Annotated in this window: 55 protein-coding genes, 2 tRNA genes and 2 pseudogenes (1 of these 59 only partly in view); 38 read left to right on the top strand and 21 right to left on the bottom strand. The window is 73.2% G+C overall.

From position 1 onward, the window contains the following. Nucleotides 1-1,141 carry the 5' portion of a transglycosylase domain-containing protein gene (locus tag ACGFIZ_RS07970; RefSeq protein ID WP_393416965.1) on the bottom strand. It extends 992 nt beyond the left edge of the window, so only the first 1,141 of its 2,133 coding nucleotides appear in the window; the start codon lies at nucleotides 1,139-1,141; its stop codon lies off the left edge, out of view. Nucleotides 1,142-1,273: 132 nt separating this feature from the next. Here ACGFIZ_RS07970 and cobC point away from each other — a divergent pair, with 132 nt between their 5' ends. Genes cobC through cobA form a run of 3 tightly spaced genes read left to right on the top strand, consistent with a single transcriptional unit; the run spans nucleotide 1,274 to nucleotide 4,799 of the window. Beyond that, a complete protein-coding gene (gene cobC / locus ACGFIZ_RS07965; RefSeq protein ID WP_393416963.1) occupies nucleotides 1,274-2,404 on the top strand; it encodes an Rv2231c family pyridoxal phosphate-dependent protein CobC in 1,131 nt (376 codons plus the stop codon). Nucleotides 2,405-2,406: 2 nt separating this feature from the next. Continuing rightward, on the top strand, nucleotides 2,407-3,534 hold the full coding sequence (gene cobT / locus ACGFIZ_RS07960; RefSeq protein WP_393417253.1) for a nicotinate-nucleotide--dimethylbenzimidazole phosphoribosyltransferase: 1,128 nt from the start codon (nucleotides 2,407-2,409) through the stop codon (nucleotides 3,532-3,534). A 35-nt stretch (nucleotides 3,535-3,569) separates the two neighbouring features. Further along, nucleotides 3,570-4,799, top strand: a complete 1,230-nt coding sequence (gene cobA, locus ACGFIZ_RS07955; protein WP_393416961.1) for a uroporphyrinogen-III C-methyltransferase — start codon at nucleotides 3,570-3,572, stop codon at nucleotides 4,797-4,799. Nucleotides 4,800-4,977: 178 nt separating this feature from the next. Here cobA and otsB read toward each other — a convergent pair whose 3' ends face one another. From otsB to ACGFIZ_RS07935, 4 genes are all read right to left on the bottom strand, one after another. Next, entirely contained in the window at nucleotides 4,978-7,587 is a 2,610-nt protein-coding gene (otsB, locus tag ACGFIZ_RS07950) for a trehalose-phosphatase (protein WP_393416959.1), read from the bottom strand. Next, a complete protein-coding gene (locus tag ACGFIZ_RS07945) occupies nucleotides 7,584-8,984 on the bottom strand; it encodes a trehalose-6-phosphate synthase (RefSeq protein WP_393416957.1) in 1,401 nt (466 codons plus the stop codon). The genes otsB and ACGFIZ_RS07945 overlap by 4 nt, the downstream gene beginning before the upstream one ends. 143 nt (nucleotides 8,985-9,127) lie before the next feature. Next, nucleotides 9,128-9,514 carry a hypothetical protein gene (locus ACGFIZ_RS07940; RefSeq protein ID WP_393416955.1) on the bottom strand — a complete coding sequence of 129 codons (387 nt, stop codon included), beginning with the start codon at nucleotides 9,512-9,514 and terminating at the stop codon, nucleotides 9,128-9,130. Continuing rightward, on the bottom strand, nucleotides 9,507-9,791 hold the full coding sequence (locus ACGFIZ_RS07935; RefSeq protein ID WP_393416953.1) for a hypothetical protein: 285 nt from the start codon (nucleotides 9,789-9,791) through the stop codon (nucleotides 9,507-9,509). The genes ACGFIZ_RS07940 and ACGFIZ_RS07935 overlap by 8 nt, the downstream gene beginning before the upstream one ends. Nucleotides 9,792-10,004: 213 nt before the next feature. On the opposite strand from ACGFIZ_RS07935, the gene ettA reads away from it, so the two are divergent. The 4 genes from ettA to ACGFIZ_RS07915 all read left to right on the top strand — a co-directional run bounded on the left by ettA (nucleotide 10,005) and on the right by ACGFIZ_RS07915 (nucleotide 13,610). Further along, complete coding sequence (ettA, locus tag ACGFIZ_RS07930) at nucleotides 10,005-11,681, top strand: energy-dependent translational throttle protein EttA (protein ID WP_393416951.1); 1,677 nt, start codon at nucleotides 10,005-10,007, stop codon at nucleotides 11,679-11,681. 2 nt (nucleotides 11,682-11,683) lie between these two features. Next, nucleotides 11,684-12,127, top strand: coding sequence for a thioesterase family protein (locus tag ACGFIZ_RS07925; RefSeq protein ID WP_347670253.1), 444 nt, complete (start codon nucleotides 11,684-11,686; stop codon nucleotides 12,125-12,127). Then, a complete protein-coding gene (locus tag ACGFIZ_RS07920) occupies nucleotides 12,124-12,876 on the top strand; it encodes a hypothetical protein (RefSeq protein WP_393416949.1) in 753 nt (250 codons plus the stop codon). Before ACGFIZ_RS07925 ends, ACGFIZ_RS07920 begins: the two co-directional genes overlap by 4 nt. 149 nt (nucleotides 12,877-13,025) lie before the next feature. Then, nucleotides 13,026-13,610, top strand: a complete 585-nt coding sequence (locus ACGFIZ_RS07915; RefSeq protein ID WP_393416947.1) for a YbjN domain-containing protein — start codon at nucleotides 13,026-13,028, stop codon at nucleotides 13,608-13,610. Between the two features lie 79 nt (nucleotides 13,611-13,689). Here ACGFIZ_RS07915 and ACGFIZ_RS07910 read toward each other — a convergent pair whose 3' ends face one another. Next, a complete protein-coding gene (locus tag ACGFIZ_RS07910) occupies nucleotides 13,690-14,109 on the bottom strand; it encodes a globin (protein WP_393416945.1) in 420 nt (139 codons plus the stop codon). 84 nt (nucleotides 14,110-14,193) lie between these two features. Here ACGFIZ_RS07910 and ACGFIZ_RS07905 point away from each other — a divergent pair, with 84 nt between their 5' ends. Next, entirely contained in the window at nucleotides 14,194-15,165 is a 972-nt protein-coding gene (locus ACGFIZ_RS07905) for an RNA-guided endonuclease InsQ/TnpB family protein (RefSeq protein ID WP_393416943.1), read from the top strand. Nucleotides 15,166-15,355: 190 nt separating this feature from the next. Here the strand turns inward: ACGFIZ_RS07905 and ACGFIZ_RS07900 are convergent, their stop codons facing one another. From ACGFIZ_RS07900 to ACGFIZ_RS07885, 4 genes and pseudogenes are all read right to left on the bottom strand, one after another. Then, nucleotides 15,356-16,732, bottom strand: coding sequence for an MFS transporter (locus ACGFIZ_RS07900; RefSeq protein ID WP_393416941.1), 1,377 nt, complete (start codon nucleotides 16,730-16,732; stop codon nucleotides 15,356-15,358). 253 nt (nucleotides 16,733-16,985) lie between these two features. Beyond that, nucleotides 16,986-18,020, bottom strand: a complete 1,035-nt coding sequence (locus tag ACGFIZ_RS07895; protein WP_393417251.1) for a mechanosensitive ion channel family protein — start codon at nucleotides 18,018-18,020, stop codon at nucleotides 16,986-16,988. Between the two features lie 138 nt (nucleotides 18,021-18,158). Continuing rightward, nucleotides 18,159-18,278 (bottom strand): annotated as a pseudogene (locus tag ACGFIZ_RS07890) (transposase family protein); the annotation flags it as partial. Between the two features lie 507 nt (nucleotides 18,279-18,785). Further along, the gene (locus tag ACGFIZ_RS07885) at nucleotides 18,786-18,956 is read right to left on the bottom strand and encodes a hypothetical protein (protein WP_393416939.1); all 171 of its coding nucleotides are present in this window, start codon (nucleotides 18,954-18,956) and stop codon (nucleotides 18,786-18,788) included. 477 nt (nucleotides 18,957-19,433) lie between these two features. On the opposite strand from ACGFIZ_RS07885, the pseudogene ACGFIZ_RS07880 reads away from it, so the two are divergent. Both ACGFIZ_RS07880 and ACGFIZ_RS07875 read left to right on the top strand, forming a co-directional pair. Further along, a pseudogene (locus ACGFIZ_RS07880) lies at nucleotides 19,434-19,532 on the top strand (GntR family transcriptional regulator); the annotation flags it as partial. A gap of 303 nt (nucleotides 19,533-19,835) precedes the next feature. Further along, nucleotides 19,836-20,378 (top strand): HNH endonuclease, encoded by a 543-nt coding sequence (locus ACGFIZ_RS07875; RefSeq protein WP_393416937.1) that lies wholly within the window; start codon nucleotides 19,836-19,838, stop codon nucleotides 20,376-20,378. Nucleotides 20,379-20,387: 9 nt separating this feature from the next. Here the strand turns inward: ACGFIZ_RS07875 and ACGFIZ_RS07870 are convergent, their stop codons facing one another. The 3 genes from ACGFIZ_RS07870 to ACGFIZ_RS07860 all read right to left on the bottom strand — a co-directional run bounded on the left by ACGFIZ_RS07870 (nucleotide 20,388) and on the right by ACGFIZ_RS07860 (nucleotide 22,483). Next, nucleotides 20,388-21,161, bottom strand: a complete 774-nt coding sequence (locus tag ACGFIZ_RS07870) for a class F sortase (protein WP_393417249.1) — start codon at nucleotides 21,159-21,161, stop codon at nucleotides 20,388-20,390. A 223-nt stretch (nucleotides 21,162-21,384) separates the two neighbouring features. Then, a complete protein-coding gene (locus ACGFIZ_RS07865) occupies nucleotides 21,385-21,906 on the bottom strand; it encodes a hypothetical protein (protein WP_393416935.1) in 522 nt (173 codons plus the stop codon). Nucleotides 21,907-22,030: 124 nt separating this feature from the next. After that, entirely contained in the window at nucleotides 22,031-22,483 is a 453-nt protein-coding gene (locus tag ACGFIZ_RS07860) for an Lrp/AsnC family transcriptional regulator (protein ID WP_347670245.1), read from the bottom strand. A gap of 145 nt (nucleotides 22,484-22,628) precedes the next feature. Here ACGFIZ_RS07860 and ACGFIZ_RS07855 point away from each other — a divergent pair, with 145 nt between their 5' ends. The 14 genes from ACGFIZ_RS07855 (at nucleotide 22,629) to ACGFIZ_RS07790 (ending at nucleotide 34,356) form a co-directional block, all read left to right on the top strand. Further along, nucleotides 22,629-23,534, top strand: coding sequence for a tryptophan 2,3-dioxygenase (locus ACGFIZ_RS07855; RefSeq protein ID WP_393416933.1), 906 nt, complete (start codon nucleotides 22,629-22,631; stop codon nucleotides 23,532-23,534). A 14-nt stretch (nucleotides 23,535-23,548) separates the two neighbouring features. After that, entirely contained in the window at nucleotides 23,549-24,817 is a 1,269-nt protein-coding gene (gene kynU, locus ACGFIZ_RS07850) for a kynureninase (RefSeq protein WP_393416931.1), read from the top strand. Further along, a complete protein-coding gene (locus ACGFIZ_RS07845) occupies nucleotides 24,814-26,148 on the top strand; it encodes an FAD-dependent oxidoreductase (protein ID WP_393416929.1) in 1,335 nt (444 codons plus the stop codon). The genes kynU and ACGFIZ_RS07845 overlap by 4 nt, the downstream gene beginning before the upstream one ends. A gap of 23 nt (nucleotides 26,149-26,171) precedes the next feature. Continuing rightward, entirely contained in the window at nucleotides 26,172-27,653 is a 1,482-nt protein-coding gene (locus tag ACGFIZ_RS07840; protein WP_393417247.1) for a 2-hydroxymuconic semialdehyde dehydrogenase, read from the top strand. Then, nucleotides 27,650-28,441 (top strand): 2-keto-4-pentenoate hydratase, encoded by a 792-nt coding sequence (locus ACGFIZ_RS07835; protein ID WP_393416927.1) that lies wholly within the window; start codon nucleotides 27,650-27,652, stop codon nucleotides 28,439-28,441. The genes ACGFIZ_RS07840 and ACGFIZ_RS07835 overlap by 4 nt, the downstream gene beginning before the upstream one ends. A gap of 70 nt (nucleotides 28,442-28,511) precedes the next feature. Further along, the gene (locus ACGFIZ_RS07830) at nucleotides 28,512-29,285 is read left to right on the top strand and encodes a 2-keto-4-pentenoate hydratase (protein WP_393416925.1); all 774 of its coding nucleotides are present in this window, start codon (nucleotides 28,512-28,514) and stop codon (nucleotides 29,283-29,285) included. A 132-nt stretch (nucleotides 29,286-29,417) separates the two neighbouring features. After that, nucleotides 29,418-29,846, top strand: a complete 429-nt coding sequence (locus ACGFIZ_RS07825) for a RidA family protein (protein WP_347671135.1) — start codon at nucleotides 29,418-29,420, stop codon at nucleotides 29,844-29,846. Beyond that, nucleotides 29,843-30,367 (top strand): 3-hydroxyanthranilate 3,4-dioxygenase, encoded by a 525-nt coding sequence (locus ACGFIZ_RS07820; protein WP_393416923.1) that lies wholly within the window; start codon nucleotides 29,843-29,845, stop codon nucleotides 30,365-30,367. The genes ACGFIZ_RS07825 and ACGFIZ_RS07820 overlap by 4 nt, the downstream gene beginning before the upstream one ends. After that, a complete protein-coding gene (locus tag ACGFIZ_RS07815) occupies nucleotides 30,367-31,422 on the top strand; it encodes an amidohydrolase family protein (RefSeq protein ID WP_393416921.1) in 1,056 nt (351 codons plus the stop codon). The genes ACGFIZ_RS07820 and ACGFIZ_RS07815 overlap by 1 nt, the downstream gene beginning before the upstream one ends. A gap of 15 nt (nucleotides 31,423-31,437) precedes the next feature. Then, nucleotides 31,438-31,656: a type II toxin-antitoxin system VapB family antitoxin gene (locus ACGFIZ_RS07810; protein WP_393416919.1), complete on the top strand. Its 219-nt coding sequence runs from the start codon at nucleotides 31,438-31,440 to the stop codon at nucleotides 31,654-31,656. Further along, nucleotides 31,653-32,081: a PIN domain-containing protein gene (locus tag ACGFIZ_RS07805; protein ID WP_393416917.1), complete on the top strand. Its 429-nt coding sequence runs from the start codon at nucleotides 31,653-31,655 to the stop codon at nucleotides 32,079-32,081. Before ACGFIZ_RS07810 ends, ACGFIZ_RS07805 begins: the two co-directional genes overlap by 4 nt. 59 nt (nucleotides 32,082-32,140) lie before the next feature. Beyond that, on the top strand, nucleotides 32,141-33,604 hold the full coding sequence (locus ACGFIZ_RS07800) for an amidase (protein WP_393416915.1): 1,464 nt from the start codon (nucleotides 32,141-32,143) through the stop codon (nucleotides 33,602-33,604). A gap of 73 nt (nucleotides 33,605-33,677) precedes the next feature. Beyond that, the gene (locus tag ACGFIZ_RS07795; protein ID WP_393417245.1) at nucleotides 33,678-33,962 is read left to right on the top strand and encodes a hypothetical protein; all 285 of its coding nucleotides are present in this window, start codon (nucleotides 33,678-33,680) and stop codon (nucleotides 33,960-33,962) included. Continuing rightward, nucleotides 33,949-34,356, top strand: coding sequence for a DUF5130 family protein (locus tag ACGFIZ_RS07790; RefSeq protein ID WP_393416913.1), 408 nt, complete (start codon nucleotides 33,949-33,951; stop codon nucleotides 34,354-34,356). Before ACGFIZ_RS07795 ends, ACGFIZ_RS07790 begins: the two co-directional genes overlap by 14 nt. A gap of 119 nt (nucleotides 34,357-34,475) precedes the next feature. On the opposite strand, the gene ACGFIZ_RS07785 is transcribed toward ACGFIZ_RS07790, so the two are convergent. Further along, a complete protein-coding gene (locus tag ACGFIZ_RS07785) occupies nucleotides 34,476-34,619 on the bottom strand; it encodes a hypothetical protein (RefSeq protein ID WP_393416911.1) in 144 nt (47 codons plus the stop codon). Between the two features lie 60 nt (nucleotides 34,620-34,679). Further along, a complete protein-coding gene (gene pepN, locus ACGFIZ_RS07780) occupies nucleotides 34,680-37,232 on the bottom strand; it encodes an aminopeptidase N (protein WP_393416909.1) in 2,553 nt (850 codons plus the stop codon). A 245-nt stretch (nucleotides 37,233-37,477) separates the two neighbouring features. Here pepN and ACGFIZ_RS07775 point away from each other — a divergent pair, with 245 nt between their 5' ends. From ACGFIZ_RS07775 to ACGFIZ_RS07760, 4 genes are all read left to right on the top strand, one after another. Next, entirely contained in the window at nucleotides 37,478-38,077 is a 600-nt protein-coding gene (locus ACGFIZ_RS07775; protein WP_393417243.1) for a disulfide bond formation protein DsbA, read from the top strand. Nucleotides 38,078-38,276: 199 nt separating this feature from the next. Next, a complete protein-coding gene (locus ACGFIZ_RS07770; RefSeq protein ID WP_393416907.1) occupies nucleotides 38,277-38,579 on the top strand; it encodes a hypothetical protein in 303 nt (100 codons plus the stop codon). Nucleotides 38,580-38,684: 105 nt separating this feature from the next. Next, the gene (locus ACGFIZ_RS07765; protein ID WP_393416905.1) at nucleotides 38,685-39,881 is read left to right on the top strand and encodes a DUF1015 family protein; all 1,197 of its coding nucleotides are present in this window, start codon (nucleotides 38,685-38,687) and stop codon (nucleotides 39,879-39,881) included. A 72-nt stretch (nucleotides 39,882-39,953) separates the two neighbouring features. Next, the gene (locus tag ACGFIZ_RS07760) at nucleotides 39,954-40,421 is read left to right on the top strand and encodes a ribose-5-phosphate isomerase (protein WP_393416903.1); all 468 of its coding nucleotides are present in this window, start codon (nucleotides 39,954-39,956) and stop codon (nucleotides 40,419-40,421) included. A 40-nt stretch (nucleotides 40,422-40,461) separates the two neighbouring features. Here the strand turns inward: ACGFIZ_RS07760 and ACGFIZ_RS07755 are convergent, their stop codons facing one another. Next, nucleotides 40,462-40,797: a hypothetical protein gene (locus tag ACGFIZ_RS07755; RefSeq protein WP_393416901.1), complete on the bottom strand. Its 336-nt coding sequence runs from the start codon at nucleotides 40,795-40,797 to the stop codon at nucleotides 40,462-40,464. 190 nt (nucleotides 40,798-40,987) lie between these two features. On the opposite strand from ACGFIZ_RS07755, the gene ACGFIZ_RS07750 reads away from it, so the two are divergent. Continuing rightward, a complete protein-coding gene (locus ACGFIZ_RS07750) occupies nucleotides 40,988-41,536 on the top strand; it encodes a hypothetical protein (protein ID WP_393416899.1) in 549 nt (182 codons plus the stop codon). Nucleotides 41,537-41,757: 221 nt separating this feature from the next. Here the strand turns inward: ACGFIZ_RS07750 and ACGFIZ_RS07745 are convergent, their stop codons facing one another. Then, a complete protein-coding gene (locus ACGFIZ_RS07745; RefSeq protein WP_393416897.1) occupies nucleotides 41,758-44,439 on the bottom strand; it encodes an Hsp70 family protein in 2,682 nt (893 codons plus the stop codon). Nucleotides 44,440-44,570: 131 nt separating this feature from the next. Here ACGFIZ_RS07745 and ACGFIZ_RS07740 point away from each other — a divergent pair, with 131 nt between their 5' ends. Beyond that, the gene (locus ACGFIZ_RS07740) at nucleotides 44,571-44,705 is read left to right on the top strand and encodes a hypothetical protein (RefSeq protein WP_393416895.1); all 135 of its coding nucleotides are present in this window, start codon (nucleotides 44,571-44,573) and stop codon (nucleotides 44,703-44,705) included. Nucleotides 44,706-44,763: 58 nt separating this feature from the next. Continuing rightward, a complete protein-coding gene (locus ACGFIZ_RS07735; protein WP_393416893.1) occupies nucleotides 44,764-45,960 on the top strand; it encodes an MFS transporter in 1,197 nt (398 codons plus the stop codon). 87 nt (nucleotides 45,961-46,047) lie between these two features. Here the strand turns inward: ACGFIZ_RS07735 and ACGFIZ_RS07730 are convergent, their stop codons facing one another. Next, the gene (locus ACGFIZ_RS07730; protein WP_393416891.1) at nucleotides 46,048-47,139 is read right to left on the bottom strand and encodes a winged helix DNA-binding domain-containing protein; all 1,092 of its coding nucleotides are present in this window, start codon (nucleotides 47,137-47,139) and stop codon (nucleotides 46,048-46,050) included. Nucleotides 47,140-47,674: 535 nt separating this feature from the next. Between ACGFIZ_RS07730 and ACGFIZ_RS07725 the strand changes: the two genes are divergently transcribed. Beyond that, nucleotides 47,675-47,851 carry a hypothetical protein gene (locus ACGFIZ_RS07725; RefSeq protein WP_393416889.1) on the top strand — a complete coding sequence of 59 codons (177 nt, stop codon included), beginning with the start codon at nucleotides 47,675-47,677 and terminating at the stop codon, nucleotides 47,849-47,851. Between the two features lie 146 nt (nucleotides 47,852-47,997). Here the strand turns inward: ACGFIZ_RS07725 and ACGFIZ_RS07720 are convergent, their stop codons facing one another. Continuing rightward, complete coding sequence (locus ACGFIZ_RS07720; RefSeq protein ID WP_393416887.1) at nucleotides 47,998-48,249, bottom strand: hypothetical protein; 252 nt, start codon at nucleotides 48,247-48,249, stop codon at nucleotides 47,998-48,000. A gap of 395 nt (nucleotides 48,250-48,644) precedes the next feature. Continuing rightward, nucleotides 48,645-48,718: transfer RNA gene (locus tag ACGFIZ_RS07715), tRNA-Gly, on the bottom strand. Nucleotides 48,719-49,005: 287 nt separating this feature from the next. Between ACGFIZ_RS07715 and ACGFIZ_RS07710 the strand changes: the two genes are divergently transcribed. From ACGFIZ_RS07710 to ACGFIZ_RS07685, 6 genes are all read left to right on the top strand, one after another. Beyond that, nucleotides 49,006-49,079, top strand: a tRNA-Pro gene (locus ACGFIZ_RS07710). 144 nt (nucleotides 49,080-49,223) lie between these two features. Continuing rightward, on the top strand, nucleotides 49,224-50,576 hold the full coding sequence (gene tig, locus ACGFIZ_RS07705; protein ID WP_393416885.1) for a trigger factor: 1,353 nt from the start codon (nucleotides 49,224-49,226) through the stop codon (nucleotides 50,574-50,576). A gap of 168 nt (nucleotides 50,577-50,744) precedes the next feature. Continuing rightward, nucleotides 50,745-51,386, top strand: coding sequence for an ATP-dependent Clp protease proteolytic subunit (locus tag ACGFIZ_RS07700; protein WP_393416883.1), 642 nt, complete (start codon nucleotides 50,745-50,747; stop codon nucleotides 51,384-51,386). Between the two features lie 14 nt (nucleotides 51,387-51,400). After that, on the top strand, nucleotides 51,401-52,063 hold the full coding sequence (locus ACGFIZ_RS07695) for an ATP-dependent Clp protease proteolytic subunit (protein WP_347671112.1): 663 nt from the start codon (nucleotides 51,401-51,403) through the stop codon (nucleotides 52,061-52,063). 211 nt (nucleotides 52,064-52,274) lie between these two features. Continuing rightward, a complete protein-coding gene (gene clpX, locus ACGFIZ_RS07690) occupies nucleotides 52,275-53,570 on the top strand; it encodes an ATP-dependent Clp protease ATP-binding subunit ClpX (protein WP_393416881.1) in 1,296 nt (431 codons plus the stop codon). 104 nt (nucleotides 53,571-53,674) lie between these two features. Continuing rightward, nucleotides 53,675-54,472, top strand: coding sequence for a carbon-nitrogen hydrolase family protein (locus tag ACGFIZ_RS07685; RefSeq protein ID WP_393416879.1), 798 nt, complete (start codon nucleotides 53,675-53,677; stop codon nucleotides 54,470-54,472). A 31-nt stretch (nucleotides 54,473-54,503) separates the two neighbouring features. On the opposite strand, the gene ACGFIZ_RS07680 is transcribed toward ACGFIZ_RS07685, so the two are convergent. Continuing rightward, the gene (locus ACGFIZ_RS07680; RefSeq protein WP_347671109.1) at nucleotides 54,504-54,731 is read right to left on the bottom strand and encodes a hypothetical protein; all 228 of its coding nucleotides are present in this window, start codon (nucleotides 54,729-54,731) and stop codon (nucleotides 54,504-54,506) included. Between the last annotated feature and the right edge of the window lie 568 nt (nucleotides 54,732-55,299).

Here is a 55,299-nt window from a genome sequence, read left to right as displayed (position 1 = left end):
TCCGGTTGACCGCCATCGCCTTGATCCGGCCCGTGCCGGGCTCGGCGACCACGATGCCGTTGGCGAACGGGCTGCCGATGCCGTCCTTGGCCCCGACGCCCTTCTCGGCCGCCTCCTGGATCTTCGGGTCGATGCTGAGCACGATCCGGTAGCCGCCCCGGCGCAGCTTGTCCATCCGCTCCAGCCGGTTCTCGCCGAACGCCGGCTGCGAGCTCCACCAGTTCTTCAGGTAGTCGCAGTAGAAGCCCCAGCTGTTGTACTTCTCCGGCACGGACGTGCAGTCGTTGGCCGGGTAGCTCAGGTTCAGCTTGATCGGCTCGGCCTTGGCCGCCGCGACGGCGTCGGGGCTGAGGTAGCCGAGCTGGGCCATCCGGTCCAGCACGTAGTTGCGCCGACCGGTGGCGTCCTTCTGGTCGGAGGTGACCGGGTCGTACTCGGAGGGGGACTTGACCAGGCCGGCGACGGTGGCGGCCTCGACCGGGGTGAGGGTGGCCGGCGTCTTGGAGAAGAAGATCTGTGCGGCGGCGAAGATGCCGTACGCGCGGTGGCCGAAGTACGCGGAGTTGAGGTAGCGCTCCATGATCTGTTCCTTGGTCAGCTCCTTCTCCACGTCCAGGGCCATCCGCATCTCCTTGACCTTGCGCAGGCTGGTCTGCTGGGTGGCCTCCTGGACCTCCTTCGGCGTCGTGGCGCTGTCCCGCAGGGCCATCCGGACGAACTGCATGGTCAGCGTCGACGCGCCCTGGGACACCCCGCCGGAGCGGGAGTTGGCCACGAAGGCACGGGCGACGCCCTTCGGGTCGACGCCCCGGTGCTGGTAGAAGCGGGCGTCCTCGGCGGCCACGATGGCCTGCTGGATGTTCGGGGACATGTCCGACAGCTTGGTGTAGCGGCGGTACTCCTCGTAGAACATCGTCAGCACCGTCTTGCCGTCGGGCGCGTACAGGTACGAGGTCTCGGCCGGCAGGGCGGTGCGCAGGATGTTCGTCTTCTGTTCCACCGCGTGCGCGGTGGTCTTGGCGCCGAGCCCGGTGAGGGCGGCGACCGGGTAGAGGGCCCCGGCGACCACGACGCCGGCGATCAGGCCGGCGCGGAGGAGAGGGACGAGACGACCAGGCTTGCCAAGGGGTCGGTTGCTCACACGGTCAAGCTATGACATTTCCGATTCGGAAATGAGAAGAATTCATGACCGGGCGGTCGCCTGTCGGTTGGTGACGCGCACCACGCCGGGATCCGCTGTGCCGCACGGCGGCTTCCCGGCAGGATCGCGGACATGCGTGGTCAGCTGCTGCCGGCGCCGAACGCCGAAGACGGGTCCCGCCCGGCCGGCGGGGAGAGCGCGACCGCCGCCGCCGTCGGCGGTCCGGACCTCGGCCACCACGGGGACGCCGAGGTCGGGGCCGGTCTGGTCGACCTGGCCGTCAACGTGCGCCGCGCCCCGATGCCCGACTGGCTGGCCGACCCGATCACCGCCGCGCTCGGCGAGCTGGCCGCGTACCCGGACCCCGCGCCGGCCCGGGCCGCCGTCGCCGCCCGGCACGGGCGTCCCCCGGAGGAGGTGCTGCTCACCGCCGGGGCGGCCGAGGCGTTCGTGCTGCTCGCCCGGGCGCTGACCGGGCTGCGCCGGCCGGTGGTCGTGCACCCCCAGTTCACCGAGCCGGAGGCCGCGCTGCGGGCCGCCGGGCACGAGGTCGAGCGGGTGCTGCTCGACCCGGCCGAGGACTTCCGGCTCGACCCGGCCCGGGTGCCCGAGGACGCCGACCTGGTCGTCGTCGGCAACCCGACCAACCCCACGTCCGTGCTGCACCCCGCCGCCGACCTGGCCGCCCTGGCCCGCCCCGACCGCGTACTGGTCGTCGACGAGGCGTTCGCCGACACGACGGCCGCCCCCGGCGTACCCGGGGAGCCGGAGTCCCTGGCCGGCCGGCGCGACCTGCCCGGCCTCCTGGTGGTGCGCAGCCTGACCAAGACCTGGGGCCTGGCCGGGCTGCGGATCGGCTACCTGCTCGGCGCGGCCCCGCTGCTGGCCCGCCTGGCCGCGGCGCAGCCGCTGTGGGCGGTCTCCACCCCGGCGCTGGCCGCCGCCACCGCCTGCGCGTCGCCGACCGCCGTCGCGGCCGAGCGCGCGATCGCCGCCGAGCTGGCCGCCGACCGCGACCACCTGGTGGCCCGCCTGTCCGGCCTGCCCGGGGTACGCGTCGCGGGCCGCCCGGCCGGCGCGTTCGTGCTGCTGCACCTGGCCGGGGCGGCGGGGGTGCGCGAGCGCCTGCGCGAGCGCGGCTGGGCGGTACGCCGGGGCGACACGTTTCCCGGGCTCGGCCCGGACTGGCTGCGGGTGGCCGTCCGCGACCGGGCCACCACCGACGCGTTCACCGCCGTACTGGCGGAGATCCTGGAGGCATGATGCTGTTGGAGTCCACGATCGCGGCGGTCCGGCCGCTCGACGAGCCGGCGATGGTGGCCGCCCGGGAGCTCCAGGGCCGGCTGACGAAGCCCGCGGGCTCGCTCGGCGCGCTGGAGGAGCTCTCCGTCCGCCTCGCCGGCCTGGCCGGCGTGTGCCCGCCGCCGCTGCCCGAGCCGGCCGCGGTGGCGATCTTCGCCGGCGACCACGGGGTGCACGCCCAGGGGGTGACCCCCTGGCCGCAGGAGGTCACCGCGCAGATGATCGGCAACTTCCTGGCCGGCGGGGCGGTGGTCAACGCGTTCGCCCGGCAGGCCGGCGCCTCGGTCACCGTGGTCGACGTCGGCGTGGCCACCCCCCTGCCACCCGCCGAGCCGGCCGACGCCGCCGCCGCACCGAGCGGTGGGGCCGCGCGCGGCGACGACGCCGGGGCGGGCCCGTCGACCGCACCCCGCCTCGTGGCGGCGAACGTGCGCCCCGGCACCCGTGACCTCGCGGTCACCGCCGCGCTGACCCGGGACGAGGCCCGGGCCGCCGTCGAGACCGGCATCCGGGTGGCCGGTGAGCTCGTCGACGCCGGGGCGGGCATCCTGCTCACCGGGGACATGGGCATCGCCAACACCACCCCCGCCGCCGCCCTCGTCGCCGCGTTCGCCGGCGTCGACCCGGCCGCGGCGACCGGGCGCGGCACGGGCGTGGACGACCCGACGTACGCGCGGAAGGTCGACGTGGTGCGGGCCGCGCTGGCCCGGCACGCCCCCGACCCGGCCGACCCGCTCGGCGTGCTCGCGGCCGTCGGCGGCCTGGAGCATGCGGCGCTGGCCGGGCTGATCCTGGGCGCCGCCGCGCACCGGGTCCCGGTGTTGCTCGACGGGGTGATCGCGGTCAGCGCCGCGCTCGCCGCCGCCGCGTTCGCCCCGGACGCGGTCGGCGCGATGGTCGCCGGTCACCGCTCCGCCGAGCCGGGGGCAACCGCCGCGCTGCGGCACCTCGGCCTCGACCCGCTGATCGACCTCGGGCTGCGGCTCGGCGAGGGCACCGGGGCGCTGCTCGCCCTGCCGGTGGTGACCGGCGCGGTCCGGGTGCTGCACGAGGTGGCCACCTTCGACTCGGCGGGCGTGTCGGAGAAGTGAGCGAGCGTAGCGAGCGAACCAATCAACTCAGCAGCGTGACGCCCAGTCCGTACCCGCTGGGGCTGCGGCTGGAGGGGCGGCGGGTCGTCGTGGTGGGCGGGGGAACGGTGGCCACCCGGCGGGTGCCGGCGCTGCTCGACGCCGGCGCGGACGTCCTGCTGGTCGCGCCGGAGCTCACCCCGGCGCTGCGCGCCCACGCCGACGCCGGCCGGCTGCACTGGGAACCGCGCCGCTTCACCCCCGAGGACCTGGCCGGGGCGTGGCTGGTCCAGGTCGCCGTCGACGATCCGATCGCCGCCGCGGCGGTGAGCGCCGCCGCCGCCGAGCGCCGCGTCTTCTGCGTCCGGGCCGACGACCGGGGCGCCGCCACCGCCTGGACCCCGGCGGTCACCCGGCACGGCCCGGTCACCGTGGCCGTGTTCGGCGGCGGCCACCCGCGCCGGGCGATGACCGTCCGCGACGCGATCCGCGACCTGCTGGACGCACGGAGGAACCCCCTGTCGGCCGACTCGGTGGAGCAGGGGCCCCCGGCCGACGCCCCCGGCCGGGTGGCGCTGGTCGGGGCCGGTCCGGGCGACCCGGAGCTGATCACCGTGAAGGGGTGGCGGCTGCTCACCCAGGCCGACGTGGTGGTCGCCGACCGGCTGGTGCCCGGACTGCTCCTGGACGAGTTGCGCCCCGACGTGGAGCTGGTGGACGCCTCGAAGATCCCGTACGGGCCGGCGCGGGCCCAGGAGGAGATCAACCAGATCATCGTCGACCGGGCCCGGGCCGGGGCGTTCGTGGTCCGGCTGAAGGGCGGCGACCCGTACGTCTTCGGCCGGGGCGGGGAGGAGCTGCTCGCCTGCGCGGCGGCCGGGGTGCCGGTGACGGTGGTCCCCGGGGTGACCAGCTCGATCGCTGCGCCGGCGGCGGCCGGCATCCCGGTCACCCACCGGGGGGTGGCGCACGAGTTCACGGTGGTGTCCGGCCACGTCGCGCCCGACTCGCCGGCCTCGCTGGTGCGCTGGGACGCCCTCGCCGCGCTGCGCGGGACACTGGTCGTCCTGATGGGGCTGAAGAACCTGGCCGCGATCGCCGCGACCCTGGTGGCGCACGGCCGGCCGGCCGACACGCCGGCGGCCGTCGTGCAGGAGGGGACGACCGGCGGGCAGTTGGTGCTCCGGTCGACGCTCGGCGCGGTGGCCGCCGACGTGGTCGCCGCCGGGCTGCGCCCGCCCGCCGTGGTGGTGGTCGGGGACGTGGTGGACGTCCTGTCGCCGTAGGCGCCACCGCCACCGGCCCGGTGGCCAGGCGGCACCGCCACCGGCCCGGTGGCCAGGCGGCACCGCCACCGGCCCGGTGGCCAGGCGCCACCGCCACCGGCCCCGGTGGTCCCGGCCCCGACGACAGCGCGGGCGGTGGGAAGACTCCCACCGCCCGCGCGACGCGTCCGTTGTCAGCTCACTGCTTGAGCATGTTGTCCAGCAGCAGCGCGCAGCGGATCAGCCCGAGGTGGCTGTACGCCTGCGGGTGGTTGCCCAGCCCGCGCTCGGCCAGCGGGTCGTACTGCTCGGGGAGCAGCCCGGTCGGGCCCGCCGTGTCGATCATCTGGGCGAACAGCTCCTCCGCGTCGGTGCGCCGGCCGGTGCGCAGGTACGCCTCGATCAGCCACGCCGTGCAGATGTGGAAGCCGCCCTCGCGCCCGGGCAGGCCGTCGTCCCAGTGGTACCGGTAGACGACCGGGCCGCTGCGCAGATCCGCCTCGATCCGGAGCACCGTGGACAGGAAGCGCGGGTCGTCGCCCGGGAGCAGGCCGGACAGGCCGATCCAGAGCGACGAGGCGTCCATGTCGTCGTCGCCGTACGCGACGCTGTACGCCTCGACGTCGGCGTGCCAGCCGTGCTCCAGCACGTTGGCGGCGATCCGGTCGCGCAGCTCCACCCACTCGGGCCGGTCCTCGCCGCCGTGCTGCCGCACCACGTGCAGCGCCCGGTCCACGGTCATCCAGCACATCACCTTCGAGAAGATGTGGTGCCGCGGGGGGAGGCGGGCCTCCCAGATGCCGTGGTCGGGCTCGTGCCAGCGGCGGCGTACCGCCTCGACCATGTTCTCCAGCACCCGCCACTCGTCGTCGCGGACCGCGCCGCGGGCGTCCGCGACGGCCGCGATCAGGTCGGCGATCGGGCCGAAGACGTCCAGCTGGAGCTGGTGGTTGGCCAGGTTGCCGACCCGGACGGGCCGGGAGCCGGCGTACCCGGGGAGGGTGTCGATGACCGCCTCGGCGCCCAGCTCGTACCCGTCGACCGTGTACAGCGGGTGCAGCCGCTCGGGGTGGCCGCCGGTGCGCTCGATGCAGCCGTCCACCCAGCGCAGCAGCGCCTCGGCCTCCTCGATCGAGCCGAGGTCGACCAGCGCCCGCGCGGTCATCGACGCGTCGCGCAGCCAGCAGTACCGGTAGTCCCAGTTGCGCACCCCGCCCAGCTCCTCGGGCAGCGAGGTGGTCGCCGCGGCGAGGATCGAGCCGGTGGCCTCGTGGCACAGCCCCCGCAGGGTCAGCGCGCTGCGGGCGACCAGGTCCCGGGCGGTGGTGGGCAGCCGCAGCGAGGCCACCCAGTCCTGCCACGGCTGCTCGGCCGCGGCCTGCCGCTCGTGCACCGGCACCCGGTGGTGCTCCAAGCTGTGGGTGCCGAAGCGCAGCTCCAGCACCACCTGCCCGCCGGCGGCGGCCAGGTCGACCACGGCCCGGGCCGTCTCGTACCCGCCCCCGTCGTCGGTGACGTCCCACTCGACGCCGGGGGAGTAGAGCGCGACCGGCTCGTTGGAGCCGAGCACCAGCAGGCCGTCGTCGATCGGCTGGAGCTGCACCGCCACCTGGCCGAACTCGGGCCGGGGGGCGAACTCCAGTCGGGCCCGGCCGGTGCCGCTGAGCACCCGGACGAGGGTGGAGTCGCCGGAGACGATGGCCGGGCCGTCGGGGGTCGTCTCCCGGGCCGGCCGGTCCAGCCAGTCCGTGACCGTCAGCCCCGACCAGCGGGTCTCCACGGTCATGGTGTTGGGCCGGTAGCGCTGGCCCAGCGGGATGCCGCCGCGCTCGGGGGAGACGCTGAAGTGCCCGGCCGGGCTGCCGCCGACCAGGTCGGCGAAGATCGCCGCCGAGTCGGGCTTGGGGTGGCAGAGCCAGCTGACGTTCGCCTCGGGGGTGACCAGCGCGACCGTACGCCCGTTGGCGAGCATCGAGTGCCGCTCGATCGGGACGGCCCGCTCGCCGAACAGCCAGTGCCGGCGGGTCTCCAGCAGCAGGCCGAGGGCGCGGGCGGCCTCGATCGGTTCGACGACCCGGTATTCGGCCTTCGTCTCGCCGGGGCCGATCTTGATGCCCACGTCCGGGCCGTGCAGGTTGCCGAACGCGTTCTCGTCGGTGACGTCGTCGCCGATGAACAGCACCGCGCTGGCCGAGAGCTGGGTACGCAGCTGGTCCACGGCGGTGCCCTTGTGGGTGGCCACCACCGACAGCTCGATGACCTCCTTGCCCTGGGTGACGGTGACGCCGTCCCAGGTGGCGGGGCCGCTGCGGACCGCCTCGACGGCGGCGCCCGCGATCTGTGGGTCCAGCCCGCGGGTGTGCACGGCGACACTCGCCGGCTTGCGTTCGAGCCGTACGCCCGGGTGGGCGGCGGCGATCTCGCGCAGCGCCTCGCGCAGCCGGGTGCGTACGGCGATCAGCTCGGGGGAGAGCCGCTCGACGAAGCCGATGTCGAACTCGGAGCCGTGGCTGCCGACGAGGTGGACCTCGCTGGGCAGCCGGGAGAGCGCGGCCAGGTCGCGCAGCGCACGGCCGGAGACCACGGCGACCGTGGTCTGCGGCAGCGACGCGAGCGCGCGGACGGCCGCCACGGACTCGGGCAACGGCACGGCCTTGCTCGGGTCCTCCACGATCGGCGCGAGCGTGCCGTCGTAGTCACAGGCGATCAGGAGTTGGGGGACGCGGGCGATCCGCCCGATCGCGGCGCGCAGCTGGGGGTCCAGCACTCCCGCGGCCGGGGCCGCCCCCTCGTGGACGGTCGTGTTCATGCCGCCTCCGCCTCGGGCGCACCCAGCTCGGTGAGGAACGACTTCGCCCAGTGCCCCACGTCATGGGTGCGCAGGTGACGCTGCATGATCCGCATGCGGCGGCGGGCCTCGGTCTTCTCGATGTGCACGGCCCTGAGCAAGGCGTCCTTGACCGCGTCAGGGTCGTGGGGGTTACACAAAAACGCCTGGCGCAGCTCGGTAGCGGCGCCGGCGAACTCACTGAGCACGAGCGCGCCGCCCTGGTCGGCGCGCGATGCCACGTACTCCTTGGCCACCAGATTCATTCCGTCTCGCAGCGGGGTCACCATCATCACGTCGGCGGCGACGTACATCGCCGCCAGTTCACTGCGACTGTACGACTGATGTAGATAATGCACTGCCGGCACGCCCACCCTGCCGAATTCGCCGTTAATCCGACCAACTTCGCGTTCCACTTTGACCCGAAGTGCCTGGTAGTGCTCCACACGTTCGCGGCTGGGCGTGGCAACCTGCACCATCACGGCCTCCGGAACTGTCAACTTTTTGTCAGCAAGAAGTTCCCGGAAGGCCTTGAGCCGAAGCTCGATGCCCTTGGTGTAGTCGAGCCGGTCGACGCCCAGGATGACCGTCCTCGGGTTCCCCAGCTCCTCGCGGATCTGCTTGGCCCGGGCCTGGATCGCCGGGTCGGTCGCCATCCGCTCCATCTCCCGCGTGTCGATGGAGATGGGGAAGGCCCCCGCCTTCACCCGCCGGCCGTCGACCTGGATCATCTGGCCCTCGTAGCGGAGCCCGAGCAGGTGCCGGGCCAGCCGGACGAAGTTCTGCGCGGCGAGCCGCTGCTGGAAGCCGACCAGGTCCGCGCCGAGCAGGCCGCGCAGGATCTCGGTGCGGAACGGCATCTGCATGAACAGCTCGATCGGCGGGAACGGGATGTGCAGGAAGAACCCGATCCGCAGGTCCGGGCGCAGCTCGCGGAGCATCGCGGGGACCAGCTGGAGCTGGTAGTCCTGCACCCAGACCGTCGCCCCCTCGGCCGCGACGTCCGCCGCGGCCTCCGCGAACCGCGCGTTGACCAGCCGGTACGCCTCGCGCCAGCGGCGCTTGTAGGCCGGCGTCTCCACCGCGTCGTGGTAGAGCGGCCAGATCGTCGCGTTCGACTGGCCCTCGTAGTAGCGCTCCAGTTCCTCGGCGCTCAGCGGCACCGGGTGCAGGCGGATCCCCTCCAGGTCGAACGGCTCGGGCGCGGCCCCGGTGCCGCCGGCCCAGCCCACCCAGGTGCCCTTGTGCTCGGCCAGCACGGGATGCAGCGCGGTGACGAGCCCGCCCGGGCTCCGCCGCCACTGCCGTCCCTCGGGGGTGCTCACCTCGTCGACCGGCAGGCGGTTCGCCACTACGACAAAGGAGCTACGGACGGTCACGATCGGCCACCTCCGGGTGCTGTCGGGTACACCGCGATTGAGCGTACTGAGCGTAGCTGCGGCGTCTGGTGCCCCGTGCCGGAGTTCGTTACCCCTGCTCGTGCCCGTCGAACCCGAAAGTGATCTTGCCGACATCCCTCTTGTCAGAGGTCGATGATCGGCCACTCCTTCGGCAGCACCTCGCCGAGCAGTTCGCGTCGATCCGTCATGATCGGCGTGGTCGCGCGGGCGGCCTCCATCGCGGCCTGCGCCAGATCCATGCTGCCCAGGCTGCGGGACCAGCCGCCGAGAATCGCGCACATGTCGTGCTCGACCGGCGTGACGACCACCTGTTCCAGGTCGCCGACGATGTCCAGGAGCGGCCATCCGTCGCTGGTCACCTGCCGGTAGGCGGCGGCAAGGCAGAGCGCGGGAACGATCACGGACTGCCGCCTGTCCGCGACCTTGGCGATCTGCTCGCCCACCGCCTCGACGCCCTCCGAGTACGCGAGCAGGGACGCCGTGTCGAGTACCAGCCCGGCCTCAGTCACGGACCGTCAACCGTCCGCGGGACGCCTCGCTCAGCAGCGCTGCCGCCTTCGCTCGCAACTCCGGGGTGATCTTCGCCTGCGCCTCGTCGAGCTTCCGGCCGGCCTCGGTCAACCCCGCCTCCGTGAGCTGGAAACCCACCTGCCGCAGCGCCCGGCGGGTGCGTTCCCCGGCCATCCGTTGGCGCACGCTCTCTGTGATGAACGCGGAGACGTTGGGCTCCTCGGCCAGTCGCTCCGCCACGTCGTCCGGGACGCTGATGGCGATCTTCTTGGTCATACCGGAGACGCTATCGGGTTATACCGACTCGGGCAACGCGGCGCGCCCGCGTACGCCCGGGGGCGGGGCGATGTGGGCGCAGCGTGCCGTACCTGTCAGGATTGAGGATGGCGTGCGTGCGGCCGGCCACCGGCCGGCGGCCGCGGGCGGAGTTCCCGGCCCGCGCCCGCGCCCGCCGGCTCCCAGTCGCAACCTACGGAGGTAGCCCGCACCGTGGCCCAGTTCATCTACGTCCTGGAAAAGGCGCGCAAGGCGCACGGCGACAAGGTCGTGCTCGACAACGTGACGCTGAACTTCCTGCCGGGGGCCAAGATCGGTGTGGTCGGTCCGAACGGCGCCGGTAAGTCCAGCCTCCTCAAGATCATGGCAGGGTGGGACCAGCCGAGCAACGGCGAGGCCCGGCTGATGCCCGGCTACACCGTCGGCATGCTGGCGCAGGAGCCCCCGCTCAACGACGCCAAGACCGTCCTCGGCAACGTCGAGGAGGCGGTCGCCGAGACCAAGGCCAAGCTGGAGCGGTTCAACAAGATCGCCGAGCAGATGGCGACGGACTACTCCGACGAGCTGATGGAGGAGATGGGCCGGCTCCAGGAGGAGCTGGACAACGCCGACGCCTGGGACATCGACTCCAAGCTCGAACTGGCCATGGACGCCCTGCGCTGCCCGCCGCCGGACGCCGACGTCACCAAACTCTCCGGCGGCGAGCGCCGCCGGGTGGCGCTGTGCAAGCTGCTGCTGGAGGCACCGGACCTGCTGCTGCTCGACGAGCCCACCAACCACCTGGACGCGGAGAGCGTGCAGTGGCTGGAGCAGCACCTGGCCAAGTACGCCGGCACGGTCCTGGCGATCACCCACGACCGGTACTTCCTCGACAACGTGGCCGGCTGGATCCTGGAGCTGGACCGCGGCCGGGCCATCGGCTACGAGGGCAACTACTCCACGTACCTGGAGAAGAAGGCCGCCCGGCTGTCCGTCGAGGGCCGCCGCGACGCCAAGATGAAGAAGCGCCTCTCCGAGGAGCTGGAGTGGGTCCGCTCCAACGCCAAGGCCCGGCAGACCAAGTCCAAGGCCCGCCTCGACCGGTACGACGAGATGGCCGCCGAGGCGGAGAAGACCCGGAAGCTGGACTTCGAGGAGATCCAGATCCCGCCGGGCCCGCGCCTGGGCAACACGGTCATCGAGGCGAACCACCTGACCAAGGGCTTCGGCGACCGGGTGCTCATCGACGGCCTGTCCTTCTCGCTGCCGCGCAACGGCATCGTCGGCATCATCGGCCCGAACGGCGTCGGCAAGACCACCCTGTTCAAGACCATCGTCGGGCTGGAGCAGCCGACCGACGGCCAGGTCCGCGTCGGCGAGACCGTCGCGCTGTCGTACGTCGACCAGAACCGGCAGGGCCTGGCCGGCGACAAGACGGTCTGGGAGGTCGTCTCCGACGGGCTGGACCACATCATGGTGGGCAAGGTCGAGATGCCGTCGCGGGCGTACATCGCCGCGTTCGGGTTCAAGGGGCCGGACCAGCAGAAGCCGACCAAGGTGCTCTCCGGTGGCGAGCGCAACCGGCTCAACCTGGCGCTGACCCTCAAGATCGGCGGCAACGTGATCCTGCTCGACGAGCCGACCAACGACCTGGACGTGGAGACCCTGTCCAGCCTGGAGAACGCCCTGCTGGAGTTCCCCGGCTGCGCCGTGGTCATCTCCCACGACCGGATGTTCCTGGACCGGGTCGCCACGCACATCCTGGCGTGGGAGGGCGACGACCAGAACCCGGCGAAGTGGTTCTGGTTCGAGGGCAACTTCGAGGCGTACGAGAAGAACAAGATCGACCGGCTCGGCGCCGAGGCCGCCCGTCCGCACCGGGTGACCTACCGCAAGCTCACCCGCGACTGACCGTGGCTGACCGGTTCGTCTACCACTGCACGCTGCGCTGGTCCGACCTGGACGCGTACGGCCACGTCAACAACTCGCGCTTCCTCACGCTCTACGAGGAGGCGCGGGTGGCGTTGATGTTCGCCGGCGCCCGGGCGTGGGGGGTGAGCTCGTTCGCCGACGGGGTGGTCATTCGCCGGCACGAGGTCGACTACCTGCGCCCGGTCGACTACGCCCTGGGTCGGGCCACCGCCGAGGCGGCCCCGACGGTCCGCATCGAGATGTGGGTCGAGGAGATCCGGCACTCGCGGTTCACCGTCGGCTACGAGCTGTACGACGGGGATGCGCTGGCCAGCACCGCCCGTTCCGTGCTGGTCCCGTTCGACCTGGCCGGGCAGCGGCCGCGGCGGCTCACCGAGCCCGAGCGGGCGTTCCTGCTCGCGTACGCCCCCGGGGGCGCGCCGTGAGCGGGGCGCCGGCGCAGTCCCGGCGCCTCGCCCCCGGCGGGGCGGGGCACGGGCTGGACGGGGTCGCTGACGCGGGCGCGTTCCTGGCCCGGCTGGTCCGCCTCGATCCGGCCGCGCTGGTCCGGCTGCGCCCGGCGGCCCGGCCCGGCGCGCCCGCGGACGCGGACGGCCGTACGGCGCTCTGGGGCCGGCTGCCGTGGGGCGTGCTCGCCGTGCGCACGGTGGCCGGTGCGGGGTGCGGCGACGCGACCGTGGCCGCGGCGGAGCTGCTGTCCGGGCTGGCGGCCGGCGGGGACGCCCTGCCGACCCGGCGGGACGCCCAGTGGCGCTGGCCGCTGCCGCCGGCGGTGAGCCGGGCGGTGGAGACGGTCCCGGCGGGGGAACTGTGGCGCATCGCGGAGGCGGCGGCGGGCACCCTGCGGGAGGCCGCCGCGCACGGGGTGGCCGGCCGGGCGGTGGGGCAGCGGGCGCTGCGGGACGCGCTGCTCGACCACGTCGCGGTGGTGGTCACGCCCGAGGACCCGCCCGGCCCGCCGGTCGAGGTCGCCCAGCGGCTGGTCCAGGGTCTGGTCCGGATGGGCTTCCTGGGGCGCCCCGGTGGTGGCTCCGGTGCCGCCGCGCCGCGCCAGGCGGGCGCGGCTGCGGGCGATGTTCAGGTACGGGTGGCCGGCCGATGGGTCGGCCTGGTGGGGCCGTACGGAGCCGTATGGTCGCAGAAGGCTGCGGATCTTGCCGTAACGGCGCTCTGAGTTCATCCGAACGGATGACCTGTGGTCGTTCTTCTGGCCTGGTGCTGCCGTTGGGGGGATGCTTCAACCCGGCTGTCCGGGTACCGTCCATCCTCGGATCCAACGCACTGTAGGCGACTGGATCCGCTGGGGAGTGAGGTGCGCGAGCGATGCCGTGGTGGTCATGGCGCCCCGGTCCCGCCGGTGGCGGCGAACCGGAAACTCGAAGCGGGATCACAGTGGACAGCACCGTCCGGGTCGGACCACCGGCCCCCCGTCAGCCGGAGGAAGACTGCCCGGTCGCCGACCGACCGGTGATCGCGGACATGTCGACCGCCGTCGCGCCGGTCACCCTCCGCCGGATCTGCGACGCGCTCGACCTGCTGGACGTGCGCTACCTGGCCGACGGTGACGGCAACCTGCTGGCCATGTGGGAGCGGCACGCGGTGCTGGTCACCCTGGAGGGCCCGGAGGACGAGATCCTGGTGATGCGGGCCCGTCCACACGCGACCGTTCCGCCGGACTGGGCCGACCGGGCGTACCGGGTGGTCAACGAGTGGAACCACATGCGACGGTTCTGCAAGGCCTACATCGGCGATCCCACCGAACGGGGGCAGTTGCCGATCTACGCCGAGCTCCAGGTGCCGCTCGGCGCCGGCGCGCACGACGCGTTGCTGGTGGAGATGCTCGACTGCGGATCGGCCGTGGCGACGACCTTTGTGGACTGGCTGCACGACGAGGGTGCCCTGCTCTGATCCGCGAACCGCCCGGGCCGCCATTGCGCGGCCCGGGCGGCGTCGTGCCGAGGGCGGGTTCCGCGCTCGGCGGAGCCGCTCAGGCGGTGCCCGCCGGGTCGTCCAACGTGTTCACCATGAAGAACGCGGCCCGCTCCAGGTAGTCCCAGAGCGCGGTGGCGATGTCCGGCGGCAGGTCCAGCCGGTCGACCGCCCGGCGCATGTGGTGCAGCCAGGCGTCGCGCTCGGCCGCGCCGATGCGGAACGGGGCGTGCCGCATCCGCAGCCGGGGATGCCCCCGCTGCGCGGAGTAGGTGGTGGGGCCGCCCCAGTACTGCATCAGGAACAGCGTCAGCCGGTCCGCCGCGGGGCCGAGGTCCTCCTCCGGGTACATCGGGCGCAGCAGCGGGTCGGTGGCGACGCCGGCGTAGAACTCGTCCACCAGCTTGCGGAAGGTGGGCTCGCCGCCGACCGCCTCGAAGAGGGTCACGGGACGCCCGGACTCACCTGCGGGATTCACCGGATCGCCGCCAGGATGCCCTGTCCTTCAGGGCCGGAAAAAGTGGCGGAGGCGTTGTCAGCCATGATTGTCCTTTCTGGTTGGATGAGCCTTGTGCGGACGGCGTACAGGTGTCGGGCGTATCCGACCCCGGAGCAGGCGGTGGTGCTGAACCGCACGTTCGGCTGTGTCCGGGTGGTGTGGAACCGCACTCTTGCCGCCCGTCATGCTCGTTACCGCGCTGAGGGCAGATCGACGTCGTACGCGGAGACGGATCGGGCGCTGACGGAGATGAAGAAGCAGCCCGACCTGGCGTTTCTGGGTGAGGTGTCGTCGGTGTCGTTGCAGCAGACGCCGCGGCACCAGCACACCGCCATGACCGCGTTCTTCGCCAAGCGGGCCCGGTACCCGCGGTACAAGTCCCGGCACGGCCGGCAGTCCGCTTCCTTCACCCGGTCGGCGTTCCGCCTGCGTGGCGGGAACCTGACGCTGGGAAAGACACCCGGTGCGCTGCGGTTCGTGTGGTCGTGGCCCGGCGTGGATCCCGCCGGGTTGGATCCGACGATGGTGACGGTGTCGCGTGACCCGGACGGCCGCTGGTTCGTCACCTTCGCCGTTGACGTCGAGACACCCACCGCACCCGAACCCACCGGCCAGGTGGTGGGTGTGGACCTCAACCTGGCCGACTTCGCGGTGCTGTCCACCGGCGAGCGCATCCCGCACCCGAGGCACATGGAGCGGCGCGAGCGCCGACTCAAGCGGTATCAGCGGATGATGACCCGCAAACGGAACACCCTCGCCGTCGTGGACCGCTGGTACCCATCGAGCAAGACGTGTTCGGTGTGCGGGCACCTGCTCGCCACACTCTCCCTCGGCACACGCCACTGGACGTGTCCGAGTTGCGGCACCTGGCATGACCGGGACGTCAACGCCGCACAGAACATCGCCGTCGCGGCCGGGCTGGTCGAGACGCAAAACGCCTGCGGAGCGGACGTCAGACACGGGGGATCTCCTTCCGTGCGGTCTGCGGTGAACCAGGAACCCCAACCCGCGAGGGTGGGAATCCCCCGCCTTTAGGCGGGGGGAGGATGTCAACGCTCCATCCTGCCAGGCGGCGCCGCGGGAACCGGCGGGACCGTACCGGCCGGGGTGGGTGCCGACCGCGTCACAGCGCGGGCCCGCGCGGCGCCACCGGGGCGCTGGGACGGGCGGACACCGCAGCGGCGGGGTCGACGGCTGACGCGGTGCGGGCGACCGCCGTGGGCGCTCAGCTCACCGCCTGGCTGGTCCGGCCCCGCTCGCCGGGCAGGCCGTCGAGCGGCTCGCTGCCCTCGGCGGGCTGGCGCGGCTGGACGGCCGCGGGCACCACGCTGTTCCCGGCGGCCTCGACCGCCGCGTCGATCGTCTCCCGCGTCGGCCAGGCCGCAACGGCCAGCGCCATCAGCAGCACCCCGGCGACGCTCCACGCGCCGACCACCGTGGGAATGGCGATCCACTCGGCGAGCAGCCCGGTGGCGAGCACGGCCGACCCCTGGGCGACCTGGACCCCGGTGGCCATCACGCCGAAGGCGCGGGCCCGGTAGCCGTTGGGCAGCGCCCGGACGAAGAGCCCGTTGGCGACCGGGAGCAACCCGGCGACCGCGAAGCCGCAGAGCCCGGCGAGCAGGGCCACCACCAGCGGCGGCGGGTCCAGCAGCGCCGGCACCAGGGCCAGCGGGGCCAACACCGCGAGCGGTCGGATCAGGACCAGCCGGCGGGCCGGGGCGACCGTCCGGCTGACGAGCAGCCCGCCCAGGATGAAGCCGACCGGGTTGGCAGCCATGATCACGGCCTGCGCCGCGCCCGTGTCCAGGCCGCCGCTGGCGCCCTCCCGGGCCCAGGCCGCGGCCAGCCCCTCCGGCACGATCGAGAAGAGCATGGAGCTGAACACCAGCAGGGCGATCGCCCGCAGCACCGGGGTGCCGAACACGATCCGGAAACCCTCGCCCGTCTCGCGCAGCAGGTGACTGCGGTGCGCGGCGCTCATCGCCGGCGGCCGGTCGCGGACGCCGAACCGCACCAGGACCGCCGAGACGGCGAAGGTGGCGGCGTTTATCAGCAGGGCGGCGGTCGGGTTGACGGCCGCGATGGCCGCGCCGATCAGGTAGCCGAGCACCTGGGCGGCCTGCCCGGTGCTGCTGTTCAGCGACAGCCCGACGACCAGCCGGTCGCCGGTGAGGATGAGCGGCATCAGCGCGGACCGGGCGGCCTGGCTCGGCGGGTTGGCCAGGGTGGTCGCGAAGAGCAGGCAGAGGATCAGCCAGGCCGGGGCGCCCGGGATGGCGATCAGCACCATCAGGGCCATCCGGATCAGGTCGCACGCGACCATGACCGAGCGGTAGCGGTACCGCTCGGCCAGGGTGGCCAGCAGCGGCCCGCCGATCAACCAGGGCAGGAAGCTGACCGCGAACGCGGCGGCCGAGTAGCCCACGGACTGCGTCTCGCGGTAGACCAGCACGGTCACCGCGGCCTTGGCGATGAAGTCGCCGATCCAGGAGAGCGCGCTGGCGGCGAAGACCGCTCTGTACTCCCGTTGGGCGAACACCTCGCGGAAGGTGGCCGGCCCTTCCTGGGAGGGTCGCTCGTCGGACACCGTGGCCTCCATCGCCCCCGCCGCGACCACTCGTGGTGACCTGCCCGGGAACCGTCGTCAGATCTACGGATCAGCGAGACGTGAGCACGCCCGGCAGGGAACGTGCGTACCGGATTCTGCCCGATCGTCTGAGAGCTGGCTAGGGTGAACGGCTAGATCGTCGCATCTCCGACTGAACGAACGGACGATACCCGAGGGTTGGCGCGGTGGCGAGACCGGATCGACGGTCGTGTGTTTCCGCAGCTCCCGGAGCGCCCCGAACGGTTCAGGTGGCGCCGCCCTGACCGGTGCCGTCCGCCTCGGGCACCCGCACCGTCACGCCAGGGTAGAGGCGGGCCGCGATCCGGGCGGTGATTCCGGAGTTCTCCAGCGCCTCGGCGAGCCGTCGGCGCAGCTCCCGGCCCACCGCGAACTGCCCGTCCGCGGTGGTCTTGACCACGGTACGGATCACCGCGCCCTCCACGGTCATCTGCTCGACACCCAGCACCTCCGGCGGCTCGACGATCTCCGGCGCCAGGTCCGGGTCCATCGCCACCGCCGCCGCGGCCGTACGCAGCACCGCGCTCGCCTCCTCGGTGCCGGCGAACCCGATCGGCAGGTCGACCACCACCAGGGCCCAGCCCTGGCTCTTGTTCCCCACCCGGATGATCTCACCGTTGCGGATGTACCAGAGCACGCCCCGGCCGTCCCGGACCGTGGTGACCCGCAGCCCCACCGCCTCCACGACGCCGGTGGCCTCGCCCAGGTCGACCGTGTCGCCCACGCCGTACTGGTCCTCCACCAGCATGAACAGGCCGGCGATCAGGTCCTTGACCAGGCTCTGCGCGCCGAAGCCGAGCGCGACGCCGGCGATTCCCGCGCTGGCCAGCAGCGGCGCCAGGTCGAAACTGAACTCGCGCAGGATCATCAGCAGCGCGATGCCGAAGACGAACGCGCTCACCGTGCTGCGCAGCACCGAGCCGATGGCCTCGGCCCGCTGCCGCCGCCGCTCGGGGACGAAGTCGCCGTCCTCCGGCGCGGCGCTCGGCACCCGCTCGCGCAGCGGGCGCAGCAGCGTCGGCACGGCGCCCTCGGTCGTGGTGCGGACCAGCCGGTTGATCGTCCGGTGCAGCGCCCAGCGGGCCGCGAAGGCGACCGCCAGGATCAGCACGACCCGCAGCGGCTTGAGCAGGATCCAGTAGCTGCCCTCGGCGAACCAGGCCGAGCCGGTCGTGTCGTACAACCACTCGCAGGAGGTGCTGCCCTTGCAGTCGGCGCTCGGGCCGGCGCTCGGACCGGGAAGGGACAGGGCGGCGGACATCAGGCTGGTGGCACTCACCCTGCTTTCGTACCGCACCGCCGCTGACCGCCCGCTGGCGGACCCGCCATCCGGTACGCCCCGGCACCGGGTAACCGTGCGGAACCGGTCATCCTGACACGGCCCGAAAAAGAAGAAGCGTCGTACCCGCAGGTGAAGCACCGTCTCCTGGCCGGCGAGCGCGGCGTCGAGCAGCCGCCGCTCATAGCGGCTGTGAACCCGCCGCGACGGGGTCGCGCAGTGCGGGCAGGCGGCCGTCACGCTGCTGGTCTGCGCATACCCCCGTACCGAGGCACCTTTGGCTAGCACGTTTGTGATCCGCAGCCCGGCCAGGTGAGGGACACAACCTCGATCAAATCCACTATGGATCTCCGTGTGTGTGGTCAGGTCAAGGCGTGTACTCCCTTGCCGGCGAGGGCTTGTTGCAGCCGGTGGGAGTCGCCTTGGGTGGTGATCACGTGGGCGTGGTGCAGCAACCTGTCACGCCCTCGCCGAGACGCCCTGCGAGCTGCCCGACCCGACCACCCGCGAGGACTGCCGCTGGCCCGCCCTCGGCGCCATCACCCGCGCCGACGGATACACCCGGCCGATCTGCTCCCGCCAACGGCACACCGACGTCCTGCGGTACCACCCGCACACCGACGGCCCCCTGCCCGGCGACCCCGCCGGCTCTTGGACCTGACCCTGAAGGCCGACGGTCGGGCGGTCCCCGCGCACACATCGGGGAGCCGCCCGACCGTGCCCATCAGTGACCCCGGCCGGGGAGCCTCAGCCGGGCGTGAGCCAGCGGGATACCGCCTCGGTGAAGACCACCTCGTACGGAAGCCCTCGTAGGTCGTCCGCGGTCACCTCCAGGCCGCGAGCCTGAGCCAGCTCGGCCAGCCATGACCAGGGATGGTCCTCCCCGGACTCCTCCTCGTCGGGAAGCACGGCGCTCAAGACGTGCGGGGTGAGGCTGTCCCGAGTCTCGTGGAGCGGAACAGCGCCACTGTCCGGGGCGCCGGTTGATCGGGCGGTGACAGTGAACCCGCGTTCCGCGTGCAGGAGCACGCGCCGGCTGTCCTCCAGCATCGCGAACTCGCTGACGATGAAGCTCCGGGTGCACGCATCGTCGGGGTAGGCACGTGCGAGATCGCAGGTGGCGCCCAGGCCGACAACCCGACCGGGTTCGACCGGGGGAAGATCCGTGGGAGCGCGGTAGGCACCCGGGTACGGGCGCCAGCCGGCTTCCCCGCTGCTCACTGTCCCACTCCCGACGTTCCTGTGATCGCTTCCGCTGATACTTGCACAAACCGTGCCATCTGATCACCGGTTACGGTGTCGCCGGGGACGGCAGAGGTTGGGCGATCAGGGGCTACACGTGAGGTCCACGGGGTTCCCGTAGTACACCTCAGGGGGGTCGGCGATGCCGGGCAGGGGGTAGCTCGCGCTACGGTGCGGCGTGCCGTCGCGCTGCTGGTGGATCAGGGTGTGCTGTTTGTGGTGCCGCAGCGCGGGATGTTCGTGAAGCCATAGAGTGACGGCCCTCGATGCGCAGCCGTGATCATCGGGCACAGATCCGGCACAACTGAGACCGAAAACCCGGGTAGAACGTCGAAAGGCGTTGAGGGGCGCTGACCTGGTCAGACGCCAGGTCTGCCCGATTTTGAATGATCCTCATTCCACGTACCGCATTAGTACGTGCAATCCGGGGCCTTATCAGGGACGATTGGCGCAACGGACGTGGGTGATCCCGCCGGCGTCGGGTGTGGTTCCGTGTGCGGGCGTGCATCCGGCGCGACCACCGGCGGGAGCGGCTGGACCGGGAGGCTGAGCGCGATGCCTGACATACGACCCACGGTGGGCTCCGGAGCGTTGGTCCTCAACGTCACCTACGAGCCGCTGTGTGTCGTGTCGGTGCGTCGCGCCGCGATCCTCGTACTGTCCGCCAAGGCCGTCTGCGTCGCGGACGGCGACGGCGTCCTGCACAGCGCCCGCAGCGCGCTCCCGGTGCCCTCGGTGGTCCGGCTCACCCGGTTCGTCCGGGTGCCCTACCGCACCCACGTCGGGCTGTCCCGCCGGGCGATCTTCGCCCGCGACGGCTGGCGGTGCGCGTACTGCCGGGGCCCGGCCGAGACCATCGATCACGTCTTCCCCCGCAGCCGGGGCGGCCGGCACGCCTGGGAGAACGTGGTGGCCGCCTGCGCGCGGTGCAACCACACCAAGGGCGACAAGACCCCGGCCGAGCTGGGCTGGCGGCTGTACGCCCTCCCGGCCGCCCCGAAGGGGACGGCCTGGCGGGTGCTCGGGCACCGGGTCCCCGACCCGCGCTGGGCCAACTGGCTCGACCTGCGCGAGCCCGAGGCCGAGGCGGCGGCCTGATCCCGGGACTCACGTGTTGCGGGCCTTGACCAGGGACGCGTAGACCACGACGTTGTCGGCGTACCCGGTCTCGCCGCCGACCCAGCGCCCCCCGCAGGTGATCAGCCGCAGCCGGGGCCGGCTGAAGTCGCCGAACACCTCGTCCACCGGCAACTTCTCCTTGTCGTACCGGTGCACCGCGTCCACCTCGAAGACCGCCACCGACCCGTCCGCCCGGCGGACCTCGATCCGGTCGCCGGAACGCATGCTCTTCAGCTCGTGGAAGACCGCCGGCCCGGTCCGGGTGTCGACGTGCCCGACGATCACCGCCGGGCCGTACTGCCCGGGGGTCGGGCCCTGGTCGTACCAGCCGGCCTCCTGGGCGCGTCCGGCGTCCGGCACCCCGATCGTGCCGTCGGGCGCGATGCCGACGTCGTGCACGGGGGCGTCGAGGTCGATGGAGTTGATCGCGATGCCGGTCGGTCGGCTGGCCGGCAGCACCGGGAACTTCTTCGGCGGCGGCCGCAGCCCGACCACGAACCGGTCCGGAAGCACGCTGTAGCCCGTCAGAGCCTGCGTACCCAGCATCGCCAGGACCAGCGCCATCAGGGCGGCGACGACCAGGACGGGGGCACCCGGGCCCCGACTGGCGACCGGGCGCCACCGCCCCGCGCCCGCCCCGGGCCGCGCGGCGTTCCTCGGTACGGGCCGAGTGGCCGGGTCGGCCGTCGCGACGCTCGCCGAGCAGGACTGGCCGGCGACCCGGGCGAACCGCCGGCAGCCCCGGACCGCGAGCCACACCATCGCCCGGACCCGGCCCGGCGACCGCTCGGTCGGGCGGCTGCCGGGCTGCAGGCCGGTGCCGCGGCGGTCGGGCGTCGGCGCGTCGGCGCTGTGTCCTGCGGCGCGGTCGGGCGTCGGCGCGGCGGCGCTGTGTCCCGGGGTACGGTCGGGCGTCCGCGCGGCGGCGCGGCGGTTCCGCGCCGGGGCGTCACGCGTACGTCGGCGGGCCATGACAGGTGCCTCGTCAGGAACGCGTCCCGGTCCGTCCACGGCCGCCGAACGCGCCGAACCCGGCCGCCACGGCCGCCACGGCCAGGCCACCGACCAGCAGCAGCGCGGCGGTGCCCCGGCCCCCGGACGTGCCGCCGAGACCGGTGTTGGGGCCCTTGCTCGGCTGCGTCATGTTCAGCACCGTGAGCGTGGTCTGCGCCGTGTTGCCGTTCGGGCAGCGCAGGTCGACCGGGAAGTCGCCCGGCTCCTTGCTGGCGGGGATGGTGACCGTGCCGGTCAGGAAGCCGTTGTCCGGGCGGACGACGACCCGTCCGAAGGCGTCGGAGCGTACCTCCGCCTGCCGCCGGTTGTCGTTGTCGCAGCTGGCCCGGATGCTGACCCGGGTGCCGGCCTGCGCGCTGTTCGGGGTGACCTCGACGAAGGTGTTCTGCCCGGCCCGCGCCGGGGCGGCGGTGGCCAGGACGAACGCCCCGACCAGGCCGAGCACGGTCAGCGCGGCCGACAGGACACGAGGTGAGACGGTGAGCCCCCGCATGGTTCCCCCCTCCCGGTGTGGAACACCGGAAATCGACGGGTGAGCGTGCTCTGCTTTCCCCGTGACCCAGGGGCAAACCCGACCGGCCCGCCGTGCGGGGTTGTCGACCGGGACCCTCGACCTATCAAGAAGGGGCCCTTCCTCTCAACGGGGTGACCGGGTGCCAGCCGAGGGGGGTGGACAGGACCATCGTGCTGGACGGCTGGCCGTACGGGGCGAGGCGGTCGATGACCCCCTCGAACTCGGTGATCGAGCCGGCCGCCACCCTGAGCATGCTGCACGCGTCCCCGGTGATCCGGTGGATCTCCATGATCTCGGGCCAGCCCGCCACGTCGGGGTCGTTGAGGATGCAGCGGGAGCCGTAGCAGGACATCCGGATCAGCGCGACCACGGCCCGGCCGGCGCGGGCCAGGTCGACGTGCGCGTGGTAGCCGGTGATGACGCCGGACTCCTCCAGGCGGCGGACCCGCTCGGCCACCGCCGGCGGCGACAGGTGCACCCGGCGGGACAGCTCGCTGAACGACAGGCGCGCGTCGGCCTGCAGTTCGCGCAGCAGCGCCCAGTCCATGTCGTCCACGCTCAACCTTCCCCTCCGAAACCACGAGGCCTTCTCGGCCTTACGCACCGCAGGTCAGACGGCCGAAGCGCCGTTGATCCGGCATTCCGTTCGGCGTATTACCCGCGAGAGCATGACGTTACCGGCACATGGACGGAGACGACAGGTGGAGCAGACGGACCTGCGGGCGCCCACGCTGGCCGCGGCGGTGCGTCCGGTCACCCCCCAACAGCGCGCGGCCAAGGCGGCCCGCAACGGCGGCAAGCCGACCCTGGAGTTCGCCGAGCGGGTGCCCTACGACACGTATGTGCGCGCGAGCACCCTGCACCGGTTGCAGCAGCCGCTCAGCGACGACCCGGGCGAGATGTCCTTCCTGATGGTCAGCCAGATCATGGAGCTGTACTTCGGGCTGACCTGCCACGAGCTGCGCGAGGCGCAGCGCTGCCTGCGCGCCGACCGGGTGTGGGACGCCCTCGCCCCGCTGCGCCGGGCCGCCCTGCACCTGGAGGGGCTCAACGCGGCCTGGAAGGGGCTGCGCTGGATGACCCCGGCCGACTTCAACCGGTTCCGCAACCTGCTCGGCGAGGGCTCCGGCTTCCAGTCGGCCATGTACCGGCACCTGGAGTTCCTGCTCGGCCTGCGCGACGCGGCCCTGGTCCGGCCGTTCCGCCGGCAGACCGAGGTGTACGCCGAACTGCGCGCCGCCCTGGCCGCCCCCAGCCTCTGGGACGACGTGCTGGCCCTGCTCGCCCGCTGCGGCTTCGACCTGCCCGCCGAGGTGCTCGACCGCCACGTCGCCGAGGAGCACCAGCCGCACCCGGCCGTGGCGGCGGCGTGGGTGACCGTCTACGCCGACGGTGGCGGCCCGGACAACCACCTGCGCCTGCTCGGCGAGGCGCTGACCGAGGTGGCCGAGCAGTTCGGCGACTGGCGGTGGAACCACCTCAAGGCGGTGCAGCGCAGCATGGGCGCCAAGGCCGGCAGCGGCGGCTCGGCGGGCCTGGCGTGGTTGCAGCGCAGCATGGCCCGGGTGGTCTTCCCGGAGCTGTGGTCGGCCCGGACCGCTATGTGAGCGGAGAGCGAGACATGCACACCCCCGAAGAAGAAGCGCGGAGACTCGACGCCGCCGACCCCGGGCACCGGCACCTGTTCCACGTGCCCCCGGCCGACGGCGGGCGCTACCCCGAGGCCGCGTACCTGGCCGGGAACTCCCTCGGGCTGCAGCCCCGGGCCACCCGCGACGAGCTGCTGGCCGACCTGGACGCGTGGCGCCGGCTGGGGGTCGAGGGGCACCTGGAGGCGCCGCGGCCGTGGCTGCCGTACCACGAGCTGTTGACCGGCCCGGTCGCCCGGCTGGTCGGCGCCCGACCCGCGGAGGCCGTGGTGATGAACTCCCTCACGGTCAACCTGCACCTGCTGATGGTCGGCTTCTACCGGCCGGCGGGGGAGCGGACCCGGATCGTCATCGAGGACACCGCCTTCCCGTCGGACAGCTACGCCGTGCGCAGCCAGGCCCGCTTCCACGGCCTGGACCCGGACGCCACGGTGGTGCGGCTCAGGCCGCGCCCCGGCGAGGACACCCTGCGCACGTCCGACGTCGTGGAGTTCCTCGCCGCCGAGGGACACACCGTCGCGCTGGTGCTGCTCGGCGGGGTCAACTACCTCACCGGCGAGCTTATGGACATCCCCGCGATCACGGCCGCCGGCCGGGCCGCCGGGGCGGTCGTCGGCTGGGACCTGGCGCACGCCGCCGGCAACGTGCCGCTGGCGCTGCACGACTGGGACGTCGACTTCGCCGCCTGGTGTTCGTACAAGTACCTCAACTCGGGGCCGGGCGCGCTGGCCGGCGCGTTCGTCCACGAGCGGCACCTCGGCCGGGCCGACCTGCCCCGCTTCGAGGGCTGGTGGAGCACCGAGGCCGGTACCCGGTTCGAGATGGCCCCCGTCTCCCGGCCACCGGCCACCGTGGAGGCGTGGCAGGTCTCCAACCCGCCCATCTTCGCGATGGGGCCGGTGCGGACGTCGCTGGAGCTGTTCGACTCCGTGGGAATGCCGGCGCTGCGCGAGCGCAGCGTGCGGCTCACCGGGTATCTGGAGCGGCTGCTCGACGAGGTCACCGCCGACCGGCCGCTGACCGTGGTGACCCCGCGCGAACCGGACCGGCGGGGCTGCCAGCTCTCGGTGCGCATCGGCGCGGGCAGCGCCAACGAGCTGACCAAGCGGCTGCGGCACGAGCACGGCGTGATCGCCGACACGCGGGAGCCGGACGTCGTCCGGTTCGCCCCGGTGCCGCTCTACTCGACGTACCACGACTGCTGGCGGGTCGCCGACGCGCTGGCAGGCACCGACTCATGAACACCGAACCCGACGAGATCGCGGTGGTCGGCGCGGGGCTGGCCGGCTGTCTGCTGGCCTGCTTCCTGGCCCGGCGCGGCCACCGGGTCGCGCTCTACGAGCGGCGGCCGGACCCGCGCACCGGCCGGGTCGAGCGGGGCCGCTCGATCAACCTGGCGCTGTCCGAGCGGGGGCTCGACGCGCTGCGCCGGATCGGCCTGGACGGGCAGGTGATGGCCGACGCGCTGCCGATGCGCGGCCGGATGATCCACCCCGTGGCGGGCGAGCCGCAGTTCCAGCCGTACAGCGCCGCCGGGGACCGGGCGATCAACTCGATCAGCCGGGGCGCGCTGAACAACGCCCTGCTCAGCGCCGCCGACGCGCTGCCGGGGGTGCGGACCGCCTTCGACCACCGGCTGGTCGGCCTCGACCCGGCGACCGGGGAGATGACCTTCGAGACGCCGCAGGGCAAGGTCACGGCCGCCGCGCCGGTCGTCCTCGGCGCCGACGGGGCCGGCTCCGCCGTGCGCGGGCAGCTGCTCGCGTACGGGGTGCTGGGCGAGAGCCTCGACTTCCTCGACTACGGCTACAAGGAGCTGACGATCCCGCCGCTCGGCGGCGACTTCGCACTCGACCCGGCGGCGCTGCACATCTGGCCGCGCGGCACCTCGATGATGATCGCGCTGCCCAACCCGGACCGCTCCTTCACCTGCACCCTGTTCTGGCCCACCCACGGCACGGCGAGCTTCGCCTCGCTGACCAGCCCGGCCGCGATCGAGCGGCACTTCGCCACCCACTACCCGGACCTCGTCCCGCTGGCGCCGAACCTGGTCGACGACTACCAGCACAACCCCGTCGGCGTGCTCGGCACGGTGCGCTGCGCCCCGTGGCAGGCGCACCGGGTCTGCCTGCTCGGCGACGCCGCGCACGCCATCGTCCCGTTCTACGGCCAGGGCGCCAACTGCGCGTTCGAGGACGTGGTGGAGCTGGACCGCTGCCTCGACGAGCGCGGCGAGGACTGGGCGGCGGCGCTGCCGCTGTTCCAGGCGCGGCGGCAGGCCAACGCGGAGGCGATCGCCCGGATGGCGCTGGCGAACTTCGTGGAGATGCGGGACAAGGTCGCCTCCCCGGTGTTCCAGGCCCGGCGGCGGGTCGAGCACGCGCTGGAGCGGGCCCTGCCCGGCCGGTACGTCTCCCAGTACGAGCTGGTCTCCTTCTCCACCACCCCGTACTCCGACGTCCGGCGGCGCGTCCGCCGCCAGCACCGGGCGCTCGGGACGGTGGCCGCGGGAGCGGCGGCGCTGCTGGCCGGGGCGGTCGGGGCGGCGGTCACCCGGGGGCGGCGGCGATGAGCGTCGACTGGAACACGAGCCTGCTGGCCGGGCGGGCGCCCGGCGGGCCGGGGCTGCTGCGCAACTTCGTCGGCGGGGAGTTCGTGGCCGCCGGGCGGCGGTTCACCAAGCGCAGCCCGGTGACCGGCGAGCCGGTCTTCGAGGTCGTCGAGGCCGACCGGTCCACCGTGGACGACGCGGTGGCCGCCGCCCGGGCGGCCCTGCGCGGGCCGTGGGGGCGGATGGGGGAGCGGGAGCGCGCCGAGGTGCTGCGCCGGGTCGCCGACGAGCTGGAGCGCCGCTTCGACGACCTGGTCACCGCCGAGGTGGCCGACACCGGCAAGTCGATCAGCCAGGCCCGCACGCTGGACATCCCGCGCGGCGCGGCCAACTTCCGGGCGTTCGCCGAGATCGTGGCGACCGCGCCGACCGAGTCGTTCACCACGGTCACCCCGGCCGGCGGCCGGGCGCTGAACTACGCCGTCCGCAAGCCGGTCGGCGTGGTCGCGGTCATCGTGCCGTGGAACCTGCCGCTGCTGCTGCTGACCTGGAAGGTCGCCCCGGCCCTGGCCTGCGGCAACGCCGTGGTGGTCAAGCCCAGCGAGGAGACCCCCGCCTCGGCGACCCTGCTCGCCGAGGTGATGGCCGCCGCCGGCGTCCCGGACGGGGTGTTCAACCTGGTGCACGGCTTCGGCCCCGACTCGGCCGGGGAGTTCCTGACCCGACACCCGGGGGTGGACGCGATCACGTTCACCGGCGAGTCGGCCACCGGCGGCGCCATCATGCGCGCGGCGGCGGACGGGGTGAAGGCCGTCTCCTTCGAGCTGGGCGGCAAGAACGCCGGCCTGGTCTTCGCCGACGCCGACCTGGACGCGGCGGTCGCCGGCTCGGTGCGGTCCAGCTTCACCAACGGCGGCCAGGTCTGCCTCTGCACCGAGCGGATCTACGTGCAGCGCCCGGTCCACGACGAGTTCGTCGAGCGGCTGGCGAAGGCTGCCGACGGACTGACGTACGGCTGGCCGGCCGACGAGGCCACGGTGAACATGCCGCTGATCTCGCACCAGCACCGGGACAAGGTGCTCGGCTGTTACGACCTGGCCCGGGCGGAGGGTGCCGAGGTGCGCGCCGGGGGCGGCACGCCGCGCTTCGGCGACGCCCGCGACGGGGGCGCGTACGTGCGGCCGACCGTGCTGACCGGGCTCGGCCCGGACGCCCGGACCAACCGCGAGGAGATCTTCGGGCCGGTGGTGCACGTCGCGCCCTTCGACGCCGAGGACGAGGCGTACGCGCTGGCCAACGGCACCGAGTACGGCCTGGCGGCGACGGTCTGGACCCGGGACGTCGGCCGGGCGCACCGGGCCGGCGCCCGGCTGGACGCCGGCATCGTCTGGGTCAACACCTGGTTCCTGCGGGACCTGCGCACCCCGTTCGGCGGGGTGAAGGCGTCCGGCATCGGCCGCGAGGGCGGCGTGCACTCCCTCGACTTCTACTCCGAACTCACCAACGTCTGCGTGGACCTCTCTTGATCGATCTGGACGGCGCGGTACGCGAGCTGACCGAGGCCCGGGAGAGCGGGAAGCCCTGCCCGCCGCTGCGCGGGCGGCTGCTGCCCGAGGGGGACGTCGCCTCGGCGTACCAGGTGCAGCAGCGCCAGGCGCGGGCCTGGCGCGACCGGGGCGAGCGCCGGGTGGGCGCGAAGATCGGGCTGACCTCCCGGGCGGTGCAGGAGAGCCTGGGCGTCTTCGAGCCGGACTTCGGGGTGCTCACCGACGCCATGGCCGTCGCCGACGGCGCGGAGGTGCCGCTCGGCCGGCTGCTCCAGCCGCGGGTGGAGGCGGAGGTCGCCTTCGTGCTCGGCGCGGACCTGACCGACGAGCGGGTCACCACCGTCGACGTGATCCGGGCGGTCGACCACCTGCTGCCGGCCATCGAGATCGTCGACTCGCGGGTCGCGGGCTGGGACATCTCCATCGTGGACACCGTCGCCGACAACGCCTCCAGCGGGCTGTTCGTGCTCGGCACCGCGCCGCGCCGGCTCGCCGACGTGGACCTGCGGCTGTGCGGGATGGTCCTGGAACACGCCGGGGAGCCCGTCTCCGTCGGCGCCGGGGCGGCCTGCCTCGGCAACCCGCTGCACGCGTTGGCCTGGCTCGCCGGCACGATGGCCCGCGCCGGCGACCCGCTGCGCGCCGGGGACGTGGTGCTCTCCGGCGCGCTCGGGCCGATGGTGCCGGTGACGCCCGGCGCGGCGTACGAGGCCCGGATCTCCGGGCTCGGCTCGGTGCGGACGTGTTTCTCCCGGGAGGCCCAGTGAGTGGCCAGCAGGACGTGATCGTGGACCTGGCGCTGGACCCGGCGGGCCGGCGTCCTCAGGAGGGGGCAGCGTGATCGGGCCGGACGTGGCGGGAATCGCCGAGAGGCTGGGCGTGGCCGCCGACACGGCCACCGCGATCCCGCAGCTCGCCGCCGAGACCGGCCTGGACGTCGACGGCGCGTACGCCGTGCAGGCCGCGCTGGTGCAACGCCGGCTGGGCCGGGGCGAGCGCCTGGTCGGGCTGAAGATGGGCCTGACCAGCAAGGCCAAGATGGCCCAGGTCGGGGTGGACGAGGTGATCTGGGGCCGGCTCACCGACGCCATGCGGGTGCCCGACGGCGGCACCGTGGACGTCGGGGCGTACATCCACCCCCGGGTCGAGCCGGAGGTGGCGTTCCTGCTGGACCGGCTGCCCGAGCCGGGCGAGCCGGTGGGCTCCTTCACCGACGCCGTGCGCGCGGTCGCCCCGGCGATCGAGCTGATCGACTCCCGGTACGCCAACTTCACGTTCTCCCTGCCCGACGTGATCGCCGACAACACCTCGGCGGCGGCGTTCGTGGTCGGGCCGTGGTCGGCCGTGCCCGACGGGCTGGACAACCTCGGCGTGCTGCTGGAGGTCGACGGGCGGGTGGCCCAGGTCGGTTCGACGGCGGCGATCCTCGGTGATCCCCGTCGGGCGCTCGACGAGGGGCTGCGCCTGGTTGGGCGGCACGGGGTGCGAATGCATTCCGGCTGGGTCTTCCTGGCCGGGGCGGCCACCGCCGCGGTGCCGCTGGCTCCTGGTGCGCATGTGCGGGCCGTCGTCGAGTCGCTCGGCGCCGCTTCCCTACGGGCTTCCTCATGAGCGCTGGGTTCGTGGTGGGGGTTCCGGGCAGCCCAACCGGCTCCGGGCGGTCAGGCGTGATCCCTGCGCCGGTTGGGCTGCCCGGAACCCCTGACGTGGCCACCGTCCGCCGGTTGCTGCCGGATGGTCGTCATGGGTGACGGCGCCAGGGTCGTGGCGGGGAAGGCCGTGCCGCGGGGGGCGTTTCCGCACGTCAAGGTCGCCGGTGGGTTCGTCTTCGTCTCCGGTACGTCGTCCCGCCGCCCCGACAACACGTTCGCCGGCGTCGAGGTGGACGAACTGGGCACGACCAACCTGGACATCCGGGTGCAGACCCGGGCCGTGATCGAGAACGTGCGGGACCTGCTGCGCTCGGTCGGCGCCGACCTGTCGGATCTCGTACAGGTCACCACGTACCTGGTCAACATGAACGACTTCGGGGGCTACAACGAGGTGTGGGCCGAGTTCTTCGACGCCACCGGGCCCACCCGCACCACAGTGGCGGTGCACCAACTGCCGCACCCGCACCTGCTGATCGAGATCCAGGCCGTGGCCGTCGCACCCACAGGAGGTCAGTCGTGAGCGAGATCGCCGAGCCGTTCAGTTTTCCCGGGTGGATCGCCGAGAACCAGCACCTGCTGAAGCCGCCCGTGGGCAACAAGGAGATGTTCCCGGGCGGAGACGACTTCATCGTCATGGTCGTCGGCGGGCCGAACCAGCGCACCGACTTCCACGTCGACCCGTACGAGGAGTTCTTCTACCAGGTCAAGGGCAACATGCACGTCAACCTGATGACCCCGGAGGGGCCGCGTACGGTGCACGTGCGCGAGGGCCAGATGTGGATGCTGCCGCGGAACACCCCGCACTCGCCGCAGCGGCCCGAGCCCGGCTCGATCGGCGTGGTGGTCGAGCGGGTCCGCGAGGAGGGCACGCTGGAGAAGTTCCAGTGGTACTGCCCGGAGTGCGGGCACAAGGTGCACGAGGTGGAGTTGCAGGTCCGCGACATCGCCGCCGACCTGCCCCCGGTCTTCGGCGCGTTCTACGCCGACGAGAAGGCGCGCACCTGTGACGGGTGCGGCGCGTTGCACCCGGGCAAGGGCTGATGGCCGGGCCCGTTCGGGGCCTGCCCGGGCAGGCGCGGCATCCGGTGGTGGACGTGCACACGCACGTCGTACCGAAGGGGTGGCCGGACCTCGGCGCGGCGTGCGGCGGGTCCGGCTGGCCCTGGCTGCGCATCGACTCGGAGCGGGCCGCCATGATCATGGTGGGGGAGACCGAGTTCCGCCCGGTGGGGGCGCAGTGCTGGGACCCGGCGGTCCGGCTCGCCGACATGGCCGACGACGGCGTCGACGTGCAGGTGGTCTCCCCGACACCGGTGTTCTTCTCCTACGACCGTCCGGCCGACCAGGCCGTCAAGGTGGCCCGCATCTTCAACGACCTGACCCTGGAGGTCACCGCGGGCGGCACCGGCCGGCTCGTGCCGTTCTGCCAGGTGCCGTTGCAGGATCCGGACGCGGCCTGCGCCGAGCTGGACCGCTGCCTGGCGGCCGGGCACGCCGGGGTGGAGATCGGCAACCACGTCGGCGACCGCGACCTCGACGACGCGGGCATCGTCACGTTCCTCCAGCACTGCGCCGAGGTGGGCGCGCCGGTCTTCGTGCACCCGTGGGACATGCCGGGCGGCCCCCGGCTGGACCGCTGGATGGCCCGCTGGCTGACCGGGATGCCTGCCGAGACGCATCTGTCGGTGCTGGCCCTGATCCTCGGTGGCGTGTTCGACCGGGTGCCGCGCTCGCTGCGGATCTGCTTCGCGCATGGCGGGGGCAGCTTCCCGTTCTGGCTGGGCCGGGCCGACAACGCCTGGCACCGCCGGGGCGACCTGGTACGCGGTGCCTCCAGCGCCCCGCCCAGCGCCTACGTCGACCGGTTCTGCGTCGACTCCGTGGTGTTCGACCCGGCGGCGCTGCGGCTGCTGGTCGAGACGATGGGGGAGGACCGGGTGCTGGTCGGCAGCGACTACCCGTACCCGCTGGGGGAACGGCCGGTCGGCGACGTGGTCCGCCGGTCCGACTTCCTCACCGACGGGCAGCGCGACAAGCTGCTGTCCGCCAACGCCCTCCACTTCCTCGGCGCGTCAATGTATACGAGCCGCCGTTGAGTATATAGTTGGCTCGTGAAGACTGTTATCGATCTTGATGATGAGCTGCTCGAGCGAGCTCGACGTGAGCTGGGCACCAAGAGCAAGAAGGACACCATCCATGCCGCCCTGCGGCTGGTGGCGGAACGTGGTGAGCGGCTGGAAGCGATTCACGAGCTGCTGTCGATCGACCGGGACTGGACCGGCCTTCTGGAGAGTGACAAGACCCCCGAGGGCCGACAGGACGCGGCGTGAATCCTCCCGCCGGCCTTTACCTCATAGACACCTCCGCGTGGGGTCGCCTCCGCCAGCCGATCGTGAAGAAGCGAATCGTGGCGATCCTCACGGAAGGGCTCGCCGCCACATGCATCCCGCTCGATCTGGAGGACGGGCGAAGCGCGCGTGACTTTCGCGACGCGGTAGCGATCCGTACCCGGCGCGCCCAGCTCATGATCGATCTACCGGTCACGGCGGCGGTGGCTACGCGCGCGCGAGATCTGCAACTGGCCCTGGCAGCCCGCGGATACCATCGTGCCGCGAGTCCGGTGGACCTCACAGTGGCAGCAGCCGCCGCCGAATACTCTGCCGTCGTCCTGCATTACGACCGCGACTTCGATCTCATCGAGGACGTGGGCGGCCCTCGATCCGAGTGGGTGGCGCCGGCTGGCACCCTCACGTAACCGCTTCACCTGTCGTGTCGCACGGTGATCAGAGCCGGCGTACGGGGCAGGATGGCGGGGTGGGTGAGCCGCACGACCTGACCGCGCTGGAGCAGGCCGCCGCGATCGCGCGGGGCGAACTGTCCAGCGTGGAGCTGGTCGCGCATCACCTCGCCCGGGTCGACGCGCTCGCCGACACCGTGGGGGCGTTCGTCACGGTCACCCCGGAGCTGGCCCTCGACGCGGCGCGGGCCGCCGACGCGGCGCCCGCCGAGGGGCGCGGCCCGCTGCACGGCGTGCCGACCGCGATCAAGGACCTCACCCTCACCGCCGGGGTGCGCACCACGTTCGGCTCGGCGGCCTTCGCCGACCTGGTGCCCCCGATCGACGCCGACGTCGTCCGGTTGATGCGCGCCGCCGGGCTGGTCAGCCTCGGCAAGACCACCACCTCCGAGCTGGGCTGCTCGCTGTACTCCGAGGGGCTGGTCGCGCCGCCGGCCCGCAACCCGTGGCACCTCGTCTACACGGCGGGCGGGTCCAGCGGCGGGGCCGCGGCGGCGGTGGCGGCGGGGCTGGTGCCGCTGGCCCAGGGCTCCGACGGCGGCGGGTCGCTGCGCATTCCCGCCTCCCTGTGCGGCCTGGTCGGCTACAAGCCGAGCCGGGGCGTGGTCTCCGGCGGGCCGCTCGGCTCCGGGGCGTTCGGCCTGCCGATCAACGGGCCGCTGGGCCGTACCGTCGCCGACGTCGCCGCGCTGCTGGACGTGATGGCGGTGCCGGTGCCCGGCGAGCCCTACCTGCCGCCGGCCGCGCCCGACGGCGGCTACCTGGGCGTGGCGCGGCGGGCCGCGCCCGGCCGGCTGCGGGTCGGCCGGTTCACCGCCCCGATGCTCGCCGACGAGCCGGTGCACCCCGACTGCGTCGCCGCCGTCGACCACGCCGCCGCGCTGCTCGCCGCGGCCGGCCACGAGGTGGTCGAGGTGTCCGCGCCGCTCGGCCCCGAGGTGTGGCCGCTGTTCGAGACCGTCTGGTACGTCCTGGCGCTCACCCCGGTCGCGGCCGAGCGGGAGAGCCGGCTGCTGCCGCTGACCCGGTACCTGCGGTCCCGGGGCGCGTCGATCTCGGCCGGCGCGCTGATGGGCACGCTGGGTGAGCTCCAGGCGCAGGTACGTCTCGCCGCCCGCCGCACCGCGGGCTGCGACCTGCTGCTCTGCCCGACGCTCGCCGCGCCGCAGGCGCCCGTCGGGTGGTTCACCGCCGACGGCGACCCGGAGCGTGACTTCGACCGGCAGCGCCGGTTCTCGCCGTACTGCGCGGTGTTCAACGTGACCGGCCAGCCGTCCGTTTCCCTGCCGCTCGGGCGTACCGCCGAGGGCCTGCCCGTCGGTGTCCTGCTCACCGGTTCCTACGGTGACGACGCGTCCCTGATCGCCGTCGCCGCGCAGCTTGAGCACGCGAGTGACGGGTGGGATCACCACCCCGCAATCTGGCGGGCCGTCGGCTCCGCTAACGTGAATACGAGCGGAGTCGGGCGGAGGGCCTCATGATCGTCCACTCGACCCGGGGATTCCTGGTCTCTCTTTCCGCCTGGGGGCGTTGGGATTGTCTGTTACCGACACGCTGCTGATCTACGTCGGCATCCCGGCCGCCACGGTGCTGGTGATCACCGCGCTGGCGTTCGCCGGTAGCCGGGGCAAGGGCACCGGCGCCAAGCGCTACCGGCCGGGCCGGCCCTTCGACTTCGCTCCGGTCTGGTTCCTCGGCCGCCCGGAGCAGCTGGCCGACACGACCGGCTGCGCGCTGGCCGCCGGCGCGCAGGCGCCGGCGTTGACCAGCCACAAGCTTGAGAAGGCCGGCGTCGAGGCGCCGGCGGGTGGAACCGGAGGCGCAAGTGACCGTTGGTGAGAAGCAGGCCGGGCCGGAAACCCCGCCCGAGGTGCTCGACGGGCCGTTCTCGACCCGTCAGCTGCTGCGCATCGACGAGGCGCTCCGCCTGGCCGACCAGGGGACCGGGCTGGTCTTCTCGGTCTACGTCGGCGGGCTCGACGAGCCGATCCGCGACCACGCCCAGCGGCTGCACCGCCAGCTCGCCGACCCCGACCGGTCGGTGCTGATCGCCGTGTCGCCCAACCAGCGTCAGCTGGAGATCGTTACCGGCCGGCACGCCCGCAAGCGCATCCCGGACACGTACGCCCGGCTGGCGGCACTGTCCATGGTGGCCGCCTTCGGCGGCGGCGACCTGGCCGGCGGCATCATCAACGGCCTCGACCAGCTCGCCAGCCACGCCGGCAAGGGCTGAGGTGTAGGGAAGGGCCCCTTCTCAACGCCCGCGGTGGAAAAGGCGCCCCCTTTCAGCGAACTCAGCGGACGACCACACGACACCCGGTTCGCCACGGCGGGCCGGGTGTCGTCGTCCGGTCAGCGGGGCCAGGCGCCCGGGTCGAGCGTCGTCGGCCAGGGCTCGGTGACCCGCGCCGCGTCGTCCGGCCCGACGGTGCCGAGCAGTTGGTAGTGGTCGCCCTTTGCCAGCTCGTAGCGAGAGCGACCTCCTTCGGCAACCATAACGGCGCGGGGTCGGCCCGGGCTTTCGCCCGCGCCGACCCCGCGCCGCGTACTCCCGGGTCAGGCGCCCCGGGCGTCCCTCGCGCGCGCCTTCAGCGCGCGGACGACGCCGTCGCGGCCCTCGGCGACCAGCCGGCGCAGCGGCGCCGGGTGACCCTCGGCGGCCAGCCAGGCGTCGGTCATCCCGACGGTCTCCTCCGAGACCTGCTGCGTCGGGTACGCCAGCTGCACGAACTCCTGCGCCGGCTCGCTGTCCCGCTGCGCCCACACCTGGTCCACCACCGCGAAGTACCGCTCCCGGTACGGGGCGACCAGCTCGGCCTGCATCGACGGGCCGAAGCCCTGCAGCAGCGCCCGGTTGCGCCAGTTCGGCAGCGCCTCGGGTCCGGTGAGCTGCGCCCACACGGCGGCCTTGTTCTCCGGCGTCGGCACCAGCGCGTGGGCGTACGCGGCCTCCCGCTCGCCGCTGGCCGTGCGGTCGGCGGCCAGCTCGGCCTCGATCTCGGCCGGGCCGGCGGCTCCGTTCGCCACCAGCGACTGGACGATCGACCAGCGCAGCTCCGTGTCGATGGCCAGCCCGGCCGGCACGTCGACGCCGTCGAGCCAGCCCCGCACGGCGGCCAGGTCCTCCGCCGAGCGGGCCGCCGACACGTACGCCCGCGCCCACGCCAGCTGCAGCCCGCTGCCCGGCTCGGCGGCGGCGAGGGTGGCCCTGGCCGTACGCGCCACCTCGGCCCAGCCGGTCGGCGCCCAGGCCCGGTCGGCGTACAGGTTGAGGGCGACGGGCACCTGCTGCCGCAGGATGGCGGTGACCAGGTTGATGTCGGACTCGGCGGGCAGCCCGGCCAGCACCAGCGCGACGAAGTCCCGGGCCGCCAGTTCGGCGTCGCGGAGCATGTCCCACGCGGCCGTCCAGCACAGCGCGCGGGCCAGCGACGACTCGAAACCGGCGATGTGCTGCACCACCGCGGCCATCGACCGCTCGTCCAGCCGCAGCTTGGTGTACGTCAGGTCGTCGTCGTTGAGCAGCAGCACGTCCGCCGCGCGCACGCCGCGCAGCGCGGTCAGCTCGGTGTGCTCGCCGGTCACGTCCGCCTCGATCCGTTCCCGGCGGACCAACCGGCCGTCGACCAGGTCGTACAGGCCCACGCCGATGCGGTGGGTACGCAGCGTCGGGTGCCCGGCGGGCGCCTCCTGGCGGACCACCACCCGCTCGTAGCCGCCGTCGGCGCCGATCGCGGCCTCGGGGCGCAGCGTGTTGACCTGGGCCGTCTCCAGCCACTGCGCGGCGAACTTGCGCAGTTCCCGGCCCGAGGCGGCCTCCAGCTCGGACAGCAGGTCGTCGAAGGTGGCGTTGCCCCACGCGTGCTTGCCGAAGTACGCCCGCAGCCCGGCCAGGAACGGCTCCTCGCCGACGTACGCGACGAGCTGCTTGAGCACGCTCGCGCCCTTGGCGTACGTGATGCCGTCGAAGTTGACCTCGACCGCCTCCAGGTCCGGCATCTCGCAGTAGACCGGGTGGGTGGAGGAAAGCTGGTCCTGCCGGTAGCCCCAGTTCTTGCGGATCGACAGGAACGTCGTCCAGGCGTCGGTGAACCGGGTGGCGTTGGCGTTGCACCAGTGGCTGGCCCACTCGGCGAACGACTCGTTCAGCCACAGGTCGTTCCACCAGCGCATGGTGACCAGGTCGCCGAACCACATGTGGGCCAGCTCGTGCAGGATCGTGTTGGCCCGCTGCTCGTACTCGAAGTCGGTGACCTGCGAGCGGAAGATGTAGTGCGACTCGGCGTGCGTGACGCAGCCGAAGTTCTCCATCGCGCCGGCGTTGAAGTCCGGCACCCAGAGCTGGTCGTACTTGGGCAGCGGGTAGCGCACCTCGAACTGCTCGTGGAAGAAGTCGAAGCCCTGCTTGGTGATGAGGAACAGGTCGTCGGAGTCCAGGTACTGCGCCATCGAGGCCCGGCAGTACACCCCCAGGTCGACGCCGTCGTGGCTGTCCCGCACCTCGTGGTACGGCCCGGCGCAGAGCGCGGTGATGTACGTGCTCATCCGTACCGACTCGCGGAAGTGCAGCGTCTTGAGCCCCTCGCCGGCCGGTTCCTCGCGCTCGACCGGCATGTTCGACACGACCCGCCAGTGGTCGGGGACGGTGGCGTGCCAGGTGTAGACGCTCTTCAGGTCGGGCTGGTCGAAGCAGGCGTACACCCGCTGCGCGTCCGCCGTCTCGAACTGGCTGTAGAGGTAGGTCTCCCCGTCGACCGGGTCGACGGTGCGGTGCAGCCCCTGCCCGCTGTTGGAGTACGCGAAGTCCGCGTCCACCACGAGGACGTTCTCGGCGGCCAGGTCGGTCAGGGTCAGGCCCTTCTCGGCCGACCAGCCGGACACGTCCACCGGGGCGCCGTTCAGCGTCGCCGAGCGCACCGACTCGGCGGCCGCCTCGATGAAGGTCGTGGCCCCCGGCTCGGTGCAGCGGAACCGGACCTCGGTCACGGACCGGAAGGTGTGACCGTCGGCCGCCAGGACGGCGGTCGACAGGTCCAGGCTGATGTCGTACCCGGTCACCTCAAGCAGGCGGGCCCGCTCGGTGGCCTCGACCTGGGTCAGGTTGCGCACTCCCGGCACTGTTCGTCTCCATCCCACTCTCGCCATACGCCGCCGCGGCGTCAGCCCGCCGCCCGCTCGTGGCGGCCGGTCGGCTCCGATCCTTCCACGCGAGGACGCTTCACGGTGGTCGAGGTCACGCTCTCAATCGGGTATCAGTCGATCCGCGCCGGGGTGAGGATTCAGGGAAAGGCGCCGCCCTCCGGCGCTCCCGTGACGAAAGGGACCTCACCGTGACCGACCGCGTCACCGTCGACATGTGGTTCGACCCGATCTGTCCCTGGGCGTGGATCACCTCCCGCTGGCTGCTGGAGGTGGAACAGGTCCGGGACGTGGACGTCCGCTTCCACGTGATGAGCCTGTCCGTGCTCAACGAGGGGCGTGACCTGCCCGAGAAGTACCAGGACCTGATGCGTACGGGCTGGGGCCCGGTGCGGGTCTGCGTCGCGGTCGAGCAGAAGCACGGTCAGGACGCCGTCCGCGAGTTGTACACGGCGCTGGGCACCCGGATCCACCTCGGCAAGGAGCCGGTGGGCCGGGAGGTGCTCGTGGCGGCGCTGAACGACGCCGGGCTCGCCCCCGACCTGGCCGACGCCGCCGAGAGCACCGGGTACGACGAGGCGCTGCGCGCCAGCCACGAGGCCGGCATGCGGCCGGTCGGCACCGACGTGGGGACACCGGTCATCCACGCGCCGGGCCCCGACGGCGGAAAGGTCGCCTTCTTCGGCCCGGTGGTCACCCCGCGCCCCAGGGGCGAGGCGGCCGGCCGGCTCTGGGACGGCGTTCTGCTGGTGGCCGGGACCCCCGGCTTCTACGAGCTCAAGCGCTCCCGCGAGCTGGGCCCCATCTTCGACTGAGGGCCCCTGCCGATGCCTGGGTGGAGAGGATGCCCTTCTCGCCACCTCGCCGCCGTCCCCGTCCGAGTGTGGCGGGGGCGGCGGGTGACCGGACGTGGCGCGCCGGGGCGGCGTCACCGGGGCGGCGAGGGGCTCGTTTCACCGGATGTCCCAGCCAGTGGCCCCGCCGGGCCGTAGTGGCAGCCGTGGAGGCAGACCGATGAGCAAGCACCGTCGCACGTCCGACCACCCGTCCGCCGGGGCGGCGACCGGGGACTCCGGCGCGACGTACTGGTCCGTGTCCGAGGAGCGCTGGCCGTCCGTACGGCCGACGCTGCCGGCCGAGATGGTCGACCTGCTGGCGCCCCCGATCGTGGTCGGCGTGGCCCGGGTGGTGGCGAGCTCCCGGATGACCCCGCCCGCCGACCCGGTCGCCGCGACGATCCCGGTACGCACGCCTGCGCCGGACCCGGTACGCGCCGCCGCGGCCGTCGCCCGCGGGCGGCACCGCAGCGACGAGTGAGCGGGGCTCCCCTGTATCCCAGGCGTTGGCGAGCGGCCCTTTCATCTGGTGGACGGGTGCGGGGTCAGCCGCGCGGGACCACCGCCCGCCGGTAGCGTCGTCGCCATGACGGTCGTGCATCCGATCACCCGGGCCTGGATCACCACTGGCGGCACCGGCGCGCAGAACTACGACGAGTTCGCCGACGACGCGGAGATCACCGCGATCATCGAGGCCAACCCGCACAGTGCCCTCGGTATCGAGATGCCGCACCGGGCACCCGGGAGCCTCGGCAGGTCGTTCCTCGACGCGCTGCCCGACGCGGTGGCCCGGCTGGCCGAGGCCAAGGCCGACGGCAGCTACACGCCGGCCGAGCAGGTCGTGGTCCTGTACCGGATCACCGCGCCCGGGGAGGAGCCGGCGTACGGGCTGTGGGCCATGGTCGACACCGACCAGATCTCCACCAGCGCGGACGAGCCCGGGCTGGTCATCCGCAACGAGGACGTCTTCATCGCCAAGGTGCGGGAGCGGGTCGCCCTCGCCGACGCGCTCGGGCACCTGCTCTCGCCCGTCCTGCTGCTGCAGACCGGCCGGGGCGACGAGCTGCACGCCGCGCTCGCCGCGGCGACGGAGGCGGCCGGCGCGCCCGCCGCCACCGACGTCGACCAGGCCGGGCGCACCCACGCGATCTGGCTGGTCGGCCCCGGCCCGCGGCAGGACGAGCTGACCGCGCTGGCCGGCGGCGGCGAGCTGGTGGTGGCCGACGGCAACCACCGCAGCCTGGCCGCCCAGACCGGCCACCTGCCGCGCTTCCTGGCCGTGGTCACCACCCCGCCCTCCGTGGCCATCCAGCCGTACAACCGGCTGGTCAGCGAGCTGACCGTGTCCCCGGCCGAGCTGCTCGACCGGCTCCGCGCCGCGGGCGCCGAGGTGACCCCGATCGACGGGCCGGTCGAGGTTCCGGCGGCCGGCGGCACCGTCCACCTGCGGCTCCCCGACCGCGGGTACGCCGTACGGCTGCCGCACGTCGACGGTGGCCGGCTGGAGAACCTCGACCACGCGCTGGTGGAGCGGGTGCTGCTGCGCGACGCGCTCGGCCTCGACCCGGGCGACAAGCGGATCACCTACGTCGGCGGCGACTACCCGGCGAGCTGGCTGACCGGGGAGGTCGAGGCGGGCCGGGCCGAGCTGGCGGTGCTGGTCGCCCCGGTGACCGTGGACGACTTCGTCGCGGTGAACCTGGCCCGGGAGAAGATGCCGCGCAAGAGCACCTGGTTCACCCCGAAGGCCCGGGCGGGCCTGGTGGCGGCCGAGATCCGCTGACCCTGTGACGAATCCGCCTCCGCGACGCCGCCCGCGCGGCGTCGCGGAGGACGGCCTGACAGACTGCCCGGTATGCGCGTCTACCTGGGATCCGACCACGCCGGTTTCGAGCTGAAGGTGCACCTGGTCAACCACCTGGCCAAGCAGGGGTACGAGGTGGTCGACGTCGGCCCGCACGTCTTCGACCCGGACGACGACTACCCGGCGTTCTGCCTGCACACCGGCGCCCGGGTGGTGGCTGACCCGGGCAGCCTCGGGGTGGTCATCGGCGGTTCGGGCAACGGCGAGCAGATCGCCGCGAACAAGGTCGCCGGGGTCCGGGCGGCCCTGGCCTGGAACCTGGACACCGCCCAGCTGGGCCGGGAGCACAACGACGCCAACGTCGTGGCCGTCGGCGCCCGCCAGCACACCCTCGACGAGGCGACCGCCATCGTGGAGGCGTTCCTCGCCACGCCGTTCTCCGGCAATCTGCGGCACTCCCGCCGGATCGCGCAGGTCGCCGCGTACGAGCAGACCCGGGAACTGCCCGAGCTGCCCTGACCGGGCCCGCCGGGGCGGCCCACCGGACCGCCCCGGCCGGTCAGCGGTTGGGGCGTGGCAGATCCTCGCGGGGCACCCAGTTGCGCCGGACGAGCACCACCCGGGCCTCCGCCTCCGCCAGGTCCTCCGCGGTGGGTCGGGCGGCGTCGCGGGCCCGCAGCGCGGCGCTGGGCCCCACCTGGGAGGAGCCGGGCCCGACCAGGCCCCGCAGGCCCCGCTCGCCGTCCCTGTCCTCGGCGGCGGGTCCGCCCCGGCGTCGGGGCGGCTCCACCGGGTCGTGCACCCCGGCCGTCGTGGCGTCGGGTCCCTCGGCGTCCCGCCGCTCGGCGTCGGAGTGGTGCCTCAGCCGGCGTCGCCGTCGCTCCGCGTCCCCCATCAGCCGACAGTACCGCCCGCGCCACTGCCGCGCCCGCCCCGACCGGGCACCCCGAATCGGGGGGCAGGCGATACGTCGTCGCCTGTGGCCGCCCCGACCCGTACGGGGTCGGCGACCGATTTGCCGGCTGGCTACCCTCGAACATGGCGGGCGGGCCGACGCCGGCACCGGTCAGGGGGAGGGGCGCGAGATGGCAGACCAGACACAGCCGTGGGCGGAGCGGACCGTGGAGGTGCCACCGCAGCCGGGTGTCGGGGTGCCGCCCCAGCGCGACGCCTTCCGCCGGGGCGTGGCCTCCGTGGGGCAGCCGCGCACCCCGCGTACCGAGCAGTTCTCCGCCGTCCACCCGGACGGGCACGGCGAGGTGCACTGGTCCGACGCGCCGCAGCCCCGCCGCCCCCTGAGCTGGCACCTGGGGCAGCTACGGGTCGGCGGCGAGTGGAGCGCCGCCGCCGGGCTCTTCGCGTTCGTCTGCTGGGGCATCTGGGCCATCTCCGGCCGGGGCAACCTCGGCGCGCCCGTGCTCACGTTCGTGCTGAGCCTGCTGGTCGCCGTCGGGTTGTTCGGGCTGTCCCGGCTGCTCGGCCGGGTGATCCTGGAGCGGCAGTTGGGGCGCATCCGACGCAGCGCCCGCGGCGCCCACCTCGTGACGGCGGTCTTCCTGGTGGGCCTGGGGGTGGCCTACCTGCGGCAGACCGAGTGGGTGATGTCCGCCTGGAACTGGGTCACCGGCGGCTGACCTCGCCCGTGGCCGGGCCGGCTCCGTGCTGGTCGCAGAGCGGGGGCCGGGCCACGCCCGGCCCCCGCTCGTCGCGTCGCGGTCCGCCGCGACACCGGATCGTCCTCCCGCCGGTCGGCGCCGGCTTACCCCGCGTAGGGGAGTTCATCCGCGCCGGGCGCCAGGGCCGGCGACCGGGTCAGTGGGTCCCGCCGTGCCCCTCGGCGTCCGCCCGGGTGGCGTCACGACTGCGCGAAGCGGTACAGGACGAAGTCCTTCTGCGCCGCGCAGAGGATCACGCCGGTGTTCCACGAGCAGGAGTCGCCGCGGACGTCCATGAGCTCGCCCAGCTCGTCCGGCTTGGGGGCGTCGACGGCCACCCCGGCGACGCTGCGGTCGGCCTCGCTGCCGCTCAGCGGATCGGCGAAGACGAGCAGGTTGCCCCCGTCGAGCCGCACCGCCATCCCGGGGCGGTCGGCCAGCACCGCCCGCCCGTCCGGGTCGAACAGCGTCGCCGCCGACTCCGGGTACGTCCGCAGGGCGAGCAGGTGCTCGCCCACCGGGACCAGTTCCTTCGCCCCCGGAGCCCGCCAGCGCTTCGCCTTGTCGCCCTCGGTGGCCGCCACCACCTCGGTCCGGTCCGCCTCGCCGGACGGCACCTCCAGCAGGCACGCCCGGTGCTCGCCGCAGGCCACCAGCGTCTCGGCCCGCCGCCGGTCGTCCGGCGCGGTGTGCAGCACCATGGGCTCGCCCACCCGGGTGAGGTCGTACCCGAGCAGCCGGTACCGGCCGCCGGAGTCGTCGACCACGTAGAGCCGGTCGTCGCGGGCGGCGACGAGGTCGTCGCGGTCGGCGACGGAGGTCCAGGTGCGCACGACCGAGCCGCTGGTCACGTCGATCAGCCGGGCCGAGCGGTCCGCGCCGAGCTGCACCAGTCGGTCCGCCTCGCCCCGCCAGGGGTCGCGGGGCGCCCCGTTCGCGTACGCCGGGCCGCCCGCCCCCTCCGCGCTGCCCACCCGCAGCACGGTGCTGCTGCCGTCGCCGGACTCGGTCCGCGGGTTGGGCCGCGACCACGCCTCCGTGCCGTCGCGCATACGCAGCCCGACCAGCCGGTCGACGGCCTGGTCCACCAACACCGCCACGTCCCGGCCGAAGATCACCTCGTCGTCGTCGCCGATCGACCACCGCCACCGCAGCTCCCCGGAGCCGGCGTCGCGCAGCTCCAGGTCGCGCGGGGTGTCGGAGCCGATCGCGTCGGCGAACACCGCCAGGCCGCCGGGCACGGCGACGATCCGGTCCCACTGCTCCGCCGGCCGGGCGGTCTGCCTCCGCCACCGCTGCGCGCCGGTCTCCGCGTCGACCGCCACGATCTCCAGGCGGTCGTCGGGCAGCGGGTACGCCACGTAGCCGGCGTTGCCGAGCACCGCCGTGAACGCCTCCGTCGGGCGTTCGTCGCCGGCCGGGACGCGCTTGACCTCGGCGAGGTCGAACTCCAGGGCCGGATAGGGGTCCCGGGTCAGCCACAGTGCGGCCCCGCCGCCGATCCCGAGGAGGGCGGCGACCGCGGCGACGGTGATCCAGAGCGCGCGCCGGTGCCGCGCTCCGGTCGGCGGCGTGGCCGGGGTACCGGGGCTGGGTGAGCCGGAAATCGGCGGGCCCGAGATCGGGGACCCGGAGACGGGCGGGCCCCACGCGGTGGGGGGCGGGCCGGCGGGCCCGGTGGGTGGCGGCGGCGTTCCCGGGCCGGCCGGCGCGATCGGCGCGGGCGGCGGGGTGGCGGACGGGCGGGGCGTCGGCAGGTCCGTGAGCGCCCCCTCGGCCACGGGCAGCTCAGGCTGCTCCAGCACGGTCGGCGCGACGCCCAGCTCGGCGTGCAGCAGCCGGGCCACCAGCGGCATCCGGGTCGGTCCGCCGACCAGGAACAGGCCCGCCAACCGCTCGGGGGTGAGGCCGGCGCCGGCGACGACCTTCCGGGTCTCCTCCACCGCCCGGCGCAGCAGCGGCGCGGCCACCCGATCCAGGTCCTCCCGGGTCAGCCGGACCACCGCCTGCGACCCCGGCACGACCAGGGGCGCCACCGTCGCCCGCGACAGCATCTCCCGGGCCTCGCGGACGCTCTCCCAGAGCTGGTGCCGATCCCGCCACTGTGTCGCGTCGGCGGGTCGGTCCAGGCGCTGCCAGTCGGCCGGGTGCGTCCCGGCCACCAGCTCGCCGAGCCGCCCGACCAGCGCCGCGTCCAGGTCCAGGCCGCCCAGGTCCGGTGCGCCGCCGGCGGCGGTCACCGTGAAGCCCGAGTCACCCCACGGGTCCGCGCCCTCGTTGCGCAGCACCGCCACATCCAGCGTGCCGCCACCGAGGTCGAACACGGCGATCGAGCCGCCGACGGGCACCGGCCGGCGCAGCACCTGCGTGTAGTAGCGGGCGGCGGCGACCGGCTCGCGCAGCAGCCGGGTGCCGGGCGGGGTGGGGCCGGAGAGGGTGTGCTCCGCGGCCTGCGGCCAGCCCGCCCGCAGCAGCGCGTCGAAGAGGACCTGGCGCTGGGCGTCGTCCCAGGACGCCGGGCAGGTCACCACCGCCGGGGGCAGGAACCCGACCGCCGCGACGGCGGCCTGCCCCACCACGTGCAGGATCGCGGCCAGCAGGTCGGCGAGCACGTACTCGCGGTCGCCCAGCCGTACGACCGGGTCGTCGATGCGGCGCTTCGGGTTCGGCTCGTACCGGCCCGGGTCGGCCTGCGCCAGCCGCCGGGCGTCCCGGCCCACGTGCAGCCGGCCGTCGGCGTCGGCGTAGACGCCGGAGGGAAGCACGGGCTGACCGTCGACCAGCAGCGGGCGGGTCCGCCCGTCAGGCCAGCGCAGCACCGCCACCGTGTTCGACGTACCGAGGTCGACGCTGAGGGCGTACCCCTCGTGCTGGCCTGCCATCTGCCGCTACCTCCGCCGGGTACGAGGGGATCCCGGACCCGCATCGTACGCAGGCCGTCCGAAACGCTGATCACCGTCCTTCGCCCGGACGCGGGGCGGCGCACCGGCGGGGCGCGCGGTACGGTCGGCGCGTGGTCGGTGTGGAGGCGGTCGCGGGTCGTCCACCGAGAGGTGGCGCCGGGACGGATGCGGCGTACGCCCGCTGGGCCACGCCCCCGCTGCCGCTGTACGGCGACGACCACGAGCGGGCCGACTTCGCTCCCTGACGGGCACGCGCACCGACGCGTCCCCGTCCATCCCTGTCGCACTCGGGAGCGATGACCCATGTCCGCTGTCAGTTCCTCCGTCGGCGCCTCGACCGTGCTGCGGGCGCCGCAGGTTTCGCGGGTGCTCGTGGCCAGCCAGGTCGGCCGGCTGCCGCTGGCCTCCGGGCCGCTCGCGTTGCTGCTGTTCGGCCGGCAGTCCCTCAGCCTCACCGCCGCCGGCCTGCTGGTCGCCGCGTACACCGCGGCGATAGCCGTGGGCGCGCCGGTGCTCGCCCGCACCGTGGACCGCTGGCGTCAGCCGCCCGTGCTGTGGGGCTCCGCCGTGCTGTCGGGCCTCGGCTTTCTGACCGTCGCGGTCAGCGGCGGCGAACTCGCCCTCGCCGTACCCGCGGCCGCCGCGGCCGGGTTCGGCACCCCGCCGCTGGAGGCGTGCCTGCGGGCCCTCTGGCCGGACCTGCTGCCCCGGGCCGCCGTCCCCGCCGCGTACGCGCTGGACGTCGCGCTGCAGGAGGTGATCTTCGTGGCGGGCCCGCTCATCACGCTCGCCACGGTGGCCCTCGCCGGCCCGGCGGCCGGCCTGGTCGCCGCCGCCGTGCTCCAACTCGCCGGCACTGCCGTCTTCGCCCTGGCCCCGGCCGTACGCGCCTGGCGGGGGGAGCCCGCGCCCCGGCACTGGGCGGGCCCGCTGCGCGCGGTCCGGTTCACCGCGATGCTCGCCGGGGTCGTCTGCGCCGGGGCGGCGATCGGCAGCCTCCCGGTGGCCGTCACCGCGTACGCCGAGGCGGCCGGCGCCCGCTCGCTCAGCGGCTGGCTGCTCGCGGCGCAGGCCGGCGGCGCCCTGGTCGGCGGCCTGCTCTACACCCGGGCCGGCGCCGGTGGCCGGGGGCGGCTCCCGCTGCTCACCGCGGCCTTCGCCGCCGGTTTCCTGCCGCTGCTGGCGCTGCCCGGCCCGGCGTGGATGGCCCTGCTGCTGGCCGTCGCCGGCCTGGCGTTGCCCCCGGTGCTGACCGCCGTGTTCACCGCCGCCGACCGGCTCGCCCCGCCCGGCACCATCGCCGAGGCGTTCGCCTGGGTGATCACCGCCTTCACGGTCGGCAGCGCCGCCGGGGCCGCCCTCACCGGCCCGGTCGCCCAGTTCCGGTACGGCTTCGTGCTCGCCCCCGTCGCCGGGCTGGCCGCGCTCGCCGTCATGACGGCGGTCTCCCTCTTCCGGCGTACGGTGGACGGAGCGGGCCTACCCGGATCCCGACCCTGATCCTGTTCGGCGTGGCCCTCGGGCGCTGGTGGCGGCCGTCGCCGGCCGCCACCCGGAGGCTGCGGGGCCCGGCCTGGCGGTCGTCCGCTAACTGTCGAAGTCGACGCCGGTGAGGTTCACGGCGCGGTACGCGGCGAGGCGCTCGGCCTGCTCGACGACGGCGTCCCGGGTTGCCGGGTCGAGAGCGCGCCAGGGCCGGACGGCGACGGTGAACGTGCGCCCGGACCTGCGGGGCCGCCAGGTGCCGACCAGTTCCCCGTCGACCAGCACCGCGCCGGGGCGGCCCAGCACCGGCCACAGCTCCTTGGCGCGGGCCGCGTCCGGCACCAGCGTGGACCGGTCCCTGGCCTGGAGGAACAGGTCGAACGGGCCGAGCAGTCGGCAGCCTCTGGCGTCGGCGGAGGCGAGGGCCCGCTCGTCGCCGGCCAGCAACCAGCGCCGTTCCCCGTCGACGGTCACCTCCACCACGTCGGAGGGCCAACGCGCCTTCACGTCCCTCACCGGCGCGTCGAGATAGTCGGCGACGTGTCTGGGCGTGGCCGGACCGAGCAGGCGCAGGTACGCCCGGACGAGGTCGAACCGGTCGTCCGGCGCCGCCGCCTTCCGGAAACCGGGGATGCGTTGCAGCACCGGCGGGGAGGTGCCGAGCCGCAGTTCCAGCCCGGCCCGCACCGCGGCGAGCCGGAACGGCATCTCGTAGAGGTGGGTGGCGCCGCACGGCCGGCAGGCCCGCAGGTACGGCTCGGGCAGCACCTCGGCCAGCCGGCCGGAGACCTTCCCCTTGACGGTGGGCCGGGTGACGACGGCGCGCATCCGGGACGCCACCTCGTCCAGGGCGGCCAGGTTGCCGATGCCGGCGGCCTTCAACGGCTTGGCGGCGTCGTAGATGCGCTTGCCCGCGTCCGCGTCGGAGTAGGGCTCCACCGCGGCTGCCACGGCTCCCGCGTCCGTCCGCCGGTACAGGTGGGGCGCCCCACGCACCGTCCACAGCAGGAGGAACGCCTCGGCCGGCGGGGCCGCCACGTCGACGCCACGCAGGGCGAGCGCCCACCTGGCCCCGTCGGGGCCGGTGTCCTGCACGCCGATGTCCAGGACGGCGGTGTCGTCCAGTCCGCCCCGAGCGCGGTCCAGTTGCTGGGCCCGGACCCGGAAGCTCATCACCTGCCGTCGGTCGACCATTCCCCGACCCTAGACCCGCCGACGTGGGGCAAGGCCCCGTCGTCCCCCGCGCGCGGCGGGTCGGCCCGTCTCGGCGGGTCGGCCCGTCTCGGCCGGTCGTCTCGGCGGGTCGGCCCGTCTCGGCCGGTCGTCTCGGCGGGTCGGCCCGTCTCGGCCGGTCGGCCTGGCGGTCGCCGGTGGCCCCGGGCCCCGGGGACATCCTCGATCGCGGAGAATGGGCCGATGACGACCGTGGCATGGCCGACGCAGCTCGTTGTCCGTCCGCTGGCCCGGGAGGACGCGGAGCACGTGGCCGGATGGAGGTACGGCGGCCCGTGGCGGATCTACGACTCGCGGCCCGAAGACGGGTTGCTGAGCGACAACGCTGCCTACCTCGCGGTCGCCGGTGCCGGTGGCGGTCCGCTGGTCGGGTTCTGCTGCTCCGGGGCCGAGGCCCGGGTGCCGGGCCTGGAGCCGGAGGAGGGCGTGCTCGACGTGGGCGTGGGCATGAATCCGGCCCTGGTCGGGGCAGGGGAACGGGGCGCGCTTCGCCGCCGTGGTGCTGGACCACTACCGGTCCCTCACCGGCGTGCGCCGGCTACGGGCGGTGGTGCAGTCGTGGAACGAGCGCAGCCTGCGGCTGACGCGCTCGCTCGGGTTCGTCGAGGTCGGCAAGCACGTGTGCGAACAGGACGGCGTTCCGGTCGAGTACGCCGTTCTCGTCGCGGAGTAGCCGCCCTCACTACCCGGCGGGAAGTGGCTGTCTGTCAGGATCGGCGGACGGTGGTGAGGGAACGAGCCGGCAACGAGTCGTCGACTGGGCCGGGACCAACTGCACCTCGCGGGGTCCAACAGCGATGAGGCACTCGGCATCCGTTGTCAGCCGCTGCGGTGACCGAACGGGTTCCGCCTGGTGGCCGTCAGGTAGAGCGGGAAGAACACCACCCACATGATCAGACAGCCCAGGAACCATGCCCCCGGAGTCTCCACCCGGAGGGACCCGAGCGAGACGAAGGCGGGGTTCCCGCGCCTCACTCGTCCCTTGGCGTCCGCGTAGACCCATACGTCAGTGGCAAGCACCACGAGCAGGACGAGGATCGACACCAGTGCGGCGGGAGGTGTCCCTGTCATCGTGGCCGTGCTTCCGATCGGCTGGTCACAGGATGAGGCCCCCATCGTACCTGCGCCGGGCTCGCCGCCGTCCGGTCCGCCGTGGCCCCGCCTGTTGCCATCCAATCTGCCGCCGACCCGCACACCCTGGCCCCGGCCCGCTCGGCTTGCCCGGGTCTGTGGCCGGCGGATGGCATCCCACCTCTGCCAACCACCCACCGCAACCGTCCGGATCCATCCTGGAGTCGGCTGGCCCCTGCCGGAGGTATGCCCGTGCGCCCGCCGCTGGACCTCGGTTCGGAAGCGCGACAGACCGGTCTCGTCGTGGCACGCGGACGGCACGGGAGATCGAACATGGGGGAGAGGTGGCAGGCCCGGGTGCCGCGATCATGCGGTTCACCTGGGCCTTCGTCGGTTGGAGCGGGCGACGGGAATCGAACCCGCACCGTCAGTTTGGAAGACTGAAGCTCTGCCATTGAGCTACGCCCGCATGCGCCCCGCCATACGGGGCGCGCCGCACAGCCTACCCGGTGTCCGGCCCGGACGCGCAGCCCCCATGCCGCGCGGCGCCGCGACCGGCTCCATGTCGCCGACATCGCCGCATCCGCGTGGCTCGGACACCGCCATGTCGCCGACGTCGGGGCATCCGCGCGGGGCATCCGCGCGGGGCAACGGCGCGGGGCAACGGCGTCGGGTGGGCGTTTTGTCCGAGGCGGCGCGTTGTGGGACGCCCCGGCACTCCTGGTGGAGCGCGACGGCATACACTTCTGGTCGCCACGGGGTGTGGCGCAGCTTGGTAGCGCACTCGCTTTGGGAGCGAGGGGCCGTGGGTTCAAATCCCGCCACCCCGACTGTCGTCCGCGGCCGGGTCGCCCCGGGGTTGCCGCCGTTTCCGCGCGGCCCCCGGGCGCTGCCGGGGCCTCGCGCCGGCTCGCCTACACTCGATGGGCTGAATCACGCCCAGACTCAACTGAGATCCGTCAAGGAGTACGCCTGTGAAGAGCACCGTCGAGACTCTGAGCCCGACGCGCGTGCGGCTCGCCATCGAGGTGCCGTTCGTCGAGCTCGAGCCGAGCCTCAAGAAGGCGTACCGGGAGATCGGCCAGCAGGTCCAGGTTCCCGGCTTCCGCCGGGGCAAGGTGCCGGCCGCGGTCATCGACCAGCGCGTCGGTCGGGGCACCGTCCTGAACGAGGCGGTGCAGGAGGCCATCCCGCAGAACATCCTCGCCGCGGTCCGCGAGCACGACCTGAAGACCCTCGGCCGTCCCGAGGTCGAGATCACCGAGTTCGCCGACGGCGACTCGCTGAACTTCACCGCCGAGGTCGACGTCCGGCCGGAGCTCACCCTGCCCGACCTGAGCAGCGTCGAGGTCACCGTCGACGAGCTCCAGGTCGACGACAGCGAGATCGACGAGCAGGTGAAGAACCTGCGCGAGCGGTTCGCCACCCTGAAGACCGTCGAGCGGGCGGCCCAGGAGGGCGACTACGTCCAGATCGACCTGAACGCCACGGTCGACGGCGAGGACGTTCCGGGCGGCTCGGCGGCCAACATCTCGCACGAGGTCGGCAGCAAGCAGCTCCTGCCGGGGCTCGACGAGGCCGTGGTCGGCCTCGCCGCCGGCGAGAGCACCACCTTCACCACCCAGCTCGTGGGCGGCGACTTTGCCGGCCGGGACGCCGAGGTGGCGGTGACCGTCCGCACGGTCAAGGAGAAGGAGCTGCCGGAGCTCGACGACGACTTCGCCCAGATGGCGAGCGAGTTCGACACGATGGAGGAGCTCCGTAACGACCTGCGCGAGCGGGTCACCCGGGGCAAGCGGGTCGAGCAGATCTACGCCGCCCGCGACAAGGCCCTCGAGCAGCTCGTCGAGGCCGCGGCGGTGCCGGCGCCCGAGGGCGTCGTCCGCGAGGAGGTCTCCAGCCGCAAGCAGGCCATGGTCGACCAGCTCGAGCGGATCGGCGCCTCCCTGGAGGAGTACCTCGCCGCCGAGGAGAAGACCGAGGAGCAGATCGACGCCGAGCTGAGCGAGGCGGCGACGGAGGGCGTCAAGATCCAGCTGCTGCTGGACACCCTGGCCGACGCCGAGGACGTCCAGGTCTCCGACGACGAGTTCGGCCACGAGATCGTCCACCGCGCGCAGCGCGCCGGCATGGCCCCGCAGCAGTACTACGACCAGCTCGTCCGCTCCGGCGCAGCGGCCGCCGTCTTCGGCGACGTGCGGCGTGGCAAGGCGCTGGCCTCGGTGATGGAGCGCATCAAAATCAAGGACACGGCCGGCAACGAGGTGAGCCTCGACGCGATCCGCGCGGAGAGCGGCGACGAGCACGACCACGACCACGAGCACTGACGCCTCGGGTGAGGCCGCCGCCGCCGGTCCCGGTGGCGGCGGCCGAATCCCTTTTCCGGGTACGTCTTCCGTGGGTGCGCTGTCAGCGAACAGTGCACCGACCGGGACTCTGCGACCCGCCTGAGCGGTTAGTGTCGGGTAGGACGGCACGGAGAGCGAAGGGCTGCCATGACCGACATGCACAACACATCGAAGCCGCTCCGGGCGATTGACGCCCGGGGTGGCGACAACATTGGCAACCTCGACGACTCGGTCTACAACCGGTTGCTCAAGGAACGGATCATCTTCCTGGGCAGCGAGGTCAACGACCAGGTGGCCAACCGCATCTGCGCGCAGCTGCTGCTGCTCGCGGCGGAGGACCCGGACCGGGACATCTTCCTCTGGATCAACTCGCCGGGTGGTTCGGTCTACTCGGGCATGGCGATCTACGACACGATGCAGTACATCGACAACGACGTCTCCACGGTGGCGATGGGCATGGCGGCCTCCATGGGCCAGCTGCTGCTCTGCGCGGGCACCAAGGGCAAGCGGTACGCCCTGCCGCACGCGCGGATCATGATGCACCAGCCGTCGGGCGGCATGGGCGGCACCGCGGCCGACATCGCCATCCAGGCGGAGCAGATGCTGTACACGAAGCGGATGTTCCAGGATCGGGTGGCCTTCCACACCGGCCAGAGCCAGGCCCAGATCGAGGCGGACTCGGATCGCGACCGCTGGTTTGCCGCCCAGGAGGCCGTCGAGTATGGCTTCATCGACAAGGTGATCACCGGAGCCGCGCAGGTTCCGGCGGGCGCCGGGACCCTGAGCTGACCGAGGAGCTGACGATGACCGACCTGAGCCTGCCGCCCCAGTTCGGGGCCGTGCACAACCGCTACGTCCTGCCGTCGTTCGTAGAGCGCACGTCGTACGGGGTGAAGGAGTCCAACCCGTACAACAAGCTCTTCGAGGACCGGATCATCTTCCTCGGCGTCCAGGTGGACGACGCCTCCGCCAACGACGTGATGGCGCAGCTGCTGACGCTTGAGGGCACCGACCCGGACCGCGACATCATCATGTACATCAACTCGCCGGGTGGCTCGTTCACGGCCATGACGGCGATCTACGACACCATGCAGTACGTCCGGCCGGACATCATGACGGTCTGCCTGGGCCAGGCGGCCAGCGCCGCCGCCGTGCTGCTCGCCGCCGGCACCCCCGGCAAGCGGATGGCGCTGCCGAACTCGCGGATCATCATCCACCAGCCGGCCACCGAGGGCGGCTACGGGCAGGGGTCGGACATCGAGATCCAGGCCCGCGAGATCCTGCGGATGCGCACCCAGCTGGAGGACATGCTCTCCCGGCACTGCAACCGCCCGATCGAGCAGGTCCGCAAAGATATCGACCGGGACAAGATCATGACGGCGGAGGAGTCCCGCGAGTACGGGCTGGTCGACACCATCCTCACCAGCCGCAAGAAGGGCCTGCTGGCGGCCAGCGCCGCCAGCTGAGGCGTACCGGGTCGGAGGTCGGCCGGGGCGTCGCTCCCGGCCGGCCTCTGACACACCCGTTTTGGGGGTCGGAGAAAGCTCCGCCAGCGGGTAACGTCGGGTCTAGCACTGCCGCGCCGGGTCGGCCCGACGGGGTGAACGGAGACGGACGGGGCACAGCGTCCGCAGGTCATGGCCGGAATCCCGGCCGATGAGTGCAGGGAGAACGTAGGTGGCACGGATCGGTGACGGCGGCGACCTACTGAAGTGCTCCTTCTGCGGCAAGTCGCAGAAGCAGGTCAAGAAACTCATCGCGGGGCCCGGCGTCTACATCTGCGACGAGTGCATCGATCTGTGCAACGAGATCATCGAGGAGGAGCTGGCCGAGTCCGGCGAGGTGAAGTGGGAAGAGCTTCCCAAGCCGATGGAGATCTGCCAGTTCCTCGACAACTACGTCGTGGGCCAGGACCAGGCCAAGAAGGCCCTCGCCGTCGCGGTCTACAACCACTACAAGCGGATCCAGGCCGAGGCGGCCGGCGCGCCGGGCTCCGGCAGCGACGCCGTCGAGCTGGCCAAGTCCAACATCCTGCTGCTCGGCCCGACGGGCTGCGGCAAGACGCACCTGGCGCAGACCCTGGCGCGGATGCTGAACGTCCCGTTCGCGATCGCCGACGCCACCGCGCTCACCGAGGCCGGCTACGTGGGCGAGGACGTGGAGAACATCCTCCTCAAGCTCATCCAGGCCGCCGACTACGACATCAAGCGCGCCGAGACCGGCATCATCTACATCGACGAGGTCGACAAGATCGCCCGCAAGTCGGAGAATCCGTCGATCACCCGGGACGTCTCCGGCGAGGGCGTCCAGCAGGCGCTGCTCAAGATGCTGGAAGGCACGGTGGCCAACGTGCCGCCGCAGGGCGGGCGTAAACACCCGCACCAGGAGTTCATCCAGATCGACACCACGAACGTGCTGTTCATCTGCGGCGGCGCCTTCGCGGGGCTCGACCAGATCATCGAGGCCCGCACGGGGCACGGCGGCACCGGCTTCGGCGCGCGGCTCCGGTCGGTGTCCGAGCGGTCGACCGACGACATCTTCAGCCAGGTCATGCCGGAGGACATGCTCAAGTTCGGGCTGATCCCCGAGTTCATCGGCCGGCTCCCTGTGATCACCAACGTCCGCAGCCTCGACCGGACGGCGCTGGTGCGGATCCTCACCGAGCCGCGCAACGCACTGGTCAAGCAGTACCAGCGCCTCTTCGAGCTGGACGGGGTCGAGCTGGAGTTCGAGCAGGCGGCGCTGGAGGCCATCGCCGACCAGGCCATGCTGCGCGGCACGGGCGCCCGGGGCCTCCGGGCGATCATGGAAGAGGTCCTGCTCTCCGTGATGTACGAGGTGCCGAGCAACCCCGACGCCGCCCGGGTGCTGATCACCCGAGAGGTCGTCCTGGAGAACGTCAACCCGACCATCGTGCCGCGGGAGTTCACCGGCCGCCGGGCGCGTCGGGAGCGCGAGGAGAAGTCCGCCTGACCCGCCGACCGGCGGAGTTCGCCGGCGGGGAAACGCCGCGGGCTTCCGTTCCGTCCGGGCCGCCGACAGTGTCGCCGCGCCGCTTTCGCCCGTACGCTGATCTCATGCGCGTCGCTGTCTGTCAGCTCAACGCCCGCGACGACCGGGCCGCCAACCTCGCGGCCGCCGAGGCCCTGCTGGTCCGCGCCGCGGCGGCCGGGGCCGACCTGGCGGTCCTCCCGGAGTACGTCGACTACCTCGGCCTCGCCGGCGGGATGCCGGCGCCGGAGCCCGTCGACGGCACGGTCGGCCGGTTCTTCGCCGAGGTCGCCCGCCGGCTCGGCATCTGGGTGATCGCGGGGTCGTTCCACGAGCTGGGTCCGGACCCGGAGCACACCTGGAACACGTCGCTGGTCTTCGACCGTTCCGGCGCGCTCGCCGCCAGCTACCGCAAGATCCATCTGTACGACGTGGAGATCCCCGGCCGGGTGTCGTACCTCGAGTCGGCGACGGTCGCCCCCGGTGAGAAGCCGGTGGTGGTCGACGTCGAGGGCGTCCGGGTCGGTCTCTCGATCTGCTACGACCTCCGCTTCCCGGAGCTGTACCGCCAACTGGCGACCGACGGGGGAGCGCAACTGCTGGTGGTGCCGGCGGCGTTCATGCTGCACACCGGGCGCGACCACTGGGAGGTCCTGCTACGGGCACGGGCCATCGAGAACCAGTGCTTCGTGGCCGCGGCCGGCCAGACGGGCGACCACGAGCCCTCGCGTACCTGCTTCGGGCGCAGCATGGTGGTCGACCCGTGGGGGACGGTGCTCGGCCAGGTGCCGGACGGCACCGGCCTGACCGTCGTCGACCTCGACCTGGAGCGGCTCCGGACCATCCGCGCCGAGCTGCCCAGCCTGGCCAACCGCCGCCTCTGACGCCTCGGCGCCGCCCGCCTCGGCGGGGTGGTCATCCCTGCAACAGCACCCCGAGCACGGTCAGCCCGGCGATTGCGGCGGCTGTGACGAGCAGAGCCGTGGTCATCCGGGACCGTCCACGACGGGCCAGCCGGCGGAGCGAGACCAGGATGACGACCAGCACGACGGCGCCGATGACCAACTGCCAGAACGGCAGCAGTAGTCCGAGCAGCGCTTCCTCGGCGAGCGGGGCCGCCGGGATCGGGGAGGTGTCAGCCATGCCAGACACTGTGACACGGTCGCCGTCGCCGTGTGGGCGAGCCATCGGACCGTGGCGCGGCGCCGGCGAGCGGCCGCAGTGACGAGCGCCGATTTGCCTTCTGCGGAACGTCCGCGTAACTTTCTCTCTGCACGCGGGAGGCCGGACAAGCCGGCCGAGAGCGGGCGCCAGGCTCGCGGCGGAGACGCCGAGCGAGGTTGGGAACTTGGGCGGTGCGGGACACTCCGGTAAGACGGAGTTGCGATCGCGAAGCCGACCAGGTAGAGTTCTGGAGCCGGCAGGAGCCGGGCGGGTGGCCGCGAAGCGGCGATCGGCCGGTCTGCGGCTTCCCACGACAGAAACGACCGCCGGTCTTCGGCGTGCGTCGCCGTGGGTCTCGACTGAATCGACGTGAGAGATCTCGGGCACGAGATTGACACGGGCGAGAAGTTGAGTAAGTTAGAGAGGTTGCCCCAAGCGGGGCCCCGTGAGTCGGGGTTTCTGGTTGGTGTGTGGTTGTTCTTTGAGAACTCAACAGGGTGCTTGATAAGCCAGTGCCAATTATGATTTACCCCCGCGCTGGTCGAGC

This window comes from Micromonospora sp. NPDC048830 (genome assembly GCF_043198215.1).
GTDB lineage: Bacteria > Actinomycetota > Actinomycetes > Mycobacteriales > Micromonosporaceae > Micromonospora.
The sequence above is the reverse complement of the archived record's forward strand: the minus strand, read 5'-3'. Positions and strand labels throughout refer to the sequence as shown.

Excerpts from the sequence above, each read along its gene's own strand:
- ACGFIZ_RS07755 (WP_393416901.1), bottom strand. The coding sequence starts at position 40,797 with ATGGGGGACGCGGAGCGACGGCGACGCCGGCTGAGGCACCACTCCGAC.
- ACGFIZ_RS07700 (WP_393416883.1), top strand. The coding sequence starts at position 50,745 with ATGACCGACATGCACAACACATCGAAGCCGCTCCGGGCGATTGACGCC.
- ACGFIZ_RS07745 (WP_393416897.1), bottom strand. The coding sequence starts at position 44,439 with ATGGCAGGCCAGCACGAGGGGTACGCCCTCAGCGTCGACCTCGGTACG.
- ACGFIZ_RS07845 (WP_393416929.1), top strand. The coding sequence starts at position 24,814 with ATGAACACCGAACCCGACGAGATCGCGGTGGTCGGCGCGGGGCTGGCC.
- ACGFIZ_RS07685 (WP_393416879.1), top strand. The coding sequence starts at position 53,675 with ATGCGCGTCGCTGTCTGTCAGCTCAACGCCCGCGACGACCGGGCCGCC.
- kynU (WP_393416931.1), top strand. The coding sequence starts at position 23,549 with ATGCACACCCCCGAAGAAGAAGCGCGGAGACTCGACGCCGCCGACCCC.
- ACGFIZ_RS07865 (WP_393416935.1), bottom strand. The coding sequence starts at position 21,906 with ATGCGGGGGCTCACCGTCTCACCTCGTGTCCTGTCGGCCGCGCTGACC.
- ACGFIZ_RS07935 (WP_393416953.1), bottom strand. The coding sequence starts at position 9,791 with ATGACCAAGAAGATCGCCATCAGCGTCCCGGACGACGTGGCGGAGCGA.
- ACGFIZ_RS07720 (WP_393416887.1), bottom strand. The coding sequence starts at position 48,249 with ATGACAGGGACACCTCCCGCCGCACTGGTGTCGATCCTCGTCCTGCTC.
- ACGFIZ_RS07870 (WP_393417249.1), bottom strand. The coding sequence starts at position 21,161 with ATGGTGTGGCTCGCGGTCCGGGGCTGCCGGCGGTTCGCCCGGGTCGCC.
- ACGFIZ_RS07900 (WP_393416941.1), bottom strand. The coding sequence starts at position 16,732 with ATGGAGGCCACGGTGTCCGACGAGCGACCCTCCCAGGAAGGGCCGGCC.
- ACGFIZ_RS07785 (WP_393416911.1), bottom strand. The coding sequence starts at position 34,619 with ATGGTTGCCGAAGGAGGTCGCTCTCGCTACGAGCTGGCAAAGGGCGAC.
- ACGFIZ_RS07775 (WP_393417243.1), top strand. The coding sequence starts at position 37,478 with ATGTGGTTCGACCCGATCTGTCCCTGGGCGTGGATCACCTCCCGCTGG.
- ACGFIZ_RS07915 (WP_393416947.1), top strand. The coding sequence starts at position 13,026 with ATGCCGTGGTGGTCATGGCGCCCCGGTCCCGCCGGTGGCGGCGAACCG.
- otsB (WP_393416959.1), bottom strand. The coding sequence starts at position 7,587 with ATGAACACGACCGTCCACGAGGGGGCGGCCCCGGCCGCGGGAGTGCTG.
- ACGFIZ_RS07695 (WP_347671112.1), top strand. The coding sequence starts at position 51,401 with ATGACCGACCTGAGCCTGCCGCCCCAGTTCGGGGCCGTGCACAACCGC.
- ACGFIZ_RS07815 (WP_393416921.1), top strand. The coding sequence starts at position 30,367 with ATGGCCGGGCCCGTTCGGGGCCTGCCCGGGCAGGCGCGGCATCCGGTG.
- cobC (WP_393416963.1), top strand. The coding sequence starts at position 1,274 with ATGCGTGGTCAGCTGCTGCCGGCGCCGAACGCCGAAGACGGGTCCCGC.
- ACGFIZ_RS07770 (WP_393416907.1), top strand. The coding sequence starts at position 38,277 with ATGAGCAAGCACCGTCGCACGTCCGACCACCCGTCCGCCGGGGCGGCG.
- ACGFIZ_RS07750 (WP_393416899.1), top strand. The coding sequence starts at position 40,988 with ATGGCAGACCAGACACAGCCGTGGGCGGAGCGGACCGTGGAGGTGCCA.
- ACGFIZ_RS07895 (WP_393417251.1), bottom strand. The coding sequence starts at position 18,020 with ATGTCCGCCGCCCTGTCCCTTCCCGGTCCGAGCGCCGGCCCGAGCGCC.
- ACGFIZ_RS07765 (WP_393416905.1), top strand. The coding sequence starts at position 38,685 with ATGACGGTCGTGCATCCGATCACCCGGGCCTGGATCACCACTGGCGGC.
- ACGFIZ_RS07760 (WP_393416903.1), top strand. The coding sequence starts at position 39,954 with ATGCGCGTCTACCTGGGATCCGACCACGCCGGTTTCGAGCTGAAGGTG.
- ACGFIZ_RS07905 (WP_393416943.1), top strand. The coding sequence starts at position 14,194 with ATGAGCCTTGTGCGGACGGCGTACAGGTGTCGGGCGTATCCGACCCCG.
- ACGFIZ_RS07825 (WP_347671135.1), top strand. The coding sequence starts at position 29,418 with ATGGGTGACGGCGCCAGGGTCGTGGCGGGGAAGGCCGTGCCGCGGGGG.
- ACGFIZ_RS07875 (WP_393416937.1), top strand. The coding sequence starts at position 19,836 with ATGCCTGACATACGACCCACGGTGGGCTCCGGAGCGTTGGTCCTCAAC.
- ACGFIZ_RS07680 (WP_347671109.1), bottom strand. The coding sequence starts at position 54,731 with ATGGCTGACACCTCCCCGATCCCGGCGGCCCCGCTCGCCGAGGAAGCG.
- ACGFIZ_RS07730 (WP_393416891.1), bottom strand. The coding sequence starts at position 47,139 with ATGGTCGACCGACGGCAGGTGATGAGCTTCCGGGTCCGGGCCCAGCAA.
- ACGFIZ_RS07735 (WP_393416893.1), top strand. The coding sequence starts at position 44,764 with ATGTCCGCTGTCAGTTCCTCCGTCGGCGCCTCGACCGTGCTGCGGGCG.